Annotated in this window: 44 protein-coding genes (1 of these 44 cut by a window edge); 21 read left to right on the forward strand and 23 right to left on the reverse strand. The window is 63.5% G+C overall.

Going from position 1 to position 55,194, the window contains the following annotated elements:
- On the forward strand, positions 1–1,151 hold the 3' portion of the coding sequence (gene rpoD / locus ACFPPB_RS12905; protein ID WP_377327693.1) for an RNA polymerase sigma factor RpoD. 733 nt of this gene lie to the left of the window's left edge; the window shows 1,151 of its 1,884 coding nt (coding positions 734–1,884); its start codon lies off the left edge, out of view; its stop codon occupies positions 1,149–1,151.
- A gap of 66 nt (positions 1,152–1,217) precedes the next feature.
- Here the strand turns inward: rpoD and ACFPPB_RS12910 are convergent, their stop codons facing one another.
- Positions 1,218–1,589, reverse strand: a complete 372-nt coding sequence (locus tag ACFPPB_RS12910) for a SnoaL-like domain-containing protein (RefSeq protein ID WP_377327695.1) — start codon at positions 1,587–1,589, stop codon at positions 1,218–1,220.
- A gap of 1,392 nt (positions 1,590–2,981) precedes the next feature.
- Here ACFPPB_RS12910 and ACFPPB_RS12915 point away from each other — a divergent pair.
- From ACFPPB_RS12915 to ACFPPB_RS12925, 3 genes are all read left to right on the forward strand, one after another.
- Positions 2,982–4,673 carry an aspartyl protease family protein gene (locus tag ACFPPB_RS12915; RefSeq protein WP_377327697.1) on the forward strand — a complete coding sequence of 564 codons (1,692 nt, stop codon included), beginning with the start codon at positions 2,982–2,984 and terminating at the stop codon, positions 4,671–4,673.
- Positions 4,674–5,329: 656 nt separating this feature from the next.
- Positions 5,330–5,653 (forward strand): helix-turn-helix domain-containing protein, encoded by a 324-nt coding sequence (locus tag ACFPPB_RS12920; RefSeq protein ID WP_377327699.1) that lies wholly within the window; start codon positions 5,330–5,332, stop codon positions 5,651–5,653.
- A gap of 3 nt (positions 5,654–5,656) precedes the next feature.
- Positions 5,657–6,946, forward strand: a complete 1,290-nt coding sequence (locus tag ACFPPB_RS12925; protein WP_377327701.1) for a type II toxin-antitoxin system HipA family toxin — start codon at positions 5,657–5,659, stop codon at positions 6,944–6,946.
- Positions 6,947–7,048: 102 nt separating this feature from the next.
- On the opposite strand, the gene ACFPPB_RS12930 is transcribed toward ACFPPB_RS12925, so the two are convergent.
- The 3 genes from ACFPPB_RS12930 to ACFPPB_RS12940 form a co-directional block, all read right to left on the reverse strand.
- Positions 7,049–7,630 carry a dihydrofolate reductase family protein gene (locus tag ACFPPB_RS12930; RefSeq protein WP_377327703.1) on the reverse strand — a complete coding sequence of 194 codons (582 nt, stop codon included), beginning with the start codon at positions 7,628–7,630 and terminating at the stop codon, positions 7,049–7,051.
- 126 nt (positions 7,631–7,756) lie between these two features.
- Complete coding sequence (locus ACFPPB_RS12935; RefSeq protein ID WP_377327705.1) at positions 7,757–8,788, reverse strand: RNA polymerase subunit sigma-70; 1,032 nt, start codon at positions 8,786–8,788, stop codon at positions 7,757–7,759.
- Positions 8,789–9,233: 445 nt separating this feature from the next.
- Complete coding sequence (locus ACFPPB_RS12940) at positions 9,234–11,666, reverse strand: glycoside hydrolase family 31 protein (RefSeq protein ID WP_377327707.1); 2,433 nt, start codon at positions 11,664–11,666, stop codon at positions 9,234–9,236.
- A 586-nt stretch (positions 11,667–12,252) separates the two neighbouring features.
- On the opposite strand from ACFPPB_RS12940, the gene ACFPPB_RS12945 reads away from it, so the two are divergent.
- The 4 genes from ACFPPB_RS12945 (at position 12,253) to azu (ending at position 17,573) form a co-directional block, all read left to right on the forward strand.
- Positions 12,253–13,617, forward strand: coding sequence for a glycoside hydrolase family 27 protein (locus ACFPPB_RS12945; RefSeq protein WP_377327709.1), 1,365 nt, complete (start codon positions 12,253–12,255; stop codon positions 13,615–13,617).
- 423 nt (positions 13,618–14,040) lie between these two features.
- On the forward strand, positions 14,041–14,940 hold the full coding sequence (locus tag ACFPPB_RS12950; RefSeq protein WP_377327711.1) for a patatin-like phospholipase family protein: 900 nt from the start codon (positions 14,041–14,043) through the stop codon (positions 14,938–14,940).
- A 229-nt stretch (positions 14,941–15,169) separates the two neighbouring features.
- The gene (locus ACFPPB_RS12955) at positions 15,170–16,396 is read left to right on the forward strand and encodes an SGNH/GDSL hydrolase family protein (protein ID WP_377327713.1); all 1,227 of its coding nucleotides are present in this window, start codon (positions 15,170–15,172) and stop codon (positions 16,394–16,396) included.
- Positions 16,397–17,126: 730 nt separating this feature from the next.
- Positions 17,127–17,573, forward strand: coding sequence for an azurin (gene azu, locus ACFPPB_RS12960; protein ID WP_377327715.1), 447 nt, complete (start codon positions 17,127–17,129; stop codon positions 17,571–17,573).
- A 748-nt stretch (positions 17,574–18,321) separates the two neighbouring features.
- On the opposite strand, the gene ACFPPB_RS12965 is transcribed toward azu, so the two are convergent.
- Positions 18,322–19,617, reverse strand: coding sequence for a cytochrome C (locus ACFPPB_RS12965; RefSeq protein ID WP_377327717.1), 1,296 nt, complete (start codon positions 19,615–19,617; stop codon positions 18,322–18,324).
- Between the two features lie 719 nt (positions 19,618–20,336).
- Here ACFPPB_RS12965 and ACFPPB_RS12970 point away from each other — a divergent pair.
- On the forward strand, positions 20,337–20,600 hold the full coding sequence (locus ACFPPB_RS12970; protein ID WP_377327719.1) for a hypothetical protein: 264 nt from the start codon (positions 20,337–20,339) through the stop codon (positions 20,598–20,600).
- A gap of 120 nt (positions 20,601–20,720) precedes the next feature.
- Here ACFPPB_RS12970 and ACFPPB_RS12975 read toward each other — a convergent pair whose 3' ends face one another.
- The 12 genes from ACFPPB_RS12975 to ACFPPB_RS13030 form a co-directional block, all read right to left on the reverse strand.
- Positions 20,721–21,563 (reverse strand): hypothetical protein, encoded by an 843-nt coding sequence (locus tag ACFPPB_RS12975; RefSeq protein ID WP_377327721.1) that lies wholly within the window; start codon positions 21,561–21,563, stop codon positions 20,721–20,723.
- Complete coding sequence (locus ACFPPB_RS12980; protein WP_377327723.1) at positions 21,560–21,931, reverse strand: hypothetical protein; 372 nt, start codon at positions 21,929–21,931, stop codon at positions 21,560–21,562. Before ACFPPB_RS12980 ends, ACFPPB_RS12975 begins: the two co-directional genes overlap by 4 nt.
- Positions 21,932–22,314: 383 nt before the next feature.
- Positions 22,315–24,003: an ArnT family glycosyltransferase gene (locus ACFPPB_RS12985; protein WP_377327725.1), complete on the reverse strand. Its 1,689-nt coding sequence runs from the start codon at positions 24,001–24,003 to the stop codon at positions 22,315–22,317.
- Positions 24,000–25,691 carry a glycosyltransferase family 39 protein gene (locus ACFPPB_RS12990; protein ID WP_377327727.1) on the reverse strand — a complete coding sequence of 564 codons (1,692 nt, stop codon included), beginning with the start codon at positions 25,689–25,691 and terminating at the stop codon, positions 24,000–24,002. The genes ACFPPB_RS12985 and ACFPPB_RS12990 overlap by 4 nt, the downstream gene beginning before the upstream one ends.
- A gap of 62 nt (positions 25,692–25,753) precedes the next feature.
- Entirely contained in the window at positions 25,754–26,860 is a 1,107-nt protein-coding gene (locus tag ACFPPB_RS12995) for a glycosyltransferase family 9 protein (RefSeq protein ID WP_377327729.1), read from the reverse strand.
- Between the two features lie 106 nt (positions 26,861–26,966).
- Positions 26,967–27,770: an SDR family oxidoreductase gene (locus ACFPPB_RS13000; protein WP_377327731.1), complete on the reverse strand. Its 804-nt coding sequence runs from the start codon at positions 27,768–27,770 to the stop codon at positions 26,967–26,969.
- 21 nt (positions 27,771–27,791) lie between these two features.
- Positions 27,792–28,445: a tetratricopeptide repeat protein gene (locus ACFPPB_RS13005; RefSeq protein ID WP_377327733.1), complete on the reverse strand. Its 654-nt coding sequence runs from the start codon at positions 28,443–28,445 to the stop codon at positions 27,792–27,794.
- Positions 28,442–29,116, reverse strand: coding sequence for a TenA family transcriptional regulator (locus ACFPPB_RS13010; protein ID WP_377327734.1), 675 nt, complete (start codon positions 29,114–29,116; stop codon positions 28,442–28,444). Before ACFPPB_RS13010 ends, ACFPPB_RS13005 begins: the two co-directional genes overlap by 4 nt.
- Positions 29,103–30,596 (reverse strand): AMP-binding protein, encoded by a 1,494-nt coding sequence (locus tag ACFPPB_RS13015; RefSeq protein WP_377327736.1) that lies wholly within the window; start codon positions 30,594–30,596, stop codon positions 29,103–29,105. Before ACFPPB_RS13015 ends, ACFPPB_RS13010 begins: the two co-directional genes overlap by 14 nt.
- Positions 30,593–31,330 carry a thermostable hemolysin gene (locus ACFPPB_RS13020; RefSeq protein ID WP_377327738.1) on the reverse strand — a complete coding sequence of 246 codons (738 nt, stop codon included), beginning with the start codon at positions 31,328–31,330 and terminating at the stop codon, positions 30,593–30,595. Before ACFPPB_RS13020 ends, ACFPPB_RS13015 begins: the two co-directional genes overlap by 4 nt.
- Before the next feature lie 180 nt (positions 31,331–31,510).
- On the reverse strand, positions 31,511–32,005 hold the full coding sequence (locus tag ACFPPB_RS13025) for a hypothetical protein (protein ID WP_377327740.1): 495 nt from the start codon (positions 32,003–32,005) through the stop codon (positions 31,511–31,513).
- Positions 32,006–32,008: 3 nt separating this feature from the next.
- Positions 32,009–33,115, reverse strand: a complete 1,107-nt coding sequence (locus ACFPPB_RS13030) for a porin (RefSeq protein WP_377327742.1) — start codon at positions 33,113–33,115, stop codon at positions 32,009–32,011.
- A gap of 315 nt (positions 33,116–33,430) precedes the next feature.
- On the opposite strand from ACFPPB_RS13030, the gene ACFPPB_RS13035 reads away from it, so the two are divergent.
- The 5 genes from ACFPPB_RS13035 (at position 33,431) to ACFPPB_RS13055 (ending at position 39,930) form a co-directional block, all read left to right on the forward strand.
- On the forward strand, positions 33,431–35,188 hold the full coding sequence (locus ACFPPB_RS13035; protein WP_377327744.1) for a sensor histidine kinase: 1,758 nt from the start codon (positions 33,431–33,433) through the stop codon (positions 35,186–35,188).
- 10 nt (positions 35,189–35,198) lie between these two features.
- Positions 35,199–36,572 carry a sigma-54-dependent transcriptional regulator gene (locus tag ACFPPB_RS13040; RefSeq protein ID WP_377327746.1) on the forward strand — a complete coding sequence of 458 codons (1,374 nt, stop codon included), beginning with the start codon at positions 35,199–35,201 and terminating at the stop codon, positions 36,570–36,572.
- A 90-nt stretch (positions 36,573–36,662) separates the two neighbouring features.
- Positions 36,663–38,270: a glucosyltransferase domain-containing protein gene (locus ACFPPB_RS13045; RefSeq protein WP_377327748.1), complete on the forward strand. Its 1,608-nt coding sequence runs from the start codon at positions 36,663–36,665 to the stop codon at positions 38,268–38,270.
- Positions 38,271–38,483: 213 nt separating this feature from the next.
- Positions 38,484–39,446, forward strand: coding sequence for a glycosyltransferase family 2 protein (locus ACFPPB_RS13050; RefSeq protein ID WP_377327750.1), 963 nt, complete (start codon positions 38,484–38,486; stop codon positions 39,444–39,446).
- Positions 39,436–39,930 (forward strand): GtrA family protein, encoded by a 495-nt coding sequence (locus ACFPPB_RS13055; protein ID WP_377327752.1) that lies wholly within the window; start codon positions 39,436–39,438, stop codon positions 39,928–39,930. Before ACFPPB_RS13050 ends, ACFPPB_RS13055 begins: the two co-directional genes overlap by 11 nt.
- Before the next feature lie 840 nt (positions 39,931–40,770).
- Here ACFPPB_RS13055 and ACFPPB_RS13060 read toward each other — a convergent pair.
- The 3 genes from ACFPPB_RS13060 to ACFPPB_RS13070 form a co-directional block, all read right to left on the reverse strand.
- Entirely contained in the window at positions 40,771–43,239 is a 2,469-nt protein-coding gene (locus tag ACFPPB_RS13060) for a DEAD/DEAH box helicase (RefSeq protein WP_377327754.1), read from the reverse strand.
- Positions 43,240–43,498: 259 nt separating this feature from the next.
- On the reverse strand, positions 43,499–44,344 hold the full coding sequence (locus ACFPPB_RS13065) for a DUF2182 domain-containing protein (protein WP_377327756.1): 846 nt from the start codon (positions 44,342–44,344) through the stop codon (positions 43,499–43,501).
- A 39-nt stretch (positions 44,345–44,383) separates the two neighbouring features.
- Positions 44,384–45,178 (reverse strand): DUF899 domain-containing protein, encoded by a 795-nt coding sequence (locus tag ACFPPB_RS13070; RefSeq protein WP_377327758.1) that lies wholly within the window; start codon positions 45,176–45,178, stop codon positions 44,384–44,386.
- 153 nt (positions 45,179–45,331) lie between these two features.
- On the opposite strand from ACFPPB_RS13070, the gene ACFPPB_RS13075 reads away from it, so the two are divergent.
- The 4 genes from ACFPPB_RS13075 to ACFPPB_RS13090 all read left to right on the forward strand — a co-directional run bounded on the left by ACFPPB_RS13075 (position 45,332) and on the right by ACFPPB_RS13090 (position 50,147).
- Complete coding sequence (locus ACFPPB_RS13075; protein ID WP_377327760.1) at positions 45,332–46,552, forward strand: helix-turn-helix domain-containing protein; 1,221 nt, start codon at positions 45,332–45,334, stop codon at positions 46,550–46,552.
- Between the two features lie 9 nt (positions 46,553–46,561).
- Positions 46,562–47,248, forward strand: coding sequence for a Vgb family protein (locus tag ACFPPB_RS13080; RefSeq protein WP_377327762.1), 687 nt, complete (start codon positions 46,562–46,564; stop codon positions 47,246–47,248).
- A gap of 212 nt (positions 47,249–47,460) precedes the next feature.
- Entirely contained in the window at positions 47,461–48,942 is a 1,482-nt protein-coding gene (gene pdxR, locus ACFPPB_RS13085; RefSeq protein WP_377327764.1) for a MocR-like pyridoxine biosynthesis transcription factor PdxR, read from the forward strand.
- 656 nt (positions 48,943–49,598) lie between these two features.
- Entirely contained in the window at positions 49,599–50,147 is a 549-nt protein-coding gene (locus ACFPPB_RS13090) for a hypothetical protein (RefSeq protein ID WP_377327766.1), read from the forward strand.
- A 64-nt stretch (positions 50,148–50,211) separates the two neighbouring features.
- On the opposite strand, the gene ACFPPB_RS13095 is transcribed toward ACFPPB_RS13090, so the two are convergent.
- The gene (locus ACFPPB_RS13095; RefSeq protein WP_377327768.1) at positions 50,212–51,141 is read right to left on the reverse strand and encodes a PhzF family isomerase; all 930 of its coding nucleotides are present in this window, start codon (positions 51,139–51,141) and stop codon (positions 50,212–50,214) included.
- Between the two features lie 37 nt (positions 51,142–51,178).
- Positions 51,179–52,081: a DMT family transporter gene (locus tag ACFPPB_RS13100; protein WP_377327770.1), complete on the reverse strand. Its 903-nt coding sequence runs from the start codon at positions 52,079–52,081 to the stop codon at positions 51,179–51,181.
- A gap of 127 nt (positions 52,082–52,208) precedes the next feature.
- Here ACFPPB_RS13100 and ACFPPB_RS13105 point away from each other — a divergent pair, with 127 nt between their 5' ends.
- On the forward strand, positions 52,209–52,652 hold the full coding sequence (locus ACFPPB_RS13105; RefSeq protein ID WP_377327772.1) for an Lrp/AsnC family transcriptional regulator: 444 nt from the start codon (positions 52,209–52,211) through the stop codon (positions 52,650–52,652).
- 211 nt (positions 52,653–52,863) lie between these two features.
- Here ACFPPB_RS13105 and ACFPPB_RS13110 read toward each other — a convergent pair whose 3' ends face one another.
- Positions 52,864–53,322 (reverse strand): winged helix-turn-helix transcriptional regulator, encoded by a 459-nt coding sequence (locus tag ACFPPB_RS13110; RefSeq protein WP_377327774.1) that lies wholly within the window; start codon positions 53,320–53,322, stop codon positions 52,864–52,866.
- Between the two features lie 307 nt (positions 53,323–53,629).
- Between ACFPPB_RS13110 and ACFPPB_RS13115 the strand changes: the two genes are divergently transcribed.
- Together ACFPPB_RS13115 and ACFPPB_RS13120 are read left to right on the forward strand one after the other, a co-directional pair.
- On the forward strand, positions 53,630–54,502 hold the full coding sequence (locus ACFPPB_RS13115) for an NmrA family NAD(P)-binding protein (RefSeq protein WP_377327776.1): 873 nt from the start codon (positions 53,630–53,632) through the stop codon (positions 54,500–54,502).
- Between the two features lie 91 nt (positions 54,503–54,593).
- Positions 54,594–54,950 carry a DoxX family protein gene (locus ACFPPB_RS13120; RefSeq protein WP_377327778.1) on the forward strand — a complete coding sequence of 119 codons (357 nt, stop codon included), beginning with the start codon at positions 54,594–54,596 and terminating at the stop codon, positions 54,948–54,950.
- The last annotated feature ends 244 nt before the right edge of the window (positions 54,951–55,194 follow it).

Genomic DNA, 55,194 nt, shown 5'->3' on the forward strand with positions numbered 1-55,194 from the left:
AGGCCGCGCCGAAAGCCGCCAGCATCACCGACAAGAAGATCGTCAAGCTGCGCGACCAGATGGCCGAGGAGTTCCTCAAGCTCAAGCTGCCGTCCGCGCTGATCGACGGCTTCGTGCGCAAGCTGCGCGAAGTGGTCAACGACATCCGCCATCACGAGCGCGTGCTGATGGACATCTTCGTCAAGCAGGTGAAGATGCCCAAGGCCGAGTTCATCAAGACTTTCCCCAGCAACGAGGGCAACCTCGAGTGGGTGGCCGAGCTCAGCCGCAAGCGCCAGAAGTGGTCGCCGAACATCAAGACCCACCGCGAGGCGATCGACGCCGAGCAGGAGAAGCTCGCCACCATCGAGCGCAAGCTGTTCCTGCCGCTGATCGACATCAAGGACATCAACCGCGCCATGGCCAGCGGCGAGGCCAAGGCCCGCCGCGCCAAGAAGGAAATGGTCGAGGCGAACCTGCGCCTGGTGATTTCGATCGCCAAGAAGTACACCAACCGCGGCCTGCAGTTCCTGGACCTGATCCAGGAGGGCAACATCGGCCTCATGAAGGCTGTCGACAAGTTCGAATACCGCCGCGGCTACAAGTTCTCGACCTACGCCACCTGGTGGATCCGCCAGGCGATCACCCGCTCGATCGCCGACCAGGCACGCACCATCCGCATCCCGGTGCACATGATCGAGACGATCAACAAGCTCAACCGCATTTCCCGCCAGATGCTCCAGCAGTTCGGCCGCGAGGCCACGCCGGAGGAACTGGCCAAGGAAATGGAGATGCCCGAGGACAAGATTCGCAAGGTACTGAAGATCGCGAAGGAACCGATTTCGATGGAAACCCCGATCGGCGACGACGAGGATTCCCATTTGGGCGATTTCATCGAGGACGGCAACGCCAGCTCGCCGATCGACTCGGCGACCGAGACCGGCCTGATGGAAACCGTGCGCGACGTGCTCGCCGGGCTGACCCCGCGCGAAGCGAAGGTGCTGCGCATGCGCTTCGGCATCGACATGAACACCGACCACACGCTGGAAGAAGTCGGCAAGCAGTTCGACGTCACCCGCGAGCGTATCCGCCAGATCGAAGCCAAGGCCTTGCGCAAGCTGCGCCACCCGAGCCGCTCGGAACAGCTGCGTTCGTTCCTCGACGTCGAGTAACTGCGGCGCCGGCATGACGAAGAAGCCCCGCCGATGCGGGGCTTCTTCGTTTCGGGGCATACGGACTCAGCCGACGTCGTAGAAGAACTGCTCGCGCACGATCTTCCCGCCGTGCACGCGGTACACGCCGATCTCGCTCATGTTCATCCGGCCGCGACCCTTCATCGTCACGTCCATCGCCAGCGCGATGCTGAACAAGTTATCCGCGATCACCGGCTCGCTCACGCTGCTGCCATGCACCGCCTCGACCATCGCGTTGAACTGACGGCCCTTCTCGTAGATCGCCGCCAGTCCCTGCGCATCGCCCAACGCCCCCGGCGGCAGGCCTTCCGGCTCGATGCTCACCGCGTCCTCCGCGTACAGCTCACGTTGCGCGTCCTCATACTTGCCTTCACGGCACAGTTCAACCAGCCGTTTCGCGATCGCCTCGGTATTCATGCGTGGTCTCCGGTGGGGATGGGGCGCACAGCGTATATCCACTTACCGCGCTGCGCGTGTACCGATTGCCCGCGCGGCTGGCACGCCTTCACCAACTCCTCTACCATTCACCGCTTGTGGGCCTGTAGCTCAATGGTTAGAGCAGGGGACTCATCGAAAGGTGCCGCCGCGGCGTAATCCGCGGATGGGATCGGGATGAATTCAGGGAAACCTCAGCGGCGCGTTCGCGCGGACGGTGGCAACCCTGAGCCAAGCCGGCGGTACACCGCCGGAAGGTGCAGAGACTACCTGAGGGCTTCAGTGCCCTTGATCACAGGCTCGAGCGTCCCGCACCCCACCCGTTCACGCTCATCGCGGCGTGCGGAGGGTGAAGAGATAGTCCGCGCCGAAGGGAAACCTTCGGAACAAGCGAATCCCTTGGTTGCAGGTTCGAGTCCTGCCGGGCCCACCAAATATCTGTCCAGCGACGTCTGTGTGGCTGAAAGCATAAGTTGGCCGTTTTGGCCAACTTATGATTGAACCTAAAGCATTGTTTGGCCGCGGCTTCTCCGCCATCTCACATAGTTTGACTGTAACGGCCAAACTATCACGAACGTCCCAACAGCTTGTCCGGCTTGCTGGTTGCATAAAATCCAGCCACCTGCCTACCGTCGCTACAGCAACTGGCCAGTCACGCGAGCGACCCTGATCATGGCTGGCGTGTCGAACATGCACGCCGATGACCAGGCCGTAACAGTTCTCCATCAGCGTATTCGCCCGGTAGCTGAACTTCGCTTCCCCAGCCTTTGCCTTGCGGCGCAGCCCGGTATCCGTATCGGTCGTGGAGGTATGCGGGTCATTGCTTCATCGTTGACCACGGACGTCTCCGCCGTCGCCCCACTATGCTCGTCCTTGCGGCGGAAGCTCTTGCGCAGAAATGGTGGCGGAGCGCTGGTGTTTTCGCGCGCTTTCAGCCATCGCGCATAGTTGTCTGCGGATCGCCAGCCAGTTGACCATCCGACTGAAGGTCGCTTGTCGATCCATTTGAACCGGTTGCGAACGTCCGCTTTCGGGGCGATAGCTCGCCTCTGAGCAGGGATTCCGTGGGTCGCGGGAACGCATTAGCGTGGTGCACTTCAGAATTGAACTGGTTTCCAAGCGGGCGTGCTTGACACCTCGCGGCCCATCCGGACGCCGTTCTTCAGAGCTTTGCAGCCAATTTACTCCTTGAGCGACCCTGGAATTTTCGCGATGATGACAGGAGCACGGTTACAAACCGGCGCTTCATAGCCAGACCCGCATTCCGCGGCCTCGACATGCAAGGGGACGACAGTGAAAAGGATTTTGCGTTTGGGCTGCCTTGGCGTCAGCGCTTTGCTCGCATCACAGGCTTGGGCGGATGGCTGCCATTTGATGGATTACGGCACGTTGCCCGTTGAGATGCTCGACGGGCGAGCCACTACCATGGTGAAGATCAACGGCAACGATACGCGCTTGGCGGTCGACACCGGGGCTTTCTTCAGCAGCATGTCGCGGGCCAGCGCGTTGGCGCTGGGGCTCAAGCTGCGAGCTGCTCCTTTTGGTTTTCGCATCAGCGGTGTGGGAGGCACTGCAGATGCCGATTTCGCCCAGGTCAAGCAATTCGGCATCCTCGGCACGACGCTCAAAAATGTTGGTTTCATTGTCGGCGGTACAGATACGGGCTATGGACTGCTCGGCGCCAACCTGCTCGATTCGGTCGATCTGGAGCTCGATCTGGCACATGGCAAGCTGACTCTGTTCAAGGCGGACCACTGCAACAAGCTGGCGCTGGCATATTGGTCCAAGGTCGGTAGCTACAACACCGCGGATATCGAGCGGGCCGGCAACTCGAACGACCGACGCACGTTTCTCAGCGTGACGATAAACGGCAAGCACGTGCGGGCATTGCTCGATTCGGGGGCGTTTGCCACCGTGCTCAGCCGTCGCAGCGCCGAGCGGATCGGGATTGATCTCAGCGCGCCGGACGTGGTGGCTGGCATCAGCAGCATCGGTATTGGCGCCCGGTCGGTGAAGACATGGACCGTACGCATCGATTCATTTTCGGTCGGTACGGAAACCATCCAGCACAGCCAGATGCAGGTCATTGACGGAAGCATGGGCGACGACCACACCGACATGCTGCTCGGCGTGGATTTTCTGCTTGCCCATCACATGTTCATCGCCAACAGTCAGAGGAAAGTCTATTTCACCTACAACGGCGGGCGCGTGTTTACCTTGGCCAAGGCGCCGAGCGACAGCGACAAATCCGATGCCGGCAGCACCGCGGACAGCAACGGCGCGCAGCCGAAGTCTGCGGCGGATTACGCTCTGGCGGGCGCGGCATATCTGTCGCGAGGCGAACCGAAGGCTGCCATGGCGGATATGGGCGAGGCGATCCGCATGGCGCCCGATCAAGCCGCTTACTATGTCGACCGCGCGCGGGCACGAATGGCGGACAAGCAGTTCGATGCGGCGCTCGCCGACCTGGACAAGTCCCTAAGCCTGGATCCGAAGAACCTCGATGCCCTGCTGCTACGTGCTGGACTCCGTTTCGCGCACAAAGACCCCGCCGGAGCGACGATCGACGCCAGAGCGGCAGCCGCCCTGGTACCGACGGGATCGACGCAGGCGCGCGCGATTGCCAACTTGTATGTCCAGCTCGGAGAACCCGCTGCGGCGCTGCCCATACTCGACGAGTGGATTCGCCTGCATATCGATGACGCCTTGCTTGGCTCGGCGCTCAACGAGCGCTGCTGGGCCCGCAGCCTGAGCAACCAGATGCTCGATGATGCCTTGAAGGATTGCCGCAAGGCGATCAGGCGCGATGGCGAAAAGCCGGCTTACCTCGACAGTCTCGGCTTGGTGCAGTTGCGACTGGGACATTATGCGGAGTCCATCAAAGCCTACCAGCAGGCCATCGCGCAGAGGCCGCTTTCCGCGTGGTCGCACTATGGCATTGGCCTGGCGAAAATCCGTGGTGGCCAGGCGGACGCAGGCCATGCCGATCTGGTTGCTGCTCGCGCGCTTGATCCGCAAATCGACGCCAGCGCCGCCCAGTATGGGTTGACTGCGGCGAGGCCATAGATCGCCGGAACAGGGGTCAGGGCCGGAGGTTTCCTCACTCCTCTCCCAATCAACGCGTTGGGTGCAGTTTGAAGGAACAGTGCGTGCATGATGCGGTCAATCCTCGCCATGGCGCGCAACAGTCACCACGCTGAAGATCGGCCAGTCCTTCATGCGCGAGATCAGAGTCGAGTCGACGCGAAAAACAGAAGGAGGCGCCGATCCTTCGCACCATCATCGCGCTGGCACGCAACTTCGGATTGGGGGTCGTGACGATGGTGCAAGAAGACGCTTGTTCTTGTGCCTGGTGCGAGTGTCCGCTTAAGGATGCCGAGTTCACCGCTACCGGCAAACCGGTTTCGCTACGAGGCGCGAAATCGGCATAACCCGCACTATCGTCCGCCGCCGTACGCGCCGATCGATCCTCAAAGTCCCGTGCCCGTGGTTTCCTGCGTGAAGGTGGAATAGGTACTGTCCCGCCTGCACGCTGGGGCCACTCTTGGTCATCTCCGGGATCCCGCCGCCATGGTCTTAACATGTGGAAAAGCGCGTATTACGGCCGAAAACGCATTTAATACATGTTATAACGCGTATTAATGATGGCCTATTGCCTATGTCGATATACGCGTTATAGTACGTATTAGCGCGTATTAGCCGTCTAACACGCGGAGTAAAACATGCTTCAAGACACCCCACATCGACCCACCGATGCGATCCTCGGAGATCTCGGTGATCGCATCAGAGATCAGCGAATCCGCCTGGGTCGTAGCCAGGCGGAACTGGCCAGCATGGCCAATGTGGCCGTTCGCGCTTTGCAGTCCCTGGAAGCGGGAAAGAATACGACCACCCATACGCTCGTCCGGGTGCTCAGGGCGCTCGGTATCGAGGGCGGCGTGCAGTCGATCGCTCCCCTTCCGTCCGTCAGCCCGATGGCGGCGCTGCGTCGTTCCAAGAAGCCCAGGCGTGCCAGAGCAACCCGCGTCAAGAAGACGGATCTCTGACGCATGGGCGATTTCACTCATGCTGATGCCATCGAGGTTCGCTGTTGGGGCAGGCGGGTCGGCGCCATCGTGATGGATCCCGGCCAGGGTGCGTACGCTTTCGAGTACGCCCCGGCATGGCTCAAACGTGGCATCGAGCTGACCCCGCTCATGATGCCCGTCGACGGTGCGACCCATCCCTTCATTTTTCCGAGCCTCAACCGCGAGACGTACAGGGGCCTGCCAGGCCTCATCGCCGACGTGTTACCGGACGACTTCGGCTCGGCACTGATCGATGCCTATATGGCCGGGCACGGCGTCGACAAGCGCGCTATCACGTCACTCGACCGACTCGCCTACATGGGCAAGCGCGGTATGGGCGCGCTGGAGTTTCATCCGGCACAGGCGGCGCAGCGCGACTACCCCGGCGCGTTGGAAATGGCATCGCTCGTGCGCGTGGCACGCGACGTCGTGCGTGGCACGATCTCCGATGACAAGGAAAGCCATGACGCGCTGTCCAGCATCATCCGCGTCGGTACCTCCGCCGGCGGCGCGCGAGCGAAGGCCGTGGTCGCGCTCAACCTCAGGACCAAAGAGTTGCGCAGCGGTCAGTTCAAGGTGCCTGCAGGCTTCGAGCATTGGCTGATCAAGTTCGACGGCATCGGCCCCGACATTGAGCTCGGTGAGTCCAATAGCTATGGTCGGATCGAGTTCGCCTACTACACCATGGCGCGCGCCGCAGGCATTGACATGAGTCCGTCCGAGATTTTGGAGGAGAACGGTCGGCGGCACTTCATGACCAAGCGCTTTGATCGCGACGGCAACGCGAAGCACCATGTGCAGACGCTGTGCGGCATGGCCCACGTGGACTTCAAGCTGCGGGGCACCAACTCGTATTCGCAGTTGTTCCAGGTCATCGATCAATTGGGCCTTGGCGTCGAGGCTAAGCAACAGACGTTCCGCCGCATGGCGTTCAACGTGGCCGGGCGCAACTGCGACGACCACACCAAGAACCATTCGTTCCTGCTTCGCGAAGGCGGCCAGTGGGAGCTCGCGCCGGCGTACGACATTGTCTTTGCCTACAACCCCAAGGGCGAGTGGACGTACCAGCATCTGATGTCGGTTAATGGAAAGTGGATCGACATCCGGCGCTCCGATTTGCTGAAAGTCGCCGATGTCCACGGCGTGCCGCATGCCGTCGAGATTCTTGCCGGCGTCAACGCCGCGATCGCCCAGTGGAGCGATTTCGCGGAAGCCGCGGCGGTGCCGGCGTCGGACATCGCACGAATCCAGGAGCACCTGACGAAGGTCTAATCGGCGATCAGCAGAGCACACACAAAGGGACCAGATACAGCGCCTCGATGGGCACGCGCTCCCGGCGCACGCACCTATCGCAGTCGGCGAATCGGGAGCGGCTCAGCGTGAGGCTGCCCGGACGACCTCGTAGATGACCAACAGCAGCCCTTCACCGAGGGTCTGGCTGCGGACGAGGCGCAGTGGCGTCTTGTCCGTGGTCTCGCCGAAGAGTCGCTCGCCAGCGCCAAGGACGACCGGGAAGACGATCAGTCGAAATTCGTCGACGAGGCGATGCTCGATGAGCGTTCGCACGAGCTGGCAGCTCCCGTAGATGAGGATATCGCCGCTCACCTCCTGCTTCAGCCTGGAGACCACCTTGACGACATCCTTGAGCACGGTCGCGTTGGTCCATTTGGGCTTCTTCGACGTGGAAGACACGACGTATTTGGGCAGGCTGTTCATCCGTTCCGCCCATGGCTCGGTCCGACCCGGCGTCCGCGCCGCAAACCATTCGTCGCTCTTGCGACCCAGCAACATGGCCTCGGCGTGCAATGTCTCGTCGGTCTCGTTTTCGGCCCACGCTTCGAGATCCTTTCCCACAAACTGCTTGAACCAGCCGCCGTGCTTGAAACCCTCTTGACCGTCCGGGTCCTGAATGACTCCATCCAGTGTGACGTTGCTCGAAACGACAATCTTTCCCATCGTAGGCTCTCCTCTTTTCGGCGTTGTGTACTACCGCTGATGGAGACACCGCGATGTCGGGGAACTGGGCGCTCCGCATCGCCGAGCTCGGCTACTGCCGGGTTTCGACAGGCCGGTGACCCCTGCTCATCTCGCGCGCGAATGGGATGCGGACGTCGGTAGCGACAAAGGCAGGCCGAACCACGGAAGGGCGCTTTGCTCGAAGAAGGTGAGAGCGCAGATCCGTTCACCGCTGAGGGAGACGGCGATGACGCCGCCCCCTTGGGAGACGTCCGAAGCGGAGTGCACGTACGCGCCGAATGCCGGCTGGCCATTGGCTCTCGTCGGCACCAGGCTGAACCTGGGAACCGCGCGGAAGAGCATGGCGCAGAAGCGAGCCACGGGATCTCGACCCTCGTATTCGAGGGGCATGGGCGGCATCGACATGAAGACGTCGTCCGTAAAAAGGGCCACGAGAGCGTCCAGATCCGCGCTCTCGTACGCTCGAACGAACTCCGCCACGATCGCCTCCTCGGCGGGCGAGCCCATCGCGGGAGGCCGCGGGCGGTCGGCACTGATCTGCATCCTCTGCTGCAGATTGGCACGCGCCCGTTTGAGAGCGCTGTTCACCGAATCGATGGTCGAGTCGATCATGCTCGCTACCTCGCTCGCCTCGAAGCCGAGGATGTCGGACAGGATGAGAACGGCGAGCTGGCGTCGAGGAAGGACCTGGAGCGCTGCCACGAATGCCAGAGAGATCGATTCGGTCTGTGTGTAGCGGACCTCCGGACCGGGCGGTGCGTCGGTCGCCCGCTCGTCGAGGAGGCTGTCAGGAAACGGATCGAGCCATGGTACCTCGCCGAGCCGGGTCGGCTCGGGCGGCTCCACGCCGGGAACGTCCCACGCTTTGGCAGGGCGCCGGCTCGCCGACCGGCGCGCGTTGAGGCACCGGTTGCTAGCGATCCGATACAGCCAGGTGCGGAGCGAGGCGCGCCCCTCGAAGCCTTTGAAGCCTTGCCACGCGGCCAGCAGCGTTTCTTGGAGGGTGTCCTCCGCATCCTGGAGGCATCCCAGCATCCTGTAGCAATGCACGTGAAGCTCACGGCGGTGGGGCTCGGTCAGCTTCTGGAACGCGACGGCGTCCCCGGCCCGTGCCCGAGAAATGAGCTCGTCCGTCATGACCGATCCGGAACCAGTCATCTGTCCAGACATCGTCGACTCCCTCGCCCTGCGCTTGCCAAGTCGCCGCGCCTCCTGTGCCATGACGTCGCGGAACACCCTGCCATGAGGCCGGGGCACTCCTCTCCGAGAGGATTTCTCTGCTGTAGCATCTTCGTCTCCCTTTCGCGCGTCGATGTAGACACCGCGGCGCCGGGAAACTGGGCGCTCACCCCGCCGATTCCCTCCAGCTCGCGATTTCGTTGCGAGCGATACCGATCAGCACGATCGGTGCGGTGAGCGCTGACCCTCGCCAGGCGCTCAACAAAGCCAGGAGGCACGTTATGTCCGGCCAATTCATGCTTTAGTTGCGTGGCCAAGTCATGCTCTAACGAACATCCACTGCGCGCGAACCCATAGTCTGGCCGGTTTGGCCAAACTATGAGATTACTGAAGCAAAGTTTGGTCAGTTGGAGCCTGTGCGGACAGAGTCGCCTATCACGGAAACGACGGCCGAATCCGGTCCACTCCATGCCGCCGCTCCCTCATGCTGCAGCCGATGAGCGGCATCATTCCATATCAGCCTGGTGACCGAATATTTGCCCTGCTCGTAGCTGTAGGACGTCCCGTCGTCCCGGAAAAGCGCAAAGCTGCCATCCGCTCCCGGGTATATCTTTATCGACACGATCTTCTGCGTTTGCCGGGCACTCCCTTCGTCCGTACCCAGCGGCACGATGCTTCCTGCTTTGACGAACAGCGGCAGCGTATCGATGGGCGCATCCACCTCGATCGTCTGGCCGCCGTGCAGGCGCTGGTTCGTCCAGTAGTTGTACCAATCGCAGCCTGCCGGCAAATACACCGTTCGGCGGGTGGCGCCCTGCTCCGTGACCGGAGCCACCAGGAAAGCCGGCCCGTACATGTATTCGTCGGGGATGTTCGCAACGTTCGGTTCGTGCGGAAAATCCATGAACAGCGCGCGCATGTACGGCGCGCCCGTCTGGTAGCTGCGATAGGCTGCCGAATAGGTGTACGGCAACAGCTGGTAGCGAAGTTTCAGGTATTTCGCCAGGATCGGCTCGGCCTGTTTGCCGTAGGACCACACTTCGTTGTGATTCCTTTCTCCGTGCGCACGCATCACCGGCTGAAACACGCCCCATTCGAACCAGCGCACGAACAGTTCGGGATAGTCCTCGTAGTTTCCGATCGTATCGCGCGCGTCGGAACCGTCGATCAAAGGCCTATGTGCCGCATGGTAGCCGGCTGGGATGATCGGCGAAAAGAAACCCGCGATATCGGTGTCCCAGTATGGCAAGCCCGTCGCGGTAAAGTTGAGCCCTGCTGGAATGGATCGCTTGAGCATGTCCCAGGTCGCGAAAATATCGCTCGACCAGAAGACGGTGCCGTTGCGTTGCGCGCCCAGATAAGCCGCGCGCGCGAGAATCGTCACTCTTCGGCTATTGCCGAAATCGCGCCGGAATCCTTCGTACACCGAGGCGGTATGAAACAACGGATACACGTTGTAGAAGCGTGTGCCCGAGCCGATCCAGAACACGTCCTTCGCCGGATCGATGTCCGGCTCCGTTTCATCGAGCCATACATAATCGAAGCCATACGGCTTGATGTAGCGATCGCGGATTTCTTGCCAGAACCACTTTGCCGCAGCCGGATTCGTGGTGTCGATGTTCGGCCCGATGATCGCCTTGAAGCCGCCCGGGTCAGGCACGCCGTCCCGCGTATGCACCAGCCAGCCTTTGCTGGCGAGCATGTCGTAGAACAGCGATCCCTTCGAGAAGTGCGGCCATACGCTCAGCAGCGTGTCCACACCCATCGCATGCAAGCGGCGGTTCATGGCGGCGGGATCCGGCCAGCGCGCCGGGTCCAGGTCCAGGTTTCCCTGCTTGGTCATGTTGAGAAAATCGACCACCATCACACCCAGCGGCAGATGCTTTCGGCGGTACTCGTCGGCAACGGACAGGACCTGTTCCTGCGTCGAGTAGATCGCCTTGCTCTGGATGTAGCCATAGACTCTCCAGGGCAGCAGGTGCGTCACGCCCGTCAGCCGGCGATATCCCTCGTAAATCTCGTCGGCGCTGTTTCCCGCGATGACGAAATAGGAGACGCGATCGCCCACTTCCGATGACCACACGTTCTGGCCGTTGAAGCCGAGCTGTATCGTCGTTTTCGAAGGGTTGTCCCAAACCAGGCCATAGCCAAGGCTCGACACCATGAAGGGAACGCAGACGTTCTCGCCGCCCAGCGCGGAATAATCGTGCCAGCAACGGATCTCATGGTCGCGCAGGTCCATCCATCCCTTCTGCTGCTGTCCAAGCCCGTAGTAGTGCTCGTCGGCAGGCGAATCGAACGTGGCGGCAACGCGAAAACCCCTTGCGCCAGCGTCCGCCTGCGCTACCTGCGGCTGTCCGGGTGCCATGGTCCACGTGCGCATGCGCAGCAACGTCTTGCCCTCGACATTGGTGATCCTCAGCGCGTCGTTGAACGTACCCCGATCATTCCATCCCCCGAAGTACTTTTCGCGCAGTTGCTGGTTCAGCGCGTCCAGGGGCATGCGCTTCGGGAGTTCGCTGGGCGCGAGCTCTCCGGGAGCCACTCGCACGACCATTTTCGCCGAACGAAAAACGTCGTCGCCTGCCGCATCGCGCGTATGCGTCCATCCTTGGGTCGAGGGTTTAGCCTCAAACCCGTATCCAGGCGGATTCATCACGGCCGCCCGGTCGACGCCGAACGTCACCCGCAAGATATTTGGCGCGTAGGGTTGGAGTGAAATGGTTCTCCCGTCCCGTTGCAGCACGAGAGGGGCATCCTGCGCTACCGCAGTGCCGATCAACGACGCGCTCAAGAACAGCGCGCAAAGTCCGCCCGAAAACAGTTTACGCATCATGGTTATCGCGCTCCGATCATTCGGCCGATGCCGTTCCGGAAATCCGCCATGCGCGAGCTTCCCATCGCTCTTCTATCGCCGATGTTCTTCCCGCGCACCCCACAGTGTTGCCCCGGACAATGCACTGTCGTCCGGCGCATTCTGTCACGCCTGACAACGCCCTCCCCGCCATCGGCGCGACCAGGCAAATAATCGCAATTCAAGATGATCAATATCGCAATGACGCGCCAGAGATGCAGTGATTGATCCGCGTAAGCTGGTTGGGATGCGGCCCCTCCCCTGCGGGCAGGTGAGCGGCAGGGTCAATGTTCCTGACTTAACGCTCGCCGTAAGGCATTTCCTCGGCTGACGTCATTCCGGCGAAGGCGCCGAACCGCTGCGGTTCAAGCGCGACGCGCAGGGTCTGACGCTGGAATTGCCCTACAGCGTGCCCGGAGAACACACCATGGCCTTCAAGATCATGGGACGCAGCTTGACCGTTGCGTGGACCGGAATGAAATCCCGGCGCTCATGCAGACGGCGATGCCGGGATTTCATCCCGGCCTGCGTCCAGCGAACATACCGCTCGAAAGAGAGAACGAACCGCATGACACACTGGCTGAGAAGTGCACTGCTGTTGTCGATCCTGCTCGCTGCTGCCGCGGCAGCCGGCGCGCGAGAAGTCGCCCCGACGCCGCCCATGGGCTGGAATAGCTGGGATGCTTATGGCTTGACCATCGACGAAGCCGACTTCAAGGCCAACGCCACGGAACTGGCCAAGCTGCACGCTTACGGCTGGACGTATGCCGTGATCGATGAAGGCTGGTACATGGGCAATCCGTTCGGCGACAGCTTGCGGCATCGCTATTACGCCGTGGATGCGCACGGCTTGCTGGTTCCTTCCACGAAGCGCTTTCCCTCCTCCGCCGACGGCCGAGGCTTCAAGGCCATCGCCGACTGGGTGCACGCGCAAGGCTTGAAGTTCGGCATCCATATCGTGCGCGGCATTCCCAAGCAGGCGGTGGAAGCGAATCTGCCGATTGCCGGGTCCGACTTTCATGCACAAGACGCCGCCGATACGGCCAACACCTGCCCGTGGGACGACGGCGACTACGGCGTGCGCGACGACGCGGCTGGCCAGGCTTATTACGATTCGATGCTGGCGCGTTACGCGCATTGGGGTGTGGATTTCCTCAAGGTCGACTGTATTGCCGATCATCCTTACCGCATCAGCGAGATTCGCCAGATCGCGACGGCGATCAAGAAAACCGGCCGCCCCATCGTGCTCAGCCTGTCGCCCGGCCCTACCCAGCTTTCGCACGCCGCGGAGATTCGCCGGTACGGCCAGATGTGGCGTATCTCCAACGACGTGTGGGACGGCTGGACGTTCGCGCGCGAGCGTCCCAACGATGATTTCCCCATGGGAGTCCGCAATATTTTCGATCGCCTGCCGCCATGGGCAGGGCAAGCTCGCGATGGCCGCTGGCCCGACGCCGACATGTTGCCGTTCGGTGTGCTTGCGCCGCATCCGGGATGGGGCGAACCACGTCATTCCCGCCTGACGCTGGACGAGGAGCGCACGCAACTGACCCTGCTCGCCATCGCGCGTTCACCGCTGATCCTCGGCGCCAATCTCACCAAGCTGGACGATGCCACACGTGCCTTGATCACCAACAAGGAGATCATCGCAGTCGATCAGCGCAGTCACGGCAATCATCCGCTCGAACATCTGCCGACAGGCTTCGAGCAGGTGCGCGTGTGGGTGGCATCCGGCAAAGCCGGCGAACGCTACCTGGCCGTGTCCAACCTCGATGACAAGCCGCTGAGTTTGCAAGCGACCTGGCAGCAGCTTGGCCTGGCTTCGGGCAGACATGCCGCCCGCGAGCTGTGGAGCGGCCATCGCCTGCAGGCATCCGGCCGCCTGCCGATCCGGTTGCCGGCGCATGGATGCGCGCTTTACTCGGTCGAATAGGGTCTGGCAGTGGCTGCCGAGCGTGAAACGTTTGCCCAGCAGCTACGTGCCGCCGCAGCAGTTGCTGGTTGGGGTCGTCCTGGCGGCAACTGCGTGCCGCCAACTGCTTCGGCATTGCCCGCGAAGCTGCAGCGGGAACTGATCGATGGCGCTGGCGTGGCCGGAGGGACGCTGGCCGGCGGTCACACTATGATTTACGGTCGCGGCCAAACCATGAGTTTCATAAGCGAGATGGTCGATTCGCGATTGATGAAGCGGGGCACGCCCAGGGCGCTTTGGACTGCCGCTCTGGACGACAGATTCCCTGGCAGGCTCGATGACGGCCACGCAGCGCCGACTGGCTGAACCCGCCACCCAAACGGACATTCTTACCAACAGGCGAAAAGCATCGACTTGATCGTATCAATCCATACAGGGGGTGGCGTGGAAGCCGCACGTGAGCGGGCGTTGGTCCTCCATGGTGGTGGATCGGCCGGCAATGCGTGGGAGATCGGAGTTATTGCCGGCCTGTTCGATGCCGGCTTGGACGTGACCGAAGCCGATCTGATCATCGGGGCGTCGGCCGGATCGACGGCTGCGGCCCAGATCATGGGTGCGAACCCGACCGAACTGCTTGCCGCCATCCTTTCCGCGGCACCCCAGCAACGGCCTGGTCGGGGCGGCCCCGAGGGTGGGCGCGGCCCGATCGGGCCGGCGGCGAACCATATGGAGATAACGAGCCGAATCATCGCAGCCGCCGAGGACGCGGTCGACATGCGCCGCAGAATGGGTGCGGCGGCGCTCGATATGGACGCGGCATCGGACGGCTCCGGGCAAGCGCGGTGGCGCGCTGTCGTCGCCGCTCGGTTGCCCGGACAGCGCTGGCCGGAGCGGCCGTTGTTCATCACGGCGGTCGATGCCCATACCGGTGAACCGGTCGTGTTCGACCGCCACAGCGGAGTCGACCTCGTCGACGCAGTCGCCGCCAGCACCTCCAACGGCTTCGGCGTTCCCCCGTACAGCATCGGTGGCAACCGATACATCGACGGCGGCTACCGACGCAATGAAAATGCCGATCTGGCAGCCGGGTATGCGCGGATGCTGGTGCTGTCGCCTTTCGGTGGCAGATCTCGGCATCCGCCGGAGTGGGGCATGCAACTTGCCGCACAAGTCGACGAACTCCGTGCGGGCGGCAGCAGGGTCGAGACGATCTTCCCGGACGGCGACTCGCTCAACGCGTTCGGCGTCGACATGATGGATCTCTCGGCGCGTCCGCCTGCCGCCCGAGCCGGTTACAACCAGGGCAGAGCGCTTGCCGGGCAGCTCACCGAATTCTGGCGCTGACGCCCGACATCCGCTATCGCCCCCTCTCTGCCGGTCGCGATGTCCACGAGCGGCGAGTATCCGCGAAAACGTAGGGGCCTCGTCGGCTTTTTCCATGACTGCCACGTTGAAGCATGCCTCTGCGCCGCAACAGACACTCGCCTGATAAATTTTGTAATACCCGATCCCGATTAAGTTAATCGGGCTTTTGCTATACGTGCCGCTGCAAAGACCACATGGGAGGAGCGGCATGCGTCATCGGGCATTGAAATGGTTGTTCGCCGGATCGGTTTGCGCCATCGCGACTTGCGCGATGGCCGCCACCGGCGCGGATCGTCATGCATGGGTGGATACCTGGACGGCGACGCCGGATATTGCCGGTCCCGTCTTGAATGCGCAAACTGTGCGACAGATCGTGCGCACGAGCGTGGGCGGTTCGGGGGTGCGCGTCCGTCTTTCCAATCTGTTCGGCAACGTGCCCATCACGCTGGGCCCGGTGCACGTGGCGCTTGGCGCCAAGAAAGCGGATACGGTGCCGGGCAGCGATCACACACTGCTGTTCAACGGCAAGCCCACCGTGACCGTCGCCAAGGGCGAAAGCGTGCTGAGCGATCCGGTGAAGATGGACGTGAAGGCGTTGCAGGAACTCGCGGTAAGCATCTACGTGCCGGCCGACGCGCGATACCACGCATCGACCATCCACAACGCCGCCCTTGCCACCGCCTACATCACCGAAACCGGCGATGCCACCGCTGCCGTGCAGTATCCACGCGGCGAGGTCAGCGGCAACCGCTTCTACCTCACCGACGTGGAAGTAGCCGGCCCTGAGACCGAGCACACGCTGGTTACCTTTGGCGACTCCATCACCGACGGCGTGGGTTCCAAGGAGAATGCAAACGATCGCTGGCCGGATTACCTCGCCGCGCGCCTGCAGGCCGATGCGAAACTCAAATCGATCGGCGTCGCGAACGCCGGCATTGGCGGCAATCGCATCCTGCACGACAATTACGGTCCCAGCGCCCTGGCACGCTTCGAGCGCGATGCGTTGGACAAACCCGGCGTGCGCTGGATCGTGTTGCTGGAAGGCATCAATGACATCGGTGGTTCGGGCTACGCCTGGGAATCGAAGGACAAGATTACCGCCCAACAGCTGATCGACGGCATGAAAACACTGATCGCTCGCGCGCACGCCAGGCACGTGAAGATCTACGGTGCCACCCTGACGCCTTACGGCGGCAGCGGCTGGCCGTATCACAGCGTGGCCGGCGAGAAGACTCGCCAGCAGGTGAATGCATGGATCCGCAGCCCCGGCGCGTTCGATGGCGTGGTGGATTTCGACAAGACGGTCCGCGATCCGGCTGCGCCGGAAAAAATGCTTGCCGCCTATGACAGTGGCGATCACCTGCATCCCAACAGTGCGGGCTATCGGGCCATGGCCAATGCGGTGGATTTGAGCTTGTTTGCTGATAAGCCGTAGGCGGCGGAGCGCCCCTTTTCCCAGGAGGGACTGATCACCGTTGAGTCCCGGTTCGCGGAATCCGCATCCTCTCCTGCTTCGCGGGAGAGGATGCGGATCGTATAGCTGAGACATGTCGAACCGGGTCCGAAGAACGGGTCCAGGTGAGATGCTCCAACTCAGGCCATCGCAGAGCCATGGATAGGTTGGAGTGCGAGCGGCGAAAGCCCTCGGCCCGTCGTAGCCCGCCCGTCGAAATCCAGTTCCGCCGCGTCCTGGAGCAGGACCCTACCGCGTGCGCTCGCACCCGCTCCACCGCGCATGGCAAGTGCGGCACCATCACCCCATCGTCTCGATATTGCCGACCGCATGGACGCAAGAGGGGACCATCAGGGGACTGCGGCGGATCGCCGCATATGATCTCTGTCGCTCGGATTCTCGACGTATCCAGAGTACCGCCACAGCACTGCGGCAGGTGCGGGTTAGCGCAAGGAAATGACTTGCTTCAATCCCGTCAGACGCCGCGCAGAGCGCGCCATTGAGGCATTTTGCCCCTATGGATGCGGATGCTCTTTCGATTCTGCAGGATCGATCACGACGCCGTTGACGATGGTGACGCGCCTCTCGGCGTGGCTGGTCTGCCTGGGCAGGCGCGATGCCCCGCACCCTGAAATTGATTCGGATCAATGGGCGATCCGGAGGGCGGCGTAGCCTTTGTGTCGTCACCCGACACCTCTTTCGGAGAAACCCCATGAAACTGAAAATTTTCGCTCTGCTGCTGCTTGGCCTGACCGCCGCTCCCACCTGGGCCGCCACCTGCTCGACCACCGTCAGCGGCGATGACGCCCTGCGCTTCGACCAGTCGACCATCACTGTCCCCAAGACCTGCGCCACGTTCACGGTGATCTTGAAGAACGAGGGCAGCATGCCGCGCTCCGTGATGGGTCACAACGTGGTGATCGCTCCGGCTGCCGATGAACAGGCCGTCATCAACGATGGCGCCACCGCAGGCATCGATCATGACTACGTAAAACCGAACGATGCAGCCGTGGTCGCCTACACCAAGCTGATCGGCGGCGGCGAGGAAGCCTCCACCACGTTCAAGGTCTCCGCACTCAAGCCCGGCGTGCCCTATACCTTCTTCTGCACCTGCCCCGGCCACGCATCGCTCATGCACGGCACGATCGATCTGCAGTAACCAGACATGAAGTAACAAGACCTGCAGTAACAAGATATGAAGTAGCAAGCCGGCCCAGCCGCGCACCGCGCGCGGCATCAAGAGACGCCATCCGCGATGGCGTCTCTTGCGATTTCGTCCGCCCAGCCGCAATCCACACGCCGACCTGCTCCGGCCCTTCGGAGCGAACGTTCGCTCGGGGCCGGAACCGCCGGCGCCGCATCGCCATCCGGCTCATCGGCAATTTCCGCAACCGTTTCGGCGTGAAGCAGCTTGCCGTGCTCATCAAGTACAGGCATGGCCTGTGCCGCCACGCCAGCCAGCCGCCTGCTCGCGATGCCCGCGTCGTAGTCACCCCGCAAATCAGCGGATCCTCGCATTCTTGAAGAAAGGGGGCGACGGCGGCGGCAACAAACCCGCATCGACAAACCCGGAGGTACCCGCGGCAATACACCGGTCGCCGGGACATGGTCGACGTCCGCCGCCGTACCCGGCAGCGATCGCCAGCGGCAGAAGCTCGCCGGACTGACCGGCTCGTGCCGGTGTAGCGATGCGACCGCGTGACCACTCGATGCAAACCGCAACGACTGCGCACGCTACCCTCCGAACTTCGCCGCTGCTGCCTGATAGGCGGCATGGTTTCCACTCCGATCGGCGAGTGGCAGCATCAGCGGCAGCCTGGATCCCTGAAATGGATACGCGCAAAGCAAACGGGGGCCGGTCTGCGACCGGCCCCCGAAATCCGCTCAAGCTGTTTCCTCGTGCCTGCTCAGATCGCAAGCCAGACGTAGAAATACAAGGTGTTGTTGTCGCTGGCGCTGCGCCCTGCACCATCCACGTTGTGAACGAGACCGCTGAACCTGGTGTAGTAGGTGTACTGCAGTCCGAAGCGGGCGTTGACGTACGGCTGCCTCCAGGACGTGGACTGGCCAAACGGGTTGTAGTCGAACTCCAGAATGCCGCCCTGGGTATTCGGCGACCCGTTGTTGCCGTAAAGCGTCTGGTCGTTGCTGCCGTTGCTGACGAACTGGCCCAGGGTGAAGCCGTACGTGTTGCGGAACCAGTAACTGCCTTTGACATTGAGCGAGTTCAGGCTGTCGTGCAGATTGGAGGAACCGCCGCCACCGTAGGTGTTGTTGAGCGTCTGTTTCTCGTGGACGTACAGGCCGTCGACCGTGACGATGTTGTCGCCCTTGAAATACTGGTAGTCGCCCGAAAGTCCCACATCGTTGTAGTTGTCGGTCGGGCCGGCTACCGGAATGGTGTTGCCGCTCAGATCGGCACCCAATGGGCCGCGCTTCATGTTCAGCAGGAACCCGCCAAACGTCAGGTTGCCGTGCGGAACCTTCCACGTATAGGCGGCGCGCGCGTACGGAGCCACCCCGGAGAGCTTGCCGTCATAGGGGCCGTTGACATGATGTGCCCAGGCTACCGAGAGCGACCGGTAACCGCCCGCTTCGAGGTAAAGCTTGCCATCGACCTGGACGTAAGCCGTGGCACCGATCGACTGGCCACCGAGACCGCCGAACAGCATCGGCGCCGCCGGCGCACCCGGGGCAAGGTCGGCACCCATGTACGGATAGATCCAGGCCGGTGCCGAATTGAAGGCGTCGCTGACCGTGGGGTTGTTGTTGACCGAGATGCCCCAGGTGCCGTTGTGGCCTCCATGGCGGAACGGGCTGGCGTAACGCACATCGGCATTGTCCCAGCCGAGCAGGCCGCCGTTCTCCGAATAGGTCGCCTGGGCAAAGACGCCCATGCGATCGTTCAGGCGGCCGGCCAGGAACACCGATGCCTGCTGCAGTTCGAGGTTGTTGTTGGTCCCGAAGCCGTTCGCCGGTGGCACCGTCTGCGCCTTCGCCGTATGCGTGAACGACTCCACCAGCATCGCCGACAGAGGCACCTTGGTGTCATTGCCAGCCTTCATCGTGTAGCCGTTGATCTTGAACCCGCGCCCGAACGGCGTCAGTTCGGGGCCGAAGCCACCGACATGGCAGGCCGCGCAGGGCTGATGCGTCTGCCGTGCGTACGACGGCACCGCCAGGACCAGAGTGGGTGCGAGCAATAAGCAGGCCGCGACGGCCAGCTTTTGCAGCCAGGAGATATTTGTTTCTTCTCCTGAAGGGTGCCGCTTCATCATGGCAAACATTTGAGTGAGCTCCATCCGTCGGGTTGTTAAGAAGTTGTGCAGCAATGTAAAGGCAATCGACGCCTCCCTACTTGACTGCGATCAAGTGAGCGACCCTCGGCACGCCCGTACTTGATTGCGATCAAGTGAATGACTCGCCACAGGGTTTTGCAGACAAGGACCATGGAAAAAGGTGTGCTCGGAGATATCTATGAGCAGCAAGCGGTATATGGACGAGCTCGGGAAGGAGGCGGTCCGGCACGCAGCCGGGCTGTTTCCATCTATCGGGGTCCGCCGGCTTGCCGTCGGCTCGCTCGAGCTGGCCTTGGCCGCTTCAGCGCACGGCGAGGGACAGGTTTCTCGGGAGCAAGGTCAGTTCACTTGTCGATGCCATGAGCACTTCTTTGGTCAGGGGTTCCCATGACGAAAACGAGCGTCGCAGCGACCGACGTACCCAGGTTTTCCAGGTTCGATGGGTATTCGACAGCGTTACCGCGGCATTGCGCCGACAGCTCGTGGCGTTCTGGTTGCGGAAGGTGCGCCGACGGGTGCCGACGAAGCGAGGCGGCGCTCGTGGGAGGTCGCGTGTGTTCTTGAGGAAGCAGCCACCCGTCGCATCACTGTGGTCCGCACGGTCGCGGTCCACACGGATGAGCATGAGCGGTCTTGCGGCTTTGTCCGCATATTCATTGGGACGGGCACGGGCAGTCGGTTTGAATGTTCGCCTGATGGAACGCATGATCGAGGCCTTCACAGCGCTCGCACATGAGCCCGGCGCGCCGCAGCGCCTGGTGGCCACTATCGAGAACCGCAAGCTCGAGCGTCGGGCCGCGCAGAGGATTCTTGCGCGGCTGGGCTTTGTCCATGCCGGGACGGCGCCGAATGGCGAACTCGTCATGCAACGCGATCCGACGGCATGACGCTCTCGGTTCAGCCGATTCGCAACCTGTCGGCTTTGCCGGATTCGCACGCCGCAAGTGCCTCGGGCCATGCGCTCGCGCTGCGGTGGCGGGTGTGCCGCCACCGCGACTGCGCAACGATCAGGAAACCACCACGATGGTGACGTCGTCGGAGGTGTTCCCGCCCAGGGTGCCCGTACCGATGGGTGCCGGTTGCCGCCCGGGCAGATAGTAGACGTCCTTGACCGCACCCAGCGCATCGAACTGGCTGAGGCGGGCATTCACCTGATCCTGCAGGTCGGAAGCACCCGCCTGCACTTGGGGATCCAGTTCCGAGTGGATACGCCCGTTCTTGGCGCCGCCTTCCACCCAGCATTCCCAGTCGGCCACCCAACAGCGCAGATGATGGTCGCCATCCACGTACAGCATCAGGTGGTAGTCCATGGATGCGGAATAATCCGGCCACCAGTCGATGCTGACATGCAGCGGCTGGTGGATGCGCAGATACGCATTGCGCGAGTCCAGCCATTGGTCGTCGGTGGGGAACATGCGCCAGGTGAGCAAGGGCTCGCCTTCGCGGGACACCGCCGTTCCGGCGAGCTTGCCGTCCAGGAAGCTGTCCCATTCCCCCTGGAAGAGGTCTGAAAAGGAAAGCCGCGTTTCGCGCGTATTCCTGCGGTTGGATGCGACGATCAAGGCGCTGGCGACGGAGCCCGTGTGCCAATAGGTGGCGTTGCCGGCGTCCCGGCTCTTGCTCAACTGGAAGAAGCCGCCGGTGAAATCCTCGTTCTGAAAAAGCAGCAGGTTGAGATCGGCGTCGCTGCAGATCAGCGTACCCGAGGCGACATCGTTGTAGAGGCCGGCGGCCTGCAGATCGGCCGCATCGTCCGGACGGTACCGGTCCGAGGCGCCCAGGCCCAGCAATCGGCTGGAACCGGTCTGGTTCGGTCCATTGAACAGCGTGGCGAGAGCATAGAGGCTCATGACGTGGCCCCCCGCTTCAGTACGTCGGCAATCACGTCGGGCGCAAGCGCATCGCGTACCTTGCGTGCCTGCTCAGGGCTTCGCGTCAGCTCGTTGAGCAGTGTTTCCACTTCGACCAGGGTCTCTTCCGACTCATGCCGCTTCACGCGCTTGACCGCCGCATGGACGATGTCCTCGATGGACGCGTCGTCCAGCACCATCTTGCGCACCCAGGCCGGGCACCAGACGGCATCCGAAAATGTCGTGCGGCGCACCTTGGGACTGGAAAGATGCTGTGGTGGCTTCGATCCGGCGCCGCCATGGGTGCCGCGCGACTTGCCGGATGGAACCGCTTGAACAAAGGCTTCGACGGAATGGATGGGGCCCACTCCGAAACCTCCACGATGAAGAGTCATGACGTCACCTGCTGAACGATTGGGTGGGATAGGCCGGAAGTGCTTGCGATCCCGGGCGCGACCTCGATGAGGCGAGGGGAGCTTCCTCCCGGAGCGCACGCCGTGCCATTCCCCAAACGCCACAACCCATGCGTCGTAGGCAGTCGCCTACAAGTCCGCCCGGGGAAACCGCTTTCGACCCAGGCTATGCGAAGGCGCAAGAGCGGCTCTGACGGGCACGAATTTCAACCGCTGCCCCCGTCCGTGGCGGAATCCGCGTGCCCGGTCATCCGCGCGAAATGCAGCCGGCGCGAGCAATGCCCGCGCCGGCAAGCCTGCGCAGCGCGCGAACTCCGATGAACATCGCCCTGGCCGGATTATCGCTGGCCAGTGGTCCGGCAATCGGCGGCAGTCGACCCGGCTGGCTGGCTGCTGCGAAGAAATTCGGGCGATGACCAGATGCTCATCCACACGCCACGGAACGCGTGGAAGTACAGCGTGCACTGTCGATCCAGCGGCGAGGGATGGCTGGTGTAGGTGACCAGAATCCCCGAAGGATGTGCCGCAGCCCAGACCCGTCCTTCCTGTTCGCCGGGCAGCGCTTCGATCGGCGCCGTCAACCGGCCCAGGAAGTGGAACTGGCCGTCGTAGCTTTCCAGGTTGGCGACCGGCCGTCCCTGTGACTGGACGCGGGCAAGCAGGTTGGCGGCGGGCTGCAGATCGAAAGCCGGCCAGAAGACCATCGTGAACATGACATTGGCGACAGCGACGCCGAGCAAGGCTGCCGCCGCCGTGGTGCCGACCCGGCTGCCTGCCATCAGCAACCAGCCACCCAGGGTCAGGTAGACCAGGCCCAGCGCCAGATGGAAGGGCAACAGCGCCGACAAGGCCTGCCAGCGCGACGCCAGTACCGAGTGCTTCTCCCCTAGCATCCAGGGCAGCATCAACAGCGAAACACCGATCGCGGCAAAGAGCAGCGCCAGCGGCCACGGCCCCCACCAGCGGTTTTGCCCACGCGATGGATGCGTTTCCTCCAGCCGCACCATGGCGGCAGCCAGCAGAAGCGCGAAACCGGCACATTCGGGCAGCAGGTAGTACGGCTGTTTGCCGCTGATCAGCGAGAACACCAGCAGCACCGGCACCAGCCAGGCGATCAGGAAGCGCATGCCCGGTTCGGATGGCCTGCGCAGCCTGGCCAGAGCCAGCCACAACCCTGGCCAGAGGGAGAACGGAAAGATCAGCACCACCAGGATGGGCAGATACCACCAGAACGGCTTGGCATGCGCGAATGCATCGACGACCCGGCCCGCGGTCTGATGAAAGAACAGTTGCTCCCGATAAGCGGCTCCTCCCAGCATGGAAGCCGGCAGTGCCCAGGCGAGCAGGACGGCGAGTCCGGCCAGCGCCACAAGCAAGCCGCCGCCGTACCAGCTCCCGAGGTGCCGGCGTGCCCAGCTATTCCAATAAGGCCCGAGCAGCCATGGAAACGCGACGTGCAGCAGCATCACCGGCCCCTTGGTCAACAGCCCGGCCGCCAGCGCCAGAGCGAAGACGAACGGCCGCGGCGACTCGCGGCGCGCACTCGGCCAGAGCGCCAGCAAGGCCAGCAGCACGCAGTCCGCCAGCAGCACCTCGTACATGGTCTGCAAGCCGAACAGGAAGCCATAGCTGAAGGCCATCAACAACCAGGGCGTCGCCCTCGCCACCGCGTCGTTGGCCGGGAAGAGCCGGCGTGCAAGCAACATCGCCAGCGACAGCTCCGTTGCACCGAGGGCGACCTCCAGCACGCGTGGCCACGTGTCGCTCACGCCGGTCACGCTCCAGCCAAGTTGAATCAGCCAGAACAGCAGCGGCGACTTGTCGCTGTAGGGCGCCCCATTGAGATAGGGCACCATGAAGCTGTGCCGGTGCCACATCTCCCACGCTACCGAAAGCGTTCGCGTGGAATACATCGGCATCGGCCCATGCTGAAAGATCGCCAGCAGGGCAACCGCCACCCAGATCGGAATGGCTGGCCACCACGGATGACGGGTCGCGAATCCGGCAGACCGATTGAACAAGCTCATTGCCCCGCCCGGAGGAGCGGACTCGAAGAGGGGCGCGTAAGCCGAATCACCACCCGATTGCCCACCGGTGCGCCGATCTCCTCGAATGGCAGCCCGTCCTGGCGCAACTGATCCAGCAGACCCCGCCTGACCACGGCCAGCGCGTCATGACTGTTCCTCCAACGCATTTCGAAAGTGGGCAGGTCGGCGATGTAGCCAGAGGGTCGCGAGGCAAGTCCAGGCTCCAGGTCGTCGCGATGTTCGGCCACCACGGTCACCAGTCTACCCACGTAGAACGGCAGTCCGCCCTGGTAGGCCTGAACCACGAATATTTCGGTATCCGGGCCCATCGCGGCCTTGACGAGCCTGGCCACCGGAGCGGCCGATTTCAGCTCGACATACGGCTGCGACGAGACGAGTACGAGCTGCCAGGCGACCAGCGAGCTCAACGCCAGCAGGTGGATGGCGAGCGGACGTCGCCCTCGCCGCGTGGCCCAGCTCCCGGCCATCGCGGCCAGCGAGACGATCGCCAGTCCCCCGGCAACGCCACGCAGCGCAGCTCGGATAGCCGCCTCGTGGATGTTGTGTACCGTCAACATGCCGATGATCGCCGCCGCCGCAGCGCAGCCGGCGAAAATCGCCAGCCACCACAGGCGGCGCGTCACGGTTTCGACGGACATTCGCGCGACGAGCCAGGCCAGCAGCATGGCAGCGGCGGGAAACATCGGCAGTATGTAGAAAGCGAGCTTGGAGTGCGAAGCGGAAAAGAACAAAAAAACCACGCCCACCCATACCAGCAGGAAGCGTCGGGCCGGATCGCGCACATCCAGGACTTTCCAGTCGGAGCGCCGCCACGGCAGCATCAGCGTCCAGGGAAAAAGTCCCAGCAGAACGACGGGAATGAAGAAGCCCAGCGGCTTGGAACGGCCGTCTTCCGCGGTCAGGAATCGCGTGAAATGTTCCCGAATGAAAAAATAGTCGAAGAACTCGGGATGCACCCGGCAGATCATGACGAACCAGGGCGCCGCCATCACGGCGATGACGACCAGTCCCGTCCAGGGCGACGTGCGCCAGAGCATCCGGATGTCGCGCTGCCAGAGCACGAATACGACCAGCGCCAGTCCGGGCAACACGACGCCGATAAGCCCCTTGGACAGGATCGCAAGGGCGAGCGACGCCCACATGCCGACATTCAGCCACGCGCGCCGATGCGCGGCGGATGGATCGAACTGGGCCACCAGAAAAAACGACATGCCCAGGCCGAGAAATGCAGCGACACCGATGTCCAGGGTGTCGATATGGGCGGCCATGGCGAACACCAGCGAGCTGCCGAGAATCGCCATCGCGTAGCCGCCCGCCTCACGGCCGAACAGCCGCGCACCGGCCCACCCGACGGCAAGCATGGCCAGCAGGCCGGTCAGCGCACACCACAACCGAGCGGTCCACGGATGCACGCCGAACAGCAGGTAAGCGGCGGCGCTGGCCCAGTAGTGCAGCGGCGGCTTGTCGAAAAACAAAAAGCCGTCCAGACGCGGCGTGACCCAGTCGTGGCTGACCAGCATCTCGCGCGCCACTTCGGCGTAGCGCCCCTCGTCCGGCTCACCGAGCGAGCGATACTGCAGACCCACGCCCCAGACGAGCAGCCACAGCATGCCCGGCAGCACATGGGCGGCCCGCAGCCAGGTGGCTCCGATGGAAAGTGGTTTCACGTTCGAATGCGCGCTTGGCATCGGGCTCGGCTTCTGCGGATGTACTTCGGGATGAGCAGGCGCTACCTAGGATGCACGGGAGGGACTTCCGGTGCCCGAGCGTCTTGCTGGCGCACGGACGCGGCAGGCTGGGGTCGGGCAGAATTGTCGTCACCCGCGTGCAGGCGGCCCTGGATCGATGCGCGAACAAGCACATCACGATAGGCAGCCACGATTCTTTCGGCACAGTCCCGCGCCGACAGGCCACAAGTCGACAAGGCACCACTTTCATGACCATACGGTTCGTAGACCGTGGGATCGGTGGTGCAGAACATGCCCACGGTGGGTACGCCGGAGGCCACAGCCAGATGCATCACGCCGCAGTCGGCACTGACTACCAGATCCACCGCCGCCATTACGGCGCCCATGCGCCGGATGTCGGACGAGTAGTAAGCCGGCCACGCGGAATCCAGCATGGACTTGCCATGCATGGGCACGAACTCGACGATGCCGGCATGCGGAAGCTGCTCCACCAGGGCGGCGATGAACTTGTCCCACCATGCCTGCGGATAACGCTTGGCACCGGTCGCATTGGCAAACATGCCCAGCAGGGGGCGGGCAATGGGCCGGTCGGAATCCGACAGGATGCCAGCCAGAAACCGCTTTCCCCGTTCGCGCTCGTTCGCAGTCAGGCGGATGTCCATCGAAGGAAACTCCTTGTCGTCGCCGTCCGTGCGACTGTTGATCCAGCGAACCAGGTTGATCGCCCGCTTGGCCATGTGCGGCATGGCTGCCGAACGGGGTACTGCATGGGTCAGCCCCGATCCGCCCATGCGATCGTCGAAGCCGAGCTTGTAGCGGCCATTGAGAAACTTCGTCGTCGCGCGGCTGAAGTTCGAGCCGAGACATGGGTCGATGATCAGGTCGTAGCGTATCTTGCGTATGCGAAAGAGCAGTGACAGGAATGCCCAGGGATGCTTGAAGCCGCGTCGCGGCAGGCAGTAGATGTTCTTGACGCTGAAAAACGTGGAGAAGACTTCCGCAGCAATCGATCCCTCGGACAAAATGTCGATTTCGGCGCCCTTGTACGTGCGTTCCAGTTCGGCGATCAGCGGTGTGAGCAGCAACGTATTGCCCAGCCGGTGATTCGGCCGGCAGACCAGGATGCGGTAAATGCCTTTCGGCGGCATCGGTGATTGCCGGGGGATGGCGCGCGTCGCGTTCAATGGGCAGTCCAGGCAGGAGAATTCGTGACGTCGGAGACCGACGGGAGACGGTTCGCGCGGCATCGGCGATTCATGGCAGGCCACCCGCATACCGGCTGATCGCGGGAACCACTTTTTTCAGTGAGCGATCGACGAGGCGTGGCCACAGGCTGTTGAGGCGGGCGAAAAAGCTTTCCGGAAATCCCAGGTAGGCCTCGTCCTTTTCCTTTTCGATGGCGTCGGCGATGCACTTGGCCACCCAGCCCGGTTCGTCCATGTGCATCATTCCCTCGGCGGCCATGGCATGCACCGCGCCGGGATTGAACGCCGTGCGCACGCCTCGCGGCGACACGTAGGTGACCCCGACGCCGGTCCCCATCAGTTCGCGGCGCAGCGCCTGCGAAAAGCCGCGAAGGGCGAACTTGGTCGCCGAGTACGTGGCGAAACCGGGGTAGCCGATACTGCCGAACATCGAGCCGATGTTGACGATGCGGCCACTGCGCTTGGCCAGCATCGCCGGCAGCACTTCACGGGTCAGCTGGATCGGCGCCAGCAGGTTGATCTGCAGCATCTGCTGGATCATGACCGGGTCCGATGCGCTGAACAGCTGGAAGTCCAGCAGGCCCGCCAGGTTGATCAGTACGTCGAGGCCCGCATACGCCGACTGCACGCGCCTGATCGCGCCCTCGCGGTCCCGCGCCTGGGTTATGTCCGCCTGCACCACGACAGCATCCAGGCCTTTCTCTTCCACCAGGTGCCGCAAGCTAGCGATCGACGCATCGGTGCGGCCGACCAGGCAAAGTCGCGCGCCCCGGAACGCCAGCTCCTGGCTGAGGAGCCGGCCGATGCCGCCTGCGGCACCGGTGAGCAGAATCCGCTTGCCTTGAAGGTCCATCGGTCAATCCTCGGTCGTGAATCAGTGCGTCGAGTCGATCTTCTGGATCAGCTTCCGGATCTGGCCGCGGCGCCCTTCGTCGGCGAGCGGCTGATCGGCTCGTGGCGGTGCGGCCAAGGCCTTTTTCAGCGCAGCCAGGGCTGCCGGCCTGTCGCCGCTGCGATACAGGAAGTCGCCGTAGAAATAGTTCGGGTCGATGCCGTCGGGATTGATCTGCAGGGCTTTCTGCAACATGGCACGCGCCTTGTCGTTGTTGCCGAATCCGATCGGCCATCCGGGCACCTCGTAGTAAAGGCTTCCGAGCGTCGTGTAGATCGAGCCCTGCAGGACATCGGGATCGATGTGCTCGGCCTCGATCAACAGGTCGCGCGCCTTCTTGGCCATGCCGAGCGCACCCAGTCCGCCATGCTCGCCGGCATGGGTGCTGAGGATGATGGCCTGCCAGACCTTCGGCTCGGCGCGCTGCGGATACTGCCCGGCCAGTGCGGAAGCTTTCGCCTCCAGCGCCGGATAGGCGGCGTCCTGCCCGGCCGCTGGAACTTCGTACGCAACGTGCGCCCAGTCGTGTTCGATGCCGATCAGTGCGGCATCCAGCGAATCGGCCCGGACCGCTGGCGCCAGCGCGCCGAGGATCAACGAACAGGCAACGACACGTATCAAAGATGCGATTCTCATGGCGCGGACACCTCGTGGTTGCTGGACGCATCGATCGCCCGAAAGATCGCCCCGTAGAGCTCGTAGAAGCGGTTGGCGGCGTGAATCAGCGCACGCTGGTCATCGGCGTCGTCCAGGCGGTTGACCACGCCTTCGTAGAATCCGGTGTGTTGCTGATCCAGCGCGCCATGCGAGGTCAGATAGCGCAGTGCCTGCGCCGGCAGATCCAGGGCGCGGCGAATCGCGTCGGCAGCGTGCGTCGCCAATGCCGCGCTGGTGCCCTCCAGCACGAAAACCATGCCGAGAAATCCGACCGGGTTGCCGCGCCGGATGGTGTCGTGCGCATAGGCAACCATCATTTCCGTGGCGGCCATGGGCGGGTTCAGCCGCGCCGCGCTCGAGTCCCCGCCGCTGGCATCGATGTCATCCAGAATCCACTCGTCGTGGCCGATCTCCTCTTCGATGTATTCGGTCACGACCGGATGCATCCAGCGCAATCGTTCGGGAAGGTGATAGCCCATGCCCAGCATCAACGGCACGGTGTGCCGCACGTGGTGGTACGCCTGATGAAGAAAGGTGAGGTATTCCGCGCGCACCACCTCGCCGCGCAGCGCCCGCTGGATGATCGGGGTGGCGAGAAACGCATGGCGGCTGGCCTCGGTCTCGCGCACCAGGCGCTCATACGTCGACATGGGTTGCTTCGCTTGCATAAAGTTCTTCCAGCGCATCGGCAAAGTGGTGGACGATCGCTTCGCGATCGGGCAACCCGCTGCTTCGCGCCAGGCGGTTGGCCTGCGAAAACGGCACGTCGGCGAGATGCCAGGCCGCTACGCGTGCGTAGTCGGGCAAGCGGGCATTGGCGGCGGCCACGGCGGCGGCGATCTGTTCGGGGCGTGCCGCCGGATGCGCCACCAGTACGGCCACGTTGCGGGCGCGCCCCTCGCCGAACACGGCAGCCTGCATCACGTCAGGCCCTGCAGTCAGTTCGCCTTCGACCCATTCCGGCGACACGTTTCTGCCGAAGGCCGTGGCGAAGGCGGTCTTCTTGCGGCCCGTGACGTAGAGATACCCTTCGGCATCGAGATGACCCAGGTCGCCTGTGGGCCATTCGGCAGCGGCGGCGGACTCGCTGCCGAGATAACCGCTGAACAGGTGTCCGCCGACGACAATTTCCCCGTCCCCCGCGATGCGCGCGCAGACATGCGGCAGCGGCAAGCCGACGCTGCCCGGGCGCTGGGCATCCGGCCGATTCAGGCTGACGACGGAGCCGGCCTCGGACAGGCCATAACCTTCATAAACCGGCAGTCCGAAACCCCGCGCGCGCTCGATCAGCGTCGACGCGCAAGGTGCGCCACCTACCGCGACAAAGCGCAGCGAACCGGGCAGGCTCGCCCCGGCGGCGAGACACTCCACCAGCAGCTTCAGCAACTGCGGTACCAGAATGACGGCGCTGGGCATGTAGCGATGGAGGCTGGCGAAAAGCAGCTTGGGCCGCACCGCGCTCGACCCGGCAAAGCCGCAGTTCGCGAGCGACGGCAGGGCGGCCGCACTTCCGGTCACCAGCGGTACGTAGATGCCGCCGATGTTCTGCAGCAGGGTCGCAAGCGGCAGCAGCGAGAGACTGCGGTCATCCGTGCCGGCATCCACCGCTCCGGCCAGGGACAGGGTCACGCTGTCGATGCTCTGCGCTGACAGGCAGACCCCTCTGGGTTGTCCGGTCGTGCCCGAGGTGTAGGTGATCTTGCAGGTATCCGGCGGCAGGAGGTGCTGCGTTGTCACTGGGCGGGAGAACAGGAAAAGTTCGCGGCCGGCGATCTCCACCGATCCGCTGGGCGAGAGCCCGCTGAGCGATCCGATCCGCTCCGGCTGGTCGGTGACGATCAGGTCGGGTGCGGCATCGTCGATCAGGTGGCGGACCTGTCCTTCGGTGAAAAACTGCGGGATCGGGATGCTGACCGCGTCGTTCCGCGCCAATGCCAGGTCCACCAGAGCCCACGCATTGCTGTTGTCGATCATGTTCGCGGCACGCTTCGCCCTGAACACGGACGCAGCATGGGCGATGGCTGCGGGCAGTTCTCCGTAGGTGAGCGCACCGAGCTCGTCCGCCAGCGCCACGTTGCCGGGGTGGCCGGCCGCATGGGCAGCGATGCATTCGAATACGAGGCGCATCATTCGGTCCCGCACCGTGCCGATGCAGGGCTGTCGAACAGCTCGGCTTGCCGCTCCATTTCATCGAGCAGCGAACGCAACATGGGCTGGCCGTGCCCTACGTGGCGGTGAAGCTTCTGGTAGCCCGAAGCGACGTTGCCGGCGCACACCACGGGCCCCGCCTGGTAGTAGCTCCCCCAATGCTCACCTTTGTCGTCGAGCAACAGCGGGCGAGCGGAAACCAGCGCAAGCGGCTGCAGCCCCAGTCGCTGGAAGGTGTTGACCAGAGTGCGTGTCGCCGTGAACAACACCCAGCGGTATCCCAACGCGTGCAGGAAGCAGGTGCACGCCGCGATGACCCAGCGTGCGTCGCCGGGGTTCTCCAGGGCGAGACTGCCCACCTCGACCAGCTCTTCGCGCGTGATGGCGCTGCCCAGTCGCTCGCCGATCACGTCCTGGGCCTGTTCCTCGAGGTATTGCTCGGCGAACAGGCGACCGGCCCGGGCACCTCGGAGACCGACCACGGCACGTGGACGTCCCGGATCGCGAAAGCTGAGCAAGGTGGGATAGAACGACTGCACGTCGGCCCGATAGCGCTGTGCAAACACGCGGTGGACGAAGCTCTGCGCCTCCGTGCGCTCAGCATGATCGGCGTCCACCACATCCGCATGTACCGACGCATCCAGCTCCGAAAGCAGCGGCTGCACGCTCTCGAGAATGCAGGGGTCGTGGCCGGATCGCTCGGCAGTGAAGTGCATGGATGCTTGGCTCGAGGTAAGACTCCCCGACCTCTGAAGCTATATTCATGCCATCCATTTACATCATTGATTGTTCTATATATTTGAAACAATCACCGGGCCGGGAAAGCCCGCAAGATCTGCAGCGCGCAAAAAATGTCTGCACGGATTGTCGGGCCGTACAGCGCATACGGGGGGAATTCAGTGCGAGGCGCGCTCGGTGCACGCGGCGGCGGCCTCGTTAGGCAGGGTCAACTCGAACACCACCCGTACGCTCGAATCCGCGTAGCAAGACATCACGTAGCCGACCGCACCCGGCGTAGCGGCCACGAAACGCACGACGGCTTGCTGCGAGGCGAGCACGTAAGGCGGACTTACACCCTGGAAATACTCTCGATTCCAGTAGTCGTCCTGTTGCGCATCCGGCAGATGAGTAACTTCCTGGACGAACGCCTGGCGCAAGGGGGACCCGGCGGGAAGATTGACGGGAATCAGCCGCTGGCCCTCCTTGTCGACAAAGATTTTCTTCAGGAACACATTTCGCAGCGTATAGCGGTCGAACGAAAGCCGCGGCGGCGTCGATGCGGTGATCACCACCAGTTTCAACGAAGCCGCCCACGCGCCGTCCCATCCGGCGGACAGCAAGCCGCAGGCGACAAGAGCGCACAGCCGGGTGCGGGCGCCGGAGCGAGGCATGACCTAGAAAAGCACCGCGGCCGATGCGAGCCAGCCGGTAGGCGCCAGCTGCGCGTCGCGATTGCCCTCGCTATGCTCGATCTTCAGCACGATCCCCGGAACGGGACGGTAGTTGAGGCCGAAGGTACGCAGCGTCGTGACCCTGGCGGACACGGAAGTCCGATAGCGCTCATATCGCCCGACCAGGTAGAGCTGCCGCCACAGCGGCACCGCCGCTTCCAGGAAGCCACCCTGCTGCGTCGGCACCCCGGCATCCGGACTCGTGCGATGGACGGCTTCGCCGGTAAGGTTCACATAGCGCGCCGACCAGCCGAAATCCATGCCGACCAGCCGGAACTTCTGCTGCGGCGACTGCAAGGTGTAATCGAGATAGGAGATGCCCACGCTGAGGCGATCGTCCAGCATGTGATAGAGCAATCGACCGCCGAGGGCCTGGCGAAAATTGTTGCGGGTGGAGCCGTCCGCCCCGAACGAGCTGAAGGCCCGATCCTGTTCCCGGCCGATACCGAGGTTCTTGCTGTCATCGGCGAAGACCCAGTAGTCGAGGTCGTGACCATGCAGCGGTACCGTGCCGAATGCCATGACGCCGCTGGCATGACGCGCGAAGGCCGCCGACGTCGACAGCGGCCGGGAGACCGTCCAGGTCAGCGGATCGGCATGGATCAGGTTCCACTGCCCCACCGGCGTCAGGAATTTCCCGAACCGGAACGTGATGGCCTGGCCGGCATGGTAGTCGAGGTACAGGCGCTCGATATCCAGCTCCGACCTTTCCGCATTGGAGTGGCCCCGGAGGCTGAGGCTGTCGCCGGCATCCACTTCCGAAAAGAGCTGCCAGCGGGTGCCGATATCCTTGGTGATGAACAGGCTGGTATCGCGAAAGCGCAGCGTGGAGGGACGTCCCTGCACATCGTAATACTGCAGGTTGGTATAGCCGCCGATGCGCAGCCCCTGCCGCGGAAAATAGAGCCCCTGCCCCAGCGTGTACGGTGCCGGCTGCCAGCTGCCGCCATCGGCAGCGCTGGCCGGTTCGCTGCAGCCGAGCGCGCCGGCCAACATGAGCAGGACGGTCAGGATCCGGCGTCGCATCGTCAGCTCGCTGTGCGTGCTCATGGGCAGTCCCGGTGCTGCAGGTGGATGGAGCGCAGGTCACTTCGGAGCAAGCGGAAACAAGGCCTGCCTGCCGATGCGACCCGGATGGAATCCGTTCGTCCGCTCGCCGTGGCCGGAGGGTCGACGCGGCCGATTCTGCGGCATCGGACCGTCGGCGGCAAAGCGGCCGCCGGTGCCGCTTGCCGCCGTTACATGGCGTCGTCCACACTGGCGGACATAACGGTCGGCCGCATTTGCGCCATGATGCGCTGTCTTCCGGCTTCTCTCGGTACCCATGAGCAAGTGCTTGTCCATCGCGGGTGAAGGGCGCCGATCGTGACCACCCGATCCGCCCTGTTGCGCCTGCTGGCCTGGATGCTTCTCGGCACGGTGACCGTCGTCGGCGCGCTGTCGTTCTACGAATTTCGCCGCGCGCTGCAGTCGGAAATCGCCGGCAACCTCGATTTTGGCGCCAGTACCGTGATGCAGCGCATCGACATCTTCATGTTCTCGCATGTCGAGAACATGCTGGTCTGGCGCGATCTGGAGGTGATGCAGGACATTCGCATCAACGATGTCGACAAGCGTCTTTCGCATTTCCTGTCCAACCTTCGCGCCGGACAGGGCACGGTGTATCGGTCGCTGCTTTGCACCGATGACGGCGGGCGCATCGTCGCCGCGAGCGACCCTGCCCTGATCGGGCAGCAAGTGCCCGTCGTTTCCAGCTGGATGCCGATCCCCGGCGAGCGGCCCGGCACCGTCTCGATCGCTCCTGTTCCAGGCAGCACGGCGCAGGCCGCCATGCTGCGCACGCCGATTGCCAATGCATTCGGCAAGGGGACGATCGGCTACCTCTACGTGCTGGTGGACTGGGACACCATCCGCACCCTGCTCGACAGCGCCGTCGACAAGGGCAATCGCAGCTTGCTGCTGCTCGATCGCGACGGCCAGGTGATCGCCGCCTCGCGTTCCTTGCGCGACCGGCCGGGAAGCCGGCCGTTGCGCCTTCAAAACTGGCTGCTGCCCGCAGAAGGCGCGGTTTCGTATATCCACGACGGCCGTGCCCTGGGCTATGGCGAGTTGCTGGTCGGCGCAGCCACCTCCAGCGGCTACCAGCAGTACAAGGGGCTGGGCTGGCACATCCTGATGGTGGAACCCACCGCGGTCTCGTTCGGGCCAATCTGGCGCCTGCTGTGGGCGATGCTCGCCGTGTTGCTGCTGACCCTGCTGACCGGGATCTGGATTTCATCGCGCGTGGCCAGCCGGATCTCACGGCCCATCGTCGCGCTGACCGAATTCGCCCGGCAATTCCGCCAGGGCGCGGCGCAATTGCCGGCCGTGCCGGAGACGGCCATCTCGGAAGTGGAAGAGCTGCACCATGCCTACGTCGAGATGATCGGAGCGCTGGAGCGGTCTCGCGAACAGGTCGTGCGGGCGGGCAAGCTGGCGGTAGTGGGCGAGATGGCCGCCATCATGGCGCACGAGGTGCGTACACCGATGGGCATCGTGCGCAGCTCGGCCCAGCTGCTGCAGCGGCAACCCAACCTGGGCGAACGGGAGCGCGAGCTGATCGGCTTCATCATCAGCGAGACCGAGCGGCTCAACCGGCTGGTGACGATGCTGCTGGAATGTGCCCGCCCCACGTCGCCCGACTTCAGGCCGCACGACCTGCATGCGATCATCGACAGCGTCGTCGGCCTGCTGGCCTCCCGTGCGGAAGACGCCGGGGTCGCCCTGACACGTGAGACCTCGACCGTGGAGATGGTGCTCGACTGCGATCGAGAGCAAATGATGCAGGTGTTCCTGAACCTGATCCTCAACGCGCTGTCTTTCGTCGGTCCGGGAGGCCGGGTCGCCGTGAGCACCTATCGTGATGCCGATGCCATATGGATCAGCGTGGTGGACGACGGCCCCGGCGTGCCCGAGTCGCTGAGGGCACGCGTGTTCGATCCTTTCTTCAGCCGGCGTGAAGGAGGCATCGGCCTCGGCCTGACCATCGTGCAGCAGATCGTGCAGGTCCACGGCGGCGAGATCAATATCAGCGAGAGCGCCTGGGGCGGCGCCGCTTTCAATCTTCGATTCAGGACGCCGTAGGCAAGCAGAAATGAGCGTGAAGCGAATCCTCGTGGTCGACAACGAAGCCAAGATGCGGCGCATCCTGGAGCTGGCGCTGAAGAACATGGGCCACCACGTGGAACTGGCCGCCGATGGCGAGGAGGCGCTCGCCGCGATCGAGCGCGGCGTGTTCGACCTGGTGCTGACCGATCTGCGCATGCCGCGCATGGACGGCATAGGGCTGCTCAACGCGCTGGGCGAGCGCAAGGTCGAGGTGCCCGTGATCGTGCTCACGGCCTATGGCACGATCGAAACCGCAGTGACGGCGATGAAGCTGGGAGCGGTCGATTACATCATTCGACCGTTCGAGATGGAGACCATCGAACTTGCGGTAAGCAGGGTGCTGGCGATGCAGACCGTGCAGCGCGAGAACCAGTTCCTCAGGGACGAGTTATCCAAGGGATGGGATGAATTCATCGGCGTCAGCCCGTCCATGCAGGCTCTATATGGACTGATCAGGCAGGTTGCGCCCTCGCGCAGCAGCGTCTTCATCGTCGGCGAAACCGGCACCGGCAAGGAGCTGGTGGCGCGCGCGCTCCATCGCGCGTCCGGACGGAAAGGCCTGTTCGTGCCGATCAACTGCGCCGCGATTCCAGCCGAGTTGCTGGAGAGCGAACTGTTCGGCCACGCCAAGGGCGCCTTCACGGGGGCGCTCAGCGAGCGTATCGGCAAATGCGAGCTGTCCAGCGGCGGCACGATCTTCCTCGACGAAATCACCGAAATGCCGCCGGCGTTGCAGGCCAAGCTGCTACGCGTACTGCAGGAGGGCGTCATCGAGCGGCTCGGCGCGAACGCATCCATCGCCGTCGATCTCCGGGTGATAGCGGCCACCAACCGCGATCCGCAGGAAGCCATCGATGCGGGCCGACTGCGCCGCGACCTCTACTTCCGCCTCAACGTGGTGCGGGTCGACGTTCCCCTGCTGCGCGATCGGCCGGGCGACGTGCCATTGCTTGCGGGGCATTTTCTCAACCACTACGCACGCGAACTGGGACGTCGCACACCGAGACTTGCCGCGTCGGCCATGAGACAACTGGAACACTACGACTGGCCGGGCAACGTGCGCGAACTGGAGAACCTGATGGAACGCGCCGTCGTGCTTTGCCGCGGCGAAGAAATCTCGCCCGAACACCTGCCCGCCGGTATCGCGCCGGTGGCCGACAAGAACACGCCGGAGCCCCTGCCCGAATCCTTGTCCGATCCCGGCGCGTCGCTATCCCTGAAGACCCACGTCGAGTCACTGGAACGCCAGCTCATCGAAGCCGCATTGAAGCGCAGCGACAACAACAAGGCCGGCGCCGCCCGTTTGCTGGAAGTCAGTGAAAGGGCGCTCTGGTACAAGGTGAAGCGTTACGGCCTCTAAAATCCGACCTCCGCACGGTAGTTGGCGAACCGCGCCGGCAACTGGCGTCGCCACGCTCGGCCGCCCACATTGAACCCAAGGAACTTGCGAGTGGATTTTCCGGCATCTCAACAGCAGTCCAGCCATGCGGAAGCGGCGCGCGATACGCGTGACCGCGATGTATTCGGCATCTTGCTGGTGTTGTATTCGCTGATCCTCTATCCGATCTTGCGCGCGGACCGCTACTACAACGACGACCTGAAGCGGGCGCTGGTGGGACGGGCCGGCTGGGATTCCAACGGACGGCCGCTGACCACCTTGATCATGCGCATGCTGCAGTGCTACGACCACGCGATGGTCGACATTTCGCCGCTGCCCCAGATCGGCGCCGTCGCCCTGTTGGCCTGGATCGGCGTGCTGCTGGCGCGCAGATACTCGATCCGCTCATCGTGGATGGCGGCGCTGGTGGCGTTTCCGCTGGGAGCGCAGCCGTTTTATCTGGAGAACCTTTCCTTCAAGTTCGATGCGCTGAGCATGAGCCTCGCCATGCTCCTCGCCGTACTCCCGATGCTTCGGCCGGATGACGGCCGACGTGCCTGGTGGCTCGGTGTGCTGGCTCTTTGGGCGAGTCTTTGTTTCTATCAGCCGGCGATCAATGCCTACCTGGTGTTCGTGCTGGTCGAATGGGTATTCCTGCAGCTCCAGCAGGCGCAGCCATCCCAGCTGGCGGGGAAACTCATCGCGCGTTTCTTGCAGATCGGCACGGCCATGCTGCTTTACTACCTGATCGTGGGCATCCATGTCAGCGGCTGGGTGAAGCACGCGTCGGAGAGAATTCACGGATGGCACGAACTGCCGCTGCTGCTGACCAATTTTGTCGATTTCTACAGCTACGTCGGAGCCAGTTTCAACGGGCACTGGTGGATGTATTTCGGTCCCTTGCTTGGCGTACTCGCGCTGTTTCCGGTCGTGGTCGGCATACGCTATGCGCTCGCCTTCCGCACCGCGCAGCCGGCAGCGGTCACGGTACTGCTCGGCCTTGCGGCGCTGCTGATCCCGCTGGCCGCGCTGATCGCGGCGCTGGGTCCGATGTTGCTGCTGCACAAGCCGGAAATCGGGCCGCGCGTACTGATGGGGCTTGGCGCCCTGCTGGCCGGAGCGCTGGTCGCGATGCAGGCCGCGTTGCGGCAATGGCATGGCTCACGCCGATGGGCGGCTGCGGCCGCCTGCATGTTGTCCCTCGGGATGTGCATCCAGGCCAGCGCTTACGGCAACGCGGCAGCGGCCCAGAAGGATTATGAAGGCCGGATAGCCGGCAGATTGGCCGACGATCTCGCCCGGCTGAAAGCCAGCCGCGGGGTGAACGCCTTTTTGCTGGACGGTACGGCAGGCTACTCGCTGGTCACCGCGCATGCGATCGCACAGCTGCCGCTGGTTCGCGATCTGGTGCCGCAGTACCTCACTTCCGACCACAGTTTCCAGGCGCCGGATTTTCTTGCGTTCTACGTCTCGGGCATGACCAATCTTCAGGCACACGACGATGCAGCATCCCAATCGCTGCTGACGTCCCTGCACACGCGCACTTGCCTGATGCCAGCCGATATCATCACCGCCCACTACCGCCTTTATGTCGTCGGCGACACCGCCGTGGTTCGGCTGCTCACCCCCGGGGAGTCGCCCGAATGCGTCGATGGAAAGGAGCCGGGAAGAACGAGCTGAAAGCACTGTCCGGAGAGCGGTCATGAACACGGGCGATCGGCGCGTGGAGTAGATTTCTCCGAGGCATACCGTGCCGCCTCTAGCTGCCTGCCGCATCGGGAAGGCCCGGCCTACGCCGCTCGAAGCCTTCATGCATCATCATGTCCGGATCGGAGTCCGGGCAGTACGCACGGCACCACCGACATTCCAACAAGCCCTTTGGGGAGACAAACCTTGACTGCCGCCGAGAGTTCCAAACGACCGCCGCTGATCTCCGTGGTCATGCCCGCCTACAACGAGGAAGACACCCTCGGCATCACGTTTCAGAGGCTGGAACAGACTTTCGCCGACACGTCCTGCGAATGGGAGCTTATCCTCGTAAACGACGGCAGCGAAGACCGTACCCTGCAGCAAGCCACCAGCTACCGGCCCACCACGTTTCGCATGGTCGTCGTGGACTTGTCGCGACACTTCGGCAAGGAGGCCGCCCTCAGCGCCGGTTTGCGCGCGGCCTCCGGCGATGCGGTGATTCCACTCGATGCCGACTTGCAGGACCCGCCGGAATTGCTGCTGGAAATGATCGCCCGCTGGGAAAAAGGGGCCGAAGTGGTGGTCGCGAAGCGTTCGGACAGAATTTCCGACTCGTGGGGAAAGCGGGTCTCGGCCAGGCTGTTCTACCGCACGTTCAACATGATCTCGGACATTCATATCCCGGAGAATGTGGGCGACTTCCGACTGATGGACCGCGCGGTCGTGGACACCATCAACGACCTCCCCGAGAACCGGCGCTTCATGAAGGGGCTGTTCGCCTGGGCCGGGTTCCGTACCGAGGAAATGGAATACGTGCGCCCTGCCCGCGCTGCGGGACAGACCAAGTTCAACGCCTTCCGGCTGATGGGCCTGGCGGTCGAGGGCGTCACCTCATTCTCGACCGCACCGCTTCGCCTGGTGACCTATGTCGGCGGCAGCGTGGCGATAGCGGCGATTCTCTACGGCACGTTCATCGTCATGCGCACCCTGGTGTTCGGAATCGATCTGCCCGGCTTCGCTTCGGTGGTATCTCTCGTAGCCTTTCTATCCGGCATCCAGTTGCTTGGTCTTGGCGTCGTGGGGGAGTACGTCGGGCGGACTTATATCGAATCGAAATCGCGCCCCCCCTATGTCATTCGCAAGGTGTACCGATCCGATGCCGAATGACGGCCGCTCGCCCCTGATGCGTTCCTTGCGAACCTTGTTGAGCAGGCTGAAAAGCCACGGTATCGGAAGACAGCTGGCTTTCTACTTCCTGGTCGGGATCACCCAGCTTGTCGTCGATTGGCTGTGCTTCGTCATGCTGACCGCATGGGGAATGCCGGTGGCTCCGGCAAACGTGATCGCGAGAGTGTTCGCCGCGGTGCTCGGCTTCACCGCCAACGGCACGGTTACGTTCAAGTCCAGGCTCCGGCCGGCCCACCTCGCCCGCTTCGTGGCAACGTGGATTCCCCTGACACTGGCAAACACGATGGTGATATGGGCACTCCAGGCGTTCGGCGGGCTTCATCTCGCCTGGATCATCAAGCCACTGGTCGACGCCCTGACCGCAGTCGCGGGATTCCTGGTTGCGAGACACTGGATTTTTCGGGCCCACCACAAGCAGCCAGAACACACGCCGGATGGAGGTTCTCGCGCGACAAAAGCCTGAGCCAGTCGTGACCGATCTGCAAATCATGCTATTGCTGATCGCACGCAGCCAGGAACTTCCAGACATTTCGATGGATGTCGTCGGTGTCGACGACATCCCCCGACTTCGATTAACAATTCGCCATTGAGTCGAACAGTCATGTTCGCGGAAGGCGCGACAAAAATATTAATGTCGCAGGCCTTGACGCAACAGATTGTCGATGTCGTTCGGCCGGGTTTCGCTAAAGCTCCATGCACACGATGGACGAAGCTCTAATGCGCGATGCGGAATGCTTCCCACAAGCCCCGCGCTGCTGCCAGGGAACGTCTGAACAAGCTTCTGCCCGTCGCCCGGACGCCCGTTTGCCTGTGGGAGCGACTTCAGTCGCGATGGCCGCGGCAGCGGCCTGCAGCATCTCGGCGTTGCGGCGGCTCGATGCACAACCGGGCTGCGCAGCGCACTGGCACGCAGGTCGCGACTGAAGTCGCTCCCACAAAATAGGCCACGGCCGGTGTGTACCTTTCTCCGGACCGCAGGGACTTCGTCCCTTGGGGAACGTCTGAACAAGCTTCTGTCCGTCGCCGGGACGCCCGTTTGCCTGTGGGAGCGACTTCAGTCGCGATGGCCGCGGCAGCGGCCTGCAGCATCTCGGCGTTGCGGCGGCTCGATGCACAACCGGGCTGCGCAGCGCACTGGCACGCAGGTCGCGACTGAAGTCGCTCCCACACAAAATAGGCCACGGCCGGTATGTACTTTTCTCCGCCCCCAGGGGACTTCGTTCCCTGGGGGCGGATTCAACTACGAAGTGCACCACGGTTGAAGGGAAACATGACGAAACCCGTCCACGTCCGAAGGCTTCCCTCATTCGGTACCCCGCCGCAACCATCCCTTTGAAATCGCCGACAGCGCATCGGCGAGCCGCCGTGCCGTTTCCGGCGGAGGCAGGGGCAGCTTGAGGCTGCGCGCGCCGCTGCCCGAATCGCGTTCGATCCACGGATGGGCGCTGGCAGCCTCATCGTCCGATGCGCCAAGCGCCGATACCAATTCGAGGCCCAACTGCAGCAATCCGGACCACAATTCGCGGTTCGCATCACTTGCTGCCGTGTCGAGCGCGGCGGCTTTTGCCCGGATCCCGGCATCGCTGATGTTCGTTTCCGCAGTGCTCGCATCCTTGCTCGATTCGTCAGCCGTAGCGGCGACGTTGACGGCCTCTTCCTGCGCGGCCATGACCTCGCCCTGATCCATGCGGCCGGTGACTCTTTCCACCTCCTTCATGAACCTGTTCAGACGCGAGCCATCCAGCGAAATTTCGCCGGCGCCGCCGTCAAGTATGCCGACCGACAGGGAGCGCTTGAAAGCCAGCACCGACAGCATGCCTTCCTCGATCGTCCCCTTGGCAACGTAGTTCACGATCTGTATGCGTTTGCGCTGGCCCATGCGATGGATGCGTGCGATGCGCTGTTCAAGCACCGCCGGGTTCCACGGCAAATCCATGTTCACAAGCGTCGAGGCATTCTGCAGATTGAGCCCCGTTCCGCCCGCGTCGGTCGACAGGAAGACGCGGCAATCCGGCTCGTTTCGGAAGCGCTCCACCAGTGCTGGTCGCTTTTCGGACGGCACGCCGCCGTGGAAGCAGACATAACCGATGCCCATCTGCTTGAGCCGGCGAATGACGATGTCATGCGTCCGCGTCCATTGACTGAACACCACCGCTTTCGCTTCCGGATCGACAAAGAGACCATCAAGCAACGCCGCCAATTCGTCGGCCTTGACGCCATGGTCGGTTTCATGATCAAGAAGATAGGTGCTGTTGCACGACATGCGCATGTTCTGCAGGGCGCAGGTGAGCCGTCGCTGATCCTGGTCCGACAGAAACTTCGCCTTGCGCCAGCGCTGGACAATTTTCGCCACCACATCCGCGTTTTCGCCGTGATAGGCCATCTGCATCGCGGTCATCGGCACCAGCAGGTTCTGGTCGGTGCGGCTTGGCAACTGGCGCAATACTTCCGACTTGCGTCGGCGGATCAGGATCGGGGCGAGCGTCTGACCGATTTTCTCCAGTCCGGTATAGCCCGTCACCCGTCCGGTTTCGTCCCTGAGCTGATGCTCATGCAGCAGCTTCCAGGTAGGCCCGAGACGATGCTGATCCACAAACTGGACAATGGAGATGAGCTCTTCCAGCTTGTTTTCCAGTGGCGTACCCGTCAATACGACGGCATAAGGACTGTCGATGCGCTTGAGCGCTTTCGCCGCGATGGTGTTCCAGTTCTTGATGCGCTGCGCTTCGTCCACGATCACGAGTTCCGGTCCCCATGCGGCGATCAGATCAAGGTCGGACTTCAGCTTTTCGTAGTTCGTGATCTTGCAAAAATCGTCCTGGGCGTATTCGCTCCTCCTTTGCGCGATGCTGCCGGCGATCACTCGGGATGCCCGGCCGGAGAAGCGAAGCATCTCGCTCTGCCACTGGTATTTCAGCGAAGTCGGACAGACCACCAGCACTTTCGAAACGCCGAAATGCCGAGCCAGGATCTCGGCTGCCGCAATCGCCTGGATCGTCTTGCCAAGGCCCATATCGTCACCGATCAGGGCGCGCCCGGCGCGCACGGCAAACAACGCGCCTTCGGCCTGATACGGGTAAAGCGGTACCTTGAGCAGCTTTTTCAGCAGAGGATCAGCCGCCCCCTGCGGAAACACGTGGTTCAACTCTATGGCGCGACGTGATGCATCGTTCCGGCCCGCGATGAAATCAAGCGCGTCGTCATGAGTGCGCAATGGATGGCCCGCTCTCGCCACGCCTGCCATGAAGCGTCCCAGTTCGCCGAAACGAGCCTCCGGCAAACGCCACCCGTCAGTCGCATCGAACAGCATCGCGGCAGCCTTGGCCACCTTTGCCGGACAATCAGCGCCGATGCGGAAATGGACGCTCCGCTCGCCGTCATTGCGCAAATACAGTTCCGAGAATGCTGGCTGGTAGCCGCGAGCGAACGCCGCCTTGGCGCCGCGCTTCTTCAACAACGTGAAAAGGGTGAATTCGATATGCTTGCAGGTGCCCAGTTCGTTGGTCGCATAGTCGGGACAGTCACAGAAATTGTCGCCAGCCTGTGTCCCCCGAATGGCCACTCGATAACTGGATTTCGACTCCGGATTGCCTACACGAAACTCGGAGAAGAACGGCTCCGTCCCCAGATTCTCCAGCCCGAACGCCTGATCCCGCCCGAATTGCTGGCGCAACGCGCGCTGCCAGTCGGGGGGAGACATGTGGTCCGGGGCTTGCAGCCGAGACAGCTTCGGGGTTCGGGGCGACGTGACGACCTTGCGTTTGCGTTTCATCAGTTCCGCACAATCATGGTTTGATGGATGTTGGACTTGCCGACTCGACCGCCAGAATAGTGCCATGTGCACTGCCTCGGGCCAATCGAAACGCAGCACACTTGCCACATCTGACCTGGGAGGTTCCGGAAAAGAGTGACGATTCACCAACAGCCAAATCACGGACGCGTTCAAGCAAGCCGAAGCGGGCATTCCGCCTCCGCCAGGTTTCTCCTGAGCCAGTCGAGCGCACCGTGCGCATGGCCTGCGCGGCCAGGAATCAATACCCGCCACGGTGGGCGACGATCGTGTCGATTGCGGGCAGTATCGGCGCGACAGCCCACGCGAGCAGGAGCAGCCCTGCCCCGACGACAAGAGCCCCGATCAGCCGCCCCGCGCGCCCATCTACCGGGGCGACGCGTTCGAGGATGATCGCGGCTGTCACCGCGACCATGGCGCGCAGGTCCATGATGCCGACGATGAACAGGATCGCCGTCAAGTTGGCGCAACTGCAGGTGGAGTGGAAGCCGAGGCGCAGACCGTGGCGCCAGGCCGTGCCTGTGTGTGCCGGCAATGGCCCGCCGCGTCCCGGCATCTCCCCGCAACAGGCGAGATGGCGCGCCTTCCACGCGCTGAACTGGAGCACGCCGGCGATCAGGACGACCGCACCTGCCGCGATCGGAACGGCGCGCGCCAGCGCCGGCAGCCGCATCTCGGCCGACGCCAGCGTGGTGCCCAGCGCGAAGGCGGCCACGCCGAACACGGTCCAGACGAAGAAGTAGCCGACGCCCACGAGCGCGGTCAGCCAGGCCATGCGCACCTGGCCTGTCTCACCGACGGCCCAGCGATAGCGCCACAGCATGGGCAGCAGGGACGGCGACATCATCGCCACCATCATCGTCACCCACATGCCGAGGAACGACAACGCCACGCCGGGCCAGGTCTGTCCGCACATCCGCGTCCATGCCATCGACATGGTCCAGCCGCCGGGCATCGGCATCCCGCCCATGGCCGACATGGACGTGCACCAGGCGATCGTCGCCGCCGCGCTGACGGCAAAGATCAGCGCCGAGACACCAAGAAACATTGGATGGAAAGCGTGCTCGGAAGCCATCGGTTCGGTCATGCCAACCCCATATCCTCGGCTGTGCCGCGACGATTTCGCTCAGCCCTTGTTGTACTCGTCGTGGCGACGCCGCCAGATGCCGCTCTCGTTACGCCCCAGAGGCGCGCGATCGAGCCACTGATACATGCCCCAGAGGCCGTCCAGTCCGCGCGAATAGGTGGAGTAGGTGTGATGGACCACGCCGTCGTCGAGCACGAACGCGCTCACGCCCGGCCGCTCGCGTATATACGTGGGTGCGTCGGTCCCGCACATGGCCGCGAACTGGCCGACCGGCCCTTCGTCGCCGCCAAATCTCGTCGAGGGCCCCCGAACCTTGGCAGGCTCTTGCAGCGCCGCCTCGCGCCGGTAGTTGTACTCGATGCCACCTTTGCGCTGCTCTTCCTCCGTGAACGAGATGCTGAAGTCGGCGTTGAAGTCGCCGCCGTACGAGGACGCCCAGGGAAACGTCCATCCCATCCGCCGCTCGTAGGCCCGCAGCATCGCGAACGGCGCCCGCGACACCGCCATGAGCGTGACGTCATGGTTCGCCAGATGGACGACGGAACCGTCGAACCCGTCGGCAATGGCCGAGCAGGACGGGCAGCCCGCCTTGTAGTCGGGCCCGAACATGAAGTGGTAGACGAGGAGCTGCGAGCGCCCCTGGAAGAGGTCCGCCAGCGAGGCGCTGCCTTCGGCCGTCTCGAATCGATAATCCTTGTCGATCCGCACCCACGGCAGCTCTTGCCGCCGCCGCGCCAGCTCGTCGCTCTGCCGCGTCAGCGCTTTCTCCGCTTCGAGCAGGTCAAGCCGCGCCGCCAGCCATGCTTCGCGAGTCCCGGTCATGTGTGTCGTCATCGTTCTTCTCCTTCATCTCGTGCCGTTCGCACCGTCTTTCGACACGGTGCGCACTGGTTGATGGTCGTGAGATAGATTAGGACCGGGTATCCCACGGCGAGAGTGACAAATGTGGCGGGATTCAACAGGACTCGCCGAGACGGGCTCGCGCCGATGGACTCGCTGATCACCGCCGCCGCGCTCGAGCTCGCGGCCGGTGACCCGTTCGGCGCATTGAACCGGGTCGCCTTGCGCAACGACGCGCCCGCACTCGCGCTTCGAGGCATCGCGATGGCGCAGCTGGGCGATCTGGCTCGGGCGAAGGCGCTGATGCGCAGTGCGGCACGCGCCTTCGGTTCGAAAGAGGCCGTGGCCCGCGCGCGGTGTGTCGTCGCCGAGGCGGAGATCGCGCTGGTCTCGCGCGACCTGGGCTGGCCCGCGAAGGCGCTCGAGGCCGCGCGGGCGACGCTGGAAGCGCACGGCGACAGTGTGAACGCCGCGCATGCACGCTATCTCGAGGTCCGGCACCTGCTCCTGATCGGACACCTCGACGAGGCCGAATGCAAGCTCGCCGAGCGCGATCCCCCGCGTCTTCCGCCCGCGTTGCAGGCTGCCCGCGAACTGCTCGTCGCGGGGATCGCGATACGCCGGCTGCGGACGAAGGCAGCGCGCGGCGCGCTCGCCAGTGCCGGGCGCGCCGCGCGCCAAGCCGGCATCCCTGCGTTGATATCGGAGGTCGAAAACGCATCGCTGGCCTTGAACACGCCTTCTGCCCGCCTGCTGGTCCGCGGCGAGGAGCGGCCTCTTCTGCTCGAGGAAGTCGAAGCGTTGCTGGCATCGAAAGCGCTTGTCGTGGACGCATGCCGTCATGTCGTGCGCGACGCGGGCACGGTGATCCCGCTCGTACGGCGCCCGGTATTGTTCGCGCTTGCGCGCATGCTGGGCGAAGCGTGGCCCGGCGACGTATCGAGGGACACGCTGGTGGCACGGGCGTTCCGGGCCAGGCACGCCGACGAATCGCATCGCGCGCGGCTGCGCGTCGAAGTCGGGCGGCTGCGTGCGATGCTTGGCCCGCTGGCCGACGTCAGCGCGACCAGGCATGGATTCGCACTGGTGCCGCACCGCGCACGCGAGGTCGTGGTATTGATGCGGCCGGTCGAAGAGAAGCATGCGGCGGTGCTGGCCTTGCTGGCCGATGGCGAGTCATGGTCGAGCTCGGCCCTGGCGCTGGCGCTCGGAACCAGCCAGCGTACCGTGCAGCGCGCACTCGACGCACTGGCGGAGGCAGGCAAGATACAGTCGTTTGGTCACGGGCCGGCGCGTCGCTGGATGACTCCGCCCATGCCGGGATTCACGACGACCTTGTTACTCCCCGCTCCCTTTCCAGGTGGCTAGGATGGAAGCATGAAACGATCAGCAGCCAAAATTCTCCACGAATACGGACCCTTTCCGGGCGTCAAAAACGTCGGTGGAGTCACCTATGACGGGCGGCAAGTCTGGTTTGCCGCCGGAGACGCGCTGAAGGCTTTCGACCCGGCCAGCGGCAAGACGCTGCGCTCGATCGATGTGGCCGCGCATGCCGGGACGGCCTTCGACGGCCAGCACCTGTTTCAGATCGCCGAGGATCGCATCCAGAAGATCGATCCGCAGACCGGCCGGGTGCTCGCCACGATCCCTGCGCCCGGCGGCGGCGGCGACTCGGGGCTCGCGTGGGCCGAAGGAACACTCTGGGTGGGGCAGCATCGGGGACGGAAGATCCATCAAGTCGATCCCGAAACAGGGGCGATTCTTCGCTCCATCGAGAGCAACCGCTTCGTCACCGGAGTCACCTGGGTCGACGGCGAGCTGTGGCACGGCGTCTGGGAAAATGACGTGAGCGAGCTGCGGCATATCGATCCGTCGACGGGGGCGGTCCTGGAGAAACTCGAGATGCCGCCGGGCATCGGCGTGTCGGGGCTGGAATCCGACGGCGGCGATCGGTTCTTCTGCGGCGACGGCGGCGGCGGAAAGGTGAGAGCCGTCCGTCGGCCACGGCGAGATTCCGCATCCGGCGGCAACTCCGGGATTCCAGTCGAGGCCGCGGGCGAGTAGTCGAAACGGCGCCGGCGAGGAGGTCCGACCTTTGAGCGTTCGGACCCGGATGGTTCGAAATACCGATCTGGCCGCTCCAGGCCCGGGGCGACGGCGACCCCTGCCCTGGCAATCGAGCGGCCGGGATTTCAGGCCGGTAAGATGTTCCTCTTCGCAGTCTCAGGCAGCCGAGCCACCTCGGAGGGAAAAGTCGTGGCGAGTGATGTGGAGGCATGAGCAGCCTGTTCGAAATTGCTTTCGACCCCCCGCCCAGAGGAAGCCGCCGATCCGCGGAATCCGTCCATGCGCAGCTGCGCGCCGCCATCGTCGATGGTCGGTTGGTTGCCGGATCCAGGCTACCGGGGGAGCGTCAGTCGGCGGTCTTTTTCGGTGTATCGAGAAACACCGTTGCCCGGGCTTACGCGAAGCTGGCGATCGAAGGGTTGGTACGGTCCCGGCAGGGGTCGGGAACGTATGTGGCGCCGAAGCAAAGTCGGCCGCCGCGCAAACGCCTGCCGACACGGCAAACGCCCGACCCACGTCTGAATTCGCTGTGGTCGCGGCCGGAGCTCGCCGGCACACTCAACTTCTGGCACGACGATCAGCGCACGAGGGCGCCAACAGCGGCCGCATGCCTGGATTTTCGGCCCGCGTTGGTCGATCCGCGACTGTTCCCGTTCGAGATATTCCGTCGGGTCAGCGCCAGGCAGCTGCGGCGAATGGAATTGAAGCCGCCTGCCTTCAAGAGCCCGCAGGGCAACCAGGGGCATTTCCCGCTGCGGGCGGCTGTCGCGACGCACATCGGCGTCTCGCGTGCGGTCGTGTGCGAGCCCGACGAGGTGCTGGTTACCGCCGGCGCGCAGCAGGCTTTCGATATTCTCGCCCGTGTGCTGGTAACGCCCGGGGTTACCACGGTCGCCATGGAAGATCCCGGCTACCCACCGATGCGCGCCGCATTTCTCGCCGCCGGCGCCAAGGTCGTGCCGGTACCGGTCGACGCGCAAGGACTGGTGGTCGACGCCTTGCCGATTCCCGTGCAGATCGTCTGCGTCTGTCCGTCACACCAGTTTCCGTTCGGCGTATCCATGTCCGCGCAGCGGCGGACGGCGCTGCTCGACTTCGCCCGCAAGCACGGTGCCGTCGTCGTCGAGGACGATTACGACGGAGAATTCCGCTACGACGGCACGCCACTTCAGGCGCTGCGATCCACCGCGACCGCGGAGGGGGTGTTCTACGTCGGCACCTTCTCCAAGTGCATGCTCCCCGCGCTGCGGCTGGGATTCGTGGTCGCGCCGCAATGGGCCATGCCGACGCTGATCACGGCGAAGAACTGTCTCGACTGGCATTGCCCGACGTTGACGCAAATGGCGGTTGCCCGCTTCATCGCGGACGGGCATCTGGCGCAGCACGTGCGAAAGCTCCGCGGCGTCTACAGGAAACGCCGGGATCTCATCGGGGAGATACTCCGGTCGGACTTCCCGGAAGAACTGTCGCCGATGCAGTCGCATTACGGCATGCATGTGGCGGCGTTCTCGACGCTGCCAAAACGCCTCGAACGCGTCACCGCCAGATTGCTGGAGTCGAACGTGCAGCTACATTCGTTCGAGCGCTATTTTTTCGGCGCACCCACATCGGAAGGCCTGGTTTTCGGCTACGGGGCCGTCGACCTCGCTGCCATCGAGCAGGGCCTGCAGGCGTTACGCCGCGTGCTCTAGGGACGCCCTGATCTATTCAACGCAGGCGTCACCGGTTCTGTCTGCCCGCAGATCAAGGTGCGTCGACGAAGGCAGGCTGGCCGCCTGTCGAGGAGGTGCGCCGCGGAGATGGGGGCAGACAGAACCGGCCCAACCGATTGAAAACAAATGACGGGGTGATGTCCAGAAGGCCCGCAGGCGGCAGCGCGCGGCTTGCCAAGGCAACCAGCCTTGGCGGCGCCACACACCACCACCTGCGAACCTTCTGGACATCATGCCGCCTGCGTTGAATAGACCAGGGCGTCCCTAGGGGACGTCGTCGAGCTACTCGTTTGCCTTTGTGTGGGAGCGACTTCAGTCGCGATGGCCGCGGCAGCGGCCTTGGATATCGCGGCACTGCGGCCGCTCGATGCACAACCAAGCGGCGCGGCGCGCTGCTGCGCCATCGCGACTGAAGTCGCTCCTACAAACAAGGGAAAACTTGCGGCCACTTAGACGGAAAGTCGGCGCCTTGGATAGCTGGCGGCACTTGGCAGCAACCCGCGTGTGCCAATCTGCTCGCATCGCTTCGCGTCCAGCGAAAGTGGACCACCGCGAATTTCTCCGACTGGCCCCTCTGCCGCTGCGGGCTTTCCCTAAAGTCTCATCCCGGGTTCGGCCATGCGGAGAGCGCGACGATGTGGAGACAGTTGTTACGTGGAGTCACGATTGCCGGCGTTCTTGCATGCTCGTCGTTGTTCGCAACGGCCGCGCCGCCTCACGATGGCTACCATGATTTCGACTTCGCCCGCGGGACTTGGCATACCCACGCCACGCAGGTGCTGGATCCGTTCGACGGCGGCACCCACACGGTGACCATGGACGGTACCAAGACGGCGCGGCCGGTCTGGGGCGGCCGCGCGTGGCTGGAGGAAATCGAAGCCGACGGCCCGAATGGACATTGGGAAGGCGCGACGCTCTTCGTCTATAACCCCAAAGCCGGGCAATGGAGCCAGACCTACATCGACGGCGATTCGGGAGAGATCGAGGCCCCGACCATCGGAAGCTTCAAGGACGGTCGCGGTGAGTTCTTCGGCACGACCGTGTTCAAGGGCCGCACGGTTCTCGAACGCGGAATCTGGTCCGACATTACGGCCAACTCCCATCGCTTCGAGATTTCCTACTCTCGGGATGGCGGCCAAACATGGGCCACTGCGTTCAAAGCTTACTTGACGCGGCTTAAGTGATCGCGTTCGGCGAAATGCACAAGCGGTATGGACCCAACTCTGAGGCAACCACCATGCCGTTGATTCAGAGCCTGAGCTCGGTGCGAAAGACAACGACCGCTTCACCGCCGATGCGTACGGCGCTTGGCATCAAGGCGCCCGGATCGATCGTTATCTCGACCTTGACCTCGCCGGCGCGTCCCATCGCCTCGCCTTGCCGCATCGTGCAGGAAAACACGCCCTGCCCGCTCACCAGCGATACCAGGCGGTGGCGTACGAGGTAGGCGCCGAGCGGACCGTTTCCGTTCCCTGTCACGGGGTCTTCCGGAATGCCGATCGCGGGAGCGAACATCCGCGCGTGCGCCAGGACTCCGGGCGCGGGATCGGGATCGGGATCGGCCAGCGTGAACAAGTGGTAGCCATTGCAGCCGATGTCCCGGCTCAGCGCAGCCAGCGCTGATAGGTCGGGCTCGAGCTGATCGAGTACCGTGCGGCTTCGAAGCGGAACCATGACCTTGGAATGCCCGGTGGAGACGATTTCGATCGGCCCCTGACCCAGGTCTTGTTCGTCGATGGCCAGGGCCGCGATCAGCGCATGTCGCACGGCCTTGGTCAGCACGGGACCAAAGGTCGGCGGGCGCTGATGCATCCATATCCGGAAGTCGTCGCCGTCGGTGGGTTCGATGTCGACCTGCAGCACACCGGCTCCCGTCAGCTGACGCACGGTGCCGCGTGGCGCGCTGCCTTCGATGGCGCGCACGTAATGGGCGGCGATCGTGGCGTGGCCGCAGATGGGCACCTCGGTCGTCGGAGTGAAGAAGCGGACTCTAACGTCGTGGTCGTCCGCTTCGGGCCGAAGGATGAACGCCGTCTCGGAGTTATGCAGCTCACGCGCGATCGCCTGCATCTGCGCTTCGCTGAGACCATCGGCGTCGGGAACGACGCCGGCAGGATTCCCCGTGAAGCGCGCGCGGGTGAAGGCATCCACTTGATAGACGCGATAGATTTTTTCCATGCCGAGCTCTCCAGATGAGCCGCAACGTTAGAGAAGTTCAGGTGATCGAGGTCGAGTGTGCCTGAAGCCTTTTCGATCGAAGCGCCCCGAAGCCATTCATGCCCACCACCGCGACCAGAATCGCCACCGCGCCGACCACTTGCATCACCTCCAGCCGCCGACCGAACGCCACTACGTCCACGGCGATCGCGACGACCGGATAGATGAAAGAAAGCGAGCCCTGGATGTACGTAGGCAGCCGATGGATCGCGTCGTACATCAGGATGTAGACCACTCCTGTATGCACGACGCCGATGATCACCAGGATGCTCCAGGTTGCGGCTTGTACGGGCGGGCGTGCCCAACTGACAAACGGCGCCAGCATGACCGCACCCACGCTGACGTGGATCAGCGCGATCAGATGCGGCGGCGTGCCGGCGAGCTGCTTGGTGACGAGGGCGGCGATCGCCCACAGGGCGGCCGCCCCCAGCGCCATGAGAATGCCGACGGTGTACCCGGCGCCCAGTGACGCGGTGGTCGCGCCCACCTGGACGATCAGCGCCAATCCGCCGAAGGCCACACCAAGCCAGGCCAGTTTGGCGAGCGTCACTCGCTCGCCGAGAAAGAACGCCCCCAGGCAAACGAGCATGAACGGCTGTGTGTTGTAGACCGTCGTGGCGATCGCTATCGACGCGCGCGAATACGCGCCGAACAGCAACACCCAGTTCAACACGATGGCAACGCCGCCCAGCGCCGACAGCGCCAGCACGCGCCGCGTGAGATGACGGCGCAGCAGCCCCATGTACATGCAGGTGGCGAGGAGCGTCACGACGCCGAACACGCACCGCCAGAACACCACATCCAGCACCGGGCGCCCGGAGGTCACGACGAACCAGCCGATGGTTCCGGAAACCGCCATCGCCACCGACATTTCGACGGTGCCACGTGTCTGCTCGCCCATGCCACGCCCTCGCCTGTTGACTGCGTTCAATCTAGAGCGAAGACTGCGGTGACTCCATAAGAAAAGAAATGTAGTTCTGGCAAGTTGCCTCATTATTTCAGGCAAAATATCGATATAGGCTTATTTCATGATCGACAACGTCGATAGCGCCATTCTCAAGCTGCTGGCCAGCAACGCGCGCCTCTCGCTCAAGGAGTTGGCCACCAGCATCTCGCTTTCCGCACCAAGCACCTCGGAGCGGCTGCGACGCCTGGAAGAACGCGGCGTCATCCGCGCCTATACCGTCGATCTCGAGCCGAAGCTGCTCGGACACGTGCTGCAGGCGATCGTGAGAGTGCGGCCGTTGCCCGGACGCCTGCGCGTCGTTCAGGAGCTGATCGAGTCCATGCCGGAGATCGTCGAGTGCGACAAGGTGACCGGCGACGACTGCTTCGTGGCTCGCCTGTTCGCTCGCTCGATGGAACACCTCGACGAGCTCGTCGACCGTCTCGCCGTCGAAGCCGCCACGAACACGGCCATCGTCAAGGGGCAGCTCATCGCGCGGCGGCTGCCGCCCACCACGCCGGTCTGACGGCGGCGGATGGTCTGTTTGTTACTAGCCGGAATCGCCGCAGGCATTCGGTGCGGCATGGCCGGGCAACGCGCGAGATTCAATACCGGCAAGATCTCCTCGCCGTCTCCGCGAGCCCCGTTGCAGGCGGTCGCGAGCGGCTGCAACGGGGCATCGCTGTCTTCAGCTGCGGGTGCTGGCAGGGAGTGAACAGCGTGCCGGTTCGAGTGGGTCACCCTGGCCGGTTGATGCTCACCGCCGATCGAGCAGGAAAAGTCTGACGTGGGGCATCACCGGCCGTGCCGTCGAAGCGGGCGCGTGCGGCACGGATGTCGCCGTGGCAACGATCCGCCCAATCTATGAGGGCCGCCATCGGGTCCAGCAGCGAGTGGCCCAGCGGGGCCAACCGATATTCAACGCCCGGCGGCTTGGTCGGAAAGACATGGCGGGTGATCAGTCCGTCGCGCTCCAGATCGCGCAAGGTCTGGGTGAGCATGCGCTTGGATATGTCATGGACAGCACGGTGAAGCTCGCCGAAGCGGTGCGGTCGCATCGCGAGGGCCATGATCATGAGCATGCTCCATTTGTCGCCGATACGGTCGAGCACGTCGCGCACCGGGCAGCAGACGGACTGGGACTCGCCCAACGGATATCGGCTGAATCGTTCGATGGCGCTCGATGCGTTGCTCATGCGGAATTCCTCGAAATCGGCTGGTTACAAAAAACTGCCTCCTTACGGTACCCGGTGGCGGTCTCTATAGTAGACCAAGCCATAAGTCTCCCGCTCACGGAGTCTCCATGTCCCCCTCGGTTCGTGCCCGCTTTCTCGTCACTGGCTCCGGCATATAGGCGCATTGCGGTTGGAGCGGCTTCGCCGTTCGGCGATCGAGCAGGGCGGCGGTTTGGAATCACTTGCTCCAACTGAAGCGTATCGGCAGGAATTCCTGCCTGTCAGTTGGCCTTTACGTACAAAGATCCGAAAGATCGGGAGAACGCTCATGTTTTTAGTCATGGGAATCACGGGAAAAGTTGGCGGCGCCACGGCAAAACGTCTGTTGGCGCAAGGCAAGGAAGTACGCGCGCTCGTCCGCAATCGCGAGAAGGCGGCGAAGTGGGCCGGCGAAGGCGTGCAACTGGTCGACGGCGACTGGAGTGATTCGGCAGCCATCGAGATGGCGCTCAAAGATGTCGAAGGCGCGTTTGTGATGCTGCCACCGGTATGGGCGCCTTCGCCCGACTACAAGGAAGCGAAGGCGGTGATTGCAAACTACGTCGGTGCACTTGCCCAGGCAGCCCCGCCGCGGGTGGTAGCACTCTCATCCATGGGTGCGAACAGAACCAGCGGGCTGGGGATGATCACGGCCTTGTCGCTTCTGGAGCAGGGATTTCGCGACCTGACGATGCCGATCGCCTATGTGCGCTCCGGCGGGTTTTTCGAAAACTTCCTCTACGGCTTGCATGTTGCCCAGGGCGGCACGCTCCCCGTCTACTACAACCCGACAGACCGGAAATCGACCATGGTCGCGACCGATGATGTCGGCGCCGAGATCGCCGCCCTTCTGACCGGGCCGGCGTGGTCGGGGCAGCGCGTCGTCGAGCTCGGTTCGATGGTCAGCGCGGATGAAGTCGCGGCGCAACTGGGTGAAGTCTTGAAGGTCGACGTCGAGGCTTTTGCTATCCCGCGGGCCGGGTGGCCGGAAGCGTTCGAGCAGCTCGGCATTCCGAAGGGCCAGACCGGACCGGCCGAAGCGATGTTCGACGCCGTCAACGCAGGCTGGATGGCGCTCGGGGTCGAGGGTACGGAGCACGTCCCTGGCACGACGTCCGCCCGCGATGTCTTCGCGGCAGCCCGGAAGGCCGCTACGGCGTAGGTCCGCGGATCGGCGATGGGATACGACTTTCGGAATCCGCTCCGGAGGTCGCATCCCATCGGCAGCAAACTCATCATCCGAGGTCGCATCAATGTCCAAAATCTCCTGGCGCCGAGTCCTGCCCTTGGCTCTTGCCGCTTTCTTCGTCGTGGGTTCACTCAGCAACATCATCGCCCCGGGATCCATCTACGCGGAATACCTGAAATGGGGTTACCCGCGCTGGTTCCATTTCGTGACCGGATCGCTGGAACTCACGGCGGCCATTCTGCTTTTCCGGGCGCGGAGTCGCCTGCTGGGCTCGGCGCTCGGCTGCGCTGTCATGTGTGCCGCCCTCGCGACCGTCATCATCCACGGCGAATACGGGCACGCCGTGCCGCCACTCGTCGTGGCGATAGGGTCACTGGTGGTCGGCTGGATAAGCTGGCCCAAGCGGGTCACCGGCCGTTGATCGGCACCAGCGGCAAGTTCGGTGGCTGCCGGAATCGGTGGCGGGCTTGATCCGAATACTCACAGTCATCCGCGCAAATTGCAGACCGTCGGCAAACTGCCCGTGGTAATCCTCCCCGGCGGATTCAACTACGAAGTGCACCACGGTTGAGGGAGACATCGAAAACGTGTTGTGGCGTACGGAAGTCTAAACGCTTTCGAGGCCGCTGGTTGAGCTTGTCTTCAATCGCTTGAATGTCGTCGTC

Source organism: Rhodanobacter terrae (assembly GCF_042657005.1).
In the GTDB taxonomy this organism is placed as follows: domain Bacteria; phylum Pseudomonadota; class Gammaproteobacteria; order Xanthomonadales; family Rhodanobacteraceae; genus Rhodanobacter; species Rhodanobacter terrae.

What these genes read in the sequence shown, in the direction of transcription:
- ACFPPB_RS12910 (WP_377327695.1), bottom strand. Translation starts at nt 1,589, where the DNA reads ATGAATACCGAGGCGATCGCGAAACGGCTGGTTGAACTGTGCCGTGAA.
- ACFPPB_RS12915 (WP_377327697.1), top strand. Translation starts at nt 2,982, where the DNA reads ATGGATTACGGCACGTTGCCCGTTGAGATGCTCGACGGGCGAGCCACT.
- ACFPPB_RS12920 (WP_377327699.1), top strand. Translation starts at nt 5,330, where the DNA reads ATGCTTCAAGACACCCCACATCGACCCACCGATGCGATCCTCGGAGAT.
- ACFPPB_RS12925 (WP_377327701.1), top strand. Translation starts at nt 5,657, where the DNA reads ATGGGCGATTTCACTCATGCTGATGCCATCGAGGTTCGCTGTTGGGGC.
- ACFPPB_RS12930 (WP_377327703.1), bottom strand. Translation starts at nt 7,630, where the DNA reads ATGGGAAAGATTGTCGTTTCGAGCAACGTCACACTGGATGGAGTCATT.
- ACFPPB_RS12935 (WP_377327705.1), bottom strand. Translation starts at nt 8,788, where the DNA reads ATGACGGACGAGCTCATTTCTCGGGCACGGGCCGGGGACGCCGTCGCG.
- ACFPPB_RS12940 (WP_377327707.1), bottom strand. Translation starts at nt 11,666, where the DNA reads ATGATGCGTAAACTGTTTTCGGGCGGACTTTGCGCGCTGTTCTTGAGC.
- ACFPPB_RS12945 (WP_377327709.1), top strand. Translation starts at nt 12,253, where the DNA reads ATGACACACTGGCTGAGAAGTGCACTGCTGTTGTCGATCCTGCTCGCT.
- ACFPPB_RS12955 (WP_377327713.1), top strand. Translation starts at nt 15,170, where the DNA reads ATGCGTCATCGGGCATTGAAATGGTTGTTCGCCGGATCGGTTTGCGCC.
- azu (WP_377327715.1), top strand. Translation starts at nt 17,127, where the DNA reads ATGAAACTGAAAATTTTCGCTCTGCTGCTGCTTGGCCTGACCGCCGCT.
- ACFPPB_RS12970 (WP_377327719.1), top strand. Translation starts at nt 20,337, where the DNA reads ATGAGCGGTCTTGCGGCTTTGTCCGCATATTCATTGGGACGGGCACGG.
- ACFPPB_RS12975 (WP_377327721.1), bottom strand. Translation starts at nt 21,563, where the DNA reads ATGAGCCTCTATGCTCTCGCCACGCTGTTCAATGGACCGAACCAGACC.
- ACFPPB_RS12985 (WP_377327725.1), bottom strand. Translation starts at nt 24,003, where the DNA reads ATGAGCTTGTTCAATCGGTCTGCCGGATTCGCGACCCGTCATCCGTGG.
- ACFPPB_RS12995 (WP_377327729.1), bottom strand. Translation starts at nt 26,860, where the DNA reads ATGCCGCCGAAAGGCATTTACCGCATCCTGGTCTGCCGGCCGAATCAC.
- ACFPPB_RS13000 (WP_377327731.1), bottom strand. Translation starts at nt 27,770, where the DNA reads ATGGACCTTCAAGGCAAGCGGATTCTGCTCACCGGTGCCGCAGGCGGC.
- ACFPPB_RS13005 (WP_377327733.1), bottom strand. Translation starts at nt 28,445, where the DNA reads ATGAGAATCGCATCTTTGATACGTGTCGTTGCCTGTTCGTTGATCCTC.
- ACFPPB_RS13010 (WP_377327734.1), bottom strand. Translation starts at nt 29,116, where the DNA reads ATGTCGACGTATGAGCGCCTGGTGCGCGAGACCGAGGCCAGCCGCCAT.
- ACFPPB_RS13015 (WP_377327736.1), bottom strand. Translation starts at nt 30,596, where the DNA reads ATGATGCGCCTCGTATTCGAATGCATCGCTGCCCATGCGGCCGGCCAC.
- ACFPPB_RS13020 (WP_377327738.1), bottom strand. Translation starts at nt 31,330, where the DNA reads ATGCACTTCACTGCCGAGCGATCCGGCCACGACCCCTGCATTCTCGAG.
- ACFPPB_RS13025 (WP_377327740.1), bottom strand. Translation starts at nt 32,005, where the DNA reads ATGCCTCGCTCCGGCGCCCGCACCCGGCTGTGCGCTCTTGTCGCCTGC.
- ACFPPB_RS13030 (WP_377327742.1), bottom strand. Translation starts at nt 33,115, where the DNA reads ATGAGCACGCACAGCGAGCTGACGATGCGACGCCGGATCCTGACCGTC.
- ACFPPB_RS13040 (WP_377327746.1), top strand. Translation starts at nt 35,199, where the DNA reads ATGAGCGTGAAGCGAATCCTCGTGGTCGACAACGAAGCCAAGATGCGG.
- ACFPPB_RS13055 (WP_377327752.1), top strand. Translation starts at nt 39,436, where the DNA reads ATGCCGAATGACGGCCGCTCGCCCCTGATGCGTTCCTTGCGAACCTTG.
- ACFPPB_RS13060 (WP_377327754.1), bottom strand. Translation starts at nt 43,239, where the DNA reads ATGAAACGCAAACGCAAGGTCGTCACGTCGCCCCGAACCCCGAAGCTG.
- ACFPPB_RS13065 (WP_377327756.1), bottom strand. Translation starts at nt 44,344, where the DNA reads ATGACCGAACCGATGGCTTCCGAGCACGCTTTCCATCCAATGTTTCTT.
- ACFPPB_RS13070 (WP_377327758.1), bottom strand. Translation starts at nt 45,178, where the DNA reads ATGACGACACACATGACCGGGACTCGCGAAGCATGGCTGGCGGCGCGG.
- ACFPPB_RS13075 (WP_377327760.1), top strand. Translation starts at nt 45,332, where the DNA reads ATGGACTCGCTGATCACCGCCGCCGCGCTCGAGCTCGCGGCCGGTGAC.
- ACFPPB_RS13080 (WP_377327762.1), top strand. Translation starts at nt 46,562, where the DNA reads ATGAAACGATCAGCAGCCAAAATTCTCCACGAATACGGACCCTTTCCG.
- pdxR (WP_377327764.1), top strand. Translation starts at nt 47,461, where the DNA reads ATGAGCAGCCTGTTCGAAATTGCTTTCGACCCCCCGCCCAGAGGAAGC.
- ACFPPB_RS13090 (WP_377327766.1), top strand. Translation starts at nt 49,599, where the DNA reads ATGTGGAGACAGTTGTTACGTGGAGTCACGATTGCCGGCGTTCTTGCA.
- ACFPPB_RS13095 (WP_377327768.1), bottom strand. Translation starts at nt 51,141, where the DNA reads ATGGAAAAAATCTATCGCGTCTATCAAGTGGATGCCTTCACCCGCGCG.
- ACFPPB_RS13100 (WP_377327770.1), bottom strand. Translation starts at nt 52,081, where the DNA reads ATGGGCGAGCAGACACGTGGCACCGTCGAAATGTCGGTGGCGATGGCG.
- ACFPPB_RS13105 (WP_377327772.1), top strand. Translation starts at nt 52,209, where the DNA reads ATGATCGACAACGTCGATAGCGCCATTCTCAAGCTGCTGGCCAGCAAC.
- ACFPPB_RS13110 (WP_377327774.1), bottom strand. Translation starts at nt 53,322, where the DNA reads ATGAGCAACGCATCGAGCGCCATCGAACGATTCAGCCGATATCCGTTG.
- ACFPPB_RS13115 (WP_377327776.1), top strand. Translation starts at nt 53,630, where the DNA reads ATGTTTTTAGTCATGGGAATCACGGGAAAAGTTGGCGGCGCCACGGCA.
- ACFPPB_RS13120 (WP_377327778.1), top strand. Translation starts at nt 54,594, where the DNA reads ATGTCCAAAATCTCCTGGCGCCGAGTCCTGCCCTTGGCTCTTGCCGCT.